This window comes from Diplocloster hominis (genome assembly GCF_032380655.1).
Taxonomy (GTDB): Bacteria; Bacillota; Clostridia; order Lachnospirales; family Lachnospiraceae; genus Diplocloster; species Diplocloster hominis.
This window is the reverse complement of record NZ_JAWDIY010000031.1, coordinates 1-57,671: the sequence shown is the minus strand read 5'-3', so window position 1 is coordinate 57,671 and position 57,671 is coordinate 1. Positions and strand designations below refer to the sequence as shown.

The following is a 57,671-nucleotide window of genomic DNA, read 5'->3' as shown; positions in this document are numbered from 1 at the left end:
GATGGCCATGGAAAAGGTATTGGCTCCCAGCGTGGTCAGCCCGCCATGGGCCAGTAGAAGCGCCTGGAACAGCAGGACAATGATACCTAAAATGCCCACCACACTGGGGCCGAATAGGATCGCACCCAATCCGGTACCGGTCATATGGGAACAGCTCCCCGTTACGGACGGGATCTTCAGCGAAGAAATGACGAAAATGAATGCCCCGGACATGGCCAGTATGGTCATAGCCCTCCGGTTTTCCTTCAAAATCTTCTTCAGTGAGAAGAACCCGGCAGACAGAAACGGCAGGCAGATCACTCCCCATGCGATACAGTAGCCGGCCGGGAGATAGCCCTCCATGATATGCATTGCATTGACAGCCGGCACCACGGCGAATATGGCCGCAAACACCGTTACTAACTTTACTACTCTTTTTTGTTTTTTTGACATTTCTCTTCTCCTTTCTTCCTTGATCCCACATGCATGTTTCCCGGACATGAAGCGGAATCATAGGCAGTCCGTCATTCTGATACGGACCAGCTCTGCATACGGCCATCTTCCGTGACCGATCTGCAGTTTTGCCGCGGGCCATATGGCCTGGACAGAATCGGAAGGGCAGGTCTTCTGACTTGAGTATCCACATTTGCGTCCTCTCTCTTCCCGGTTTCCCAGTGATACCCGTATCCGTGAGAAAATACGGGGCCGGACGAAACTCCTCTCTTACAGCGGCGGGACCGTAAGGGCTTTTCACCCTTTTCCCTATTATCCTGCGGAGAAATGCAGGCACCTCTTCCTTTGAAATGCACCCGAAGACCGGGCGGCGCGCAGTCTGTACTGTGCGTCTGTCTATATGCAAAAGCGGACTTATCACTTACCGCGTATTGCCTTTTTCAAATCCCTTTCGGTCATCTTTGTCTCACAATCATTCTTTGACTCAAAATCATTCTTTGTCTCAAAAGGCAAGACTTCTTCCAGTTGATTTGACCGGGGGAGAGTAATTTATATTTCCTCTAATAATACCCTGAACATTTCCGTATCCCTGGGATAGTTTCCCTGATCCGGCAGCAGACGCTTTTCTACCAGCATCTCATAGATATCCATCAGGACCGGCCTCTTCAGATGCGCCCTTTTCAGCATCTCTGTGTCGGAGAACACGTCCAGTGCCGTCCCATCCCCGATCACTTTCCCTTCACAGAACACCAGAATCCTCTGTGCCCAGCGGTAGGCAAAATCCACATCGTGTGTGGATATAATGATCGTTTTATTTTCGGATCCGAGCTTTTCCAGTACATCCTCCAGCATACCGGCGTTGACCGGGTCCAGAGAAGCGGTGGGTTCATCGAAGATAATCACTTCCGGCTTCATCGCAATGATGTCCGCGATACTGACCCGTTTCTTTTCCCCTCCGCTCAGATAATGGGGCGGTCTGTCCCGGAATTCCTCAAGCTCCATATAATCCAGTGCCTCATCCACCCGCGCGGCCACCTCCGGCTTAGCCAGTTTCAGATTCATGGGGCCAAAAGACACCTCGGCCAATACCGTAGATGCGATGATCTGGTTATCCGCATCCTGGAAAACGATCCCGACCTGTCTGCGCAGCTCTTTTACATTTTTCTTATTCACTTTTTCGCCGTGAAAATAGAGCTCCCCATGATCCGGTGACAGCACCCCGTTCATATTGAGAAATAACGTGGATTTACCTGCCCCATTGGCTCCAAGCACCGCAATACGTTCTCCCCTGCGTATCCTTAAACTGACACCGTCAAGGGCCTGTGTTCCGGTTTCATATTGATAGGTGAGATCCCTGATTTCCAGTATGACGGAATCCTCTTTCCCGCGTTGCCGTAATTCCATATTTTCCTCCAGCAGCGCATTTACTGCGCCATGAATTCAGGTATGGGGGAACCTCTTTTGGTTCAACCGTTCCTCCAGCGGCGCATTTACTGCGCCATAAATTTAAGTATGGGGGAACTTCTTTTTGTTCAACCGTTCCTCCATGCCTGCGTTTTTCCTCACACAGTTACAGCCAGGATGATCAGCGCCAGTATATACCCGGCAGCCGCCGTAACCTGCCAGGATTTTACTTTTTTCTCTTCTTCCAAAAACTTAAGTTCCCCATCATATCCCCGGGATTCCAGTGCGTCATAGTAAATCCCCGCTTTCCGAAAGGACAGGATCAACAGATTCCCGGCTATATTTCCAAAGGTATAGCAGCTCCTCCTGAAATCCACATACCCGAGCCTTGCTCTGGCCGCCGTACTCATTTTACTCTGCACATCCATCAGAATAAATATAAAGCGGTAAATCATATGCATCAGTTCAATCAGCAGTTTCGGCAGGCGGGCCCGTCCCAGGACCGATATAATCTCACTGGCAGGTGTGGAAAGAGTCAGCATATACATGGCGCTGACCGCTCCCAGAGCCTTTAAGCCCAGCCGCACCGCCCGCAGGATATCCGGCCTGTCGGTATATAAATAAAACAGATGCAGATCCAGACGAAACTCGCCAAACGGCCTGGCGGAGACACCCGCGGCGATGGCGATGCTTCCCATCACAATAAACGCGATGGGGATGCTCATCAGGGACAGATACCTGCGGATGCTTAAGCCTCCCACGCAGATGGTCAGCAGGGCCATGCTGACCATCACCGCCGCAGATACCCATATGTGGTCCAAAACGAGGCATAAAACCAAAAGTGTCACGGAAAACAGTACTTTAAAGGAGGCGTTAACGTTTCTCATCCCGGATGTGAAGGCATAGGAATCGATCGATTCCGCCCCCTGATGTTTGTGAGGGTGCCTGCTCATACACACAGATACAGCAGGGCGTTGCAGATCGCAGCCGCCACATTGCTGCCGCCTTTTCTTCCTCTGGCGACGATATAGGGAACATCCGCCTCCATCAGATACTCCTTGGCCTCCGCCACATTTACAAAGCCAACCGGGACTCCGATCACCAGGCGGGGATGAACACGGCCTTCGTCGATCAGCTCACGCAGGCGGATCAGTGCCGTAGGCGCATTGCCGATGGCAAAGATAAAATCTTCCCCCAAAGAGGCCGCTTTTTCCATGCTGACGGCTGCCCGGGTAACCCCTCTTCGCTTCGCTTCCACGGCCACATCCTCATCGGCCATGAAGCAGCGGACCTGGCCGCCGAATCCGGCCAGGGTCTGTTTGCTGATCCCCGCCTTTCCCATATTCGTGTCCGTCACGATCGACACGCCGCTTCGGATCGCTGCCAGCGCTTTTTCCACCGCCTGTTCGGAAAAACACAGGGTATCCGCGTAGGAAAAATCCGCCGTCGTATGGATGACCCGTTTGATCACCGGTTTTTGTACCGGGTCCAGCTCCCGTCCAAGCTCCTGCTCGATTATCTCGAAACTTCTCTGTTCTATTTTCTGAGGGTCCATCGTATCAAAACGCAAAAGAAACCGCCTCCTTCTTCCTGCCCTTATATTCCGATCACGCGGTAAATCTCTTTTATATCCAGATTTTCCCGCACCGCATCCGCCAGCAGATCATACTGCCTGCGCTTATATTCCGCCATATCCATACGCCTGCCGTCATCAAAGGATAATCCTTTCCGCTGATAGACCAGGCGCAGAAAACGGTTTGTAAATTCATTGTTTTCAAATATCCCGTGCACATAGGTGCCGGCAGCATTTCGGCAGACACATCCATCCGCCTTCCCGGTATTTTCTTTCACCGTATTTTCTTTTGCCGTATTTCCTTTCACTGTATTTTCTTTTACCATAATCTTGGAAAAACCGGATACCTGTTCTGGCTCCCTGCCGTATTGTCGGGCATCAGAGCCCCTGGTCCCGAATGCCGGGGCGTCCATGATCTGCGACGTCCCCATGTGGATCTCATATCCGGTAAAAGAGCTGCCCGACAGCCCCTGGTAAAAGCCCGTGAGGCCTGACACGGTGCCGTGGACTCTGGTTCTGACCTTCTGCTCTTCAAATACCGTCTGTACCGGCAAAAGCCCCATACCCTGCATCTGTCCGCCATGCTCCACATTACAGGGATCACAAAGCCTCTCCCCCATCATCTGGTAGCCGCCGCAGATTCCGAATACCGGAACCCCTTTCGCCGCACACTTGAGGACCGCTGCTTCCAGTCCGTTCTGCCGCAGCCATTTGAGGTCCCCCATGGTATTTTTCGTTCCCGGCAGCAGGATCAGATCCGGATCTCCCAGTTCGTTCACAGAGGATACATACGCAACCTCCAGCCCTTCCACGGTTTCCAGCGGGTTAAAATCCGTAAAGTTGGAAATATGCGGAAACCGGATTACCGCAGCTCTTACCTCCCCTGCCATGCCCTTCCTGTGGAACCGCTCCGTCAGGCTGTCCTCGTCCTCGATATCCACGCTGATCCACGGCATCACGCCCACGACCGGCAGCCGGCACTTATCCTCCAGCATGGCGATTCCCGGTTCCAATATCCCCCGGTCCCCCCGGAACTTGTTGATAATCAGTCCCTTTACCCGTTCCCGCTCATGCGGTTCCAGCAGCTCCACCGTACCGTACAGCTGGGCAAAGACACCGCCCCGGTCGATATCCCCGGCCAGCAAAACCGGCGCGTCCACCATCTCCGCCAGTCCCATGTTGACGATATCATGTGCCTTCAGATTAATCTCCGCCGGGCTGCCCGCGCCTTCGATCACGAGAATGTCCCGGTCTTTTTCCAGTTCCCGGTAGGCTTCCAGGATCACCGGTACCAGCTTCTGTTTATAGCGGAAATACTCAGCCGCGGGCATATTTCCCTGAACCTCACCGCATACGATCACCTGGCTGCCCACGTCACTGACCGGTTTTAACAGGATCGGGTTCATCTGTACCGAAGGTTCGATACCGGCTGCCTCCGCCTGTACGACCTGCGCCCGCCCCATCTCCAGGCCCTCCGCCGTTATGTAGGAGTTTAACGCCATGTTCTGGGATTTGAACGGCGCCACCCGGAAGCCATCCTGGGCAAATACCCGGAGCAATCCGGCTGTCAGGAGGCTTTTTCCCGCATTGGACATGGTCCCCTGTATCATTATGTTTTTAGCCACAACACTCACCTGCCTGTTCCCGGACTGTCTTTTCTTTCCCCGGGGCGCTTACGATACGCTGAATCTCCCGGATCAATATCCTGTTTTCTTCCGGCTTCTTCACTGCCGCCCGGTAGTAACCGGAGGTAAGCCCCCGGTAATTCGCGCAGGAACGGATCAGTATCCCGGCCTTCTCCAATTCTTCAAACAAGGGGATGCCGCTGTGAAAACAGATGAAATCCGCGGCCGGGGCAAACACTTCCATTCCCAGTTCACGAAGCCGCCGGGCCATCTCTTCCCGTTCCTTTCTGATCAGTTCCCTGGTTCTCTTCAAATAATCCCACCGGAGATCCCGCACCCTGTGTCCGGCTATGCTGGTACCGGCCGTCTGGGCAGCCTGGGACACACTCCATTCGGGGATCTGTTCCCGCAATCCATACAGCAGCGCTTCATCGCTGCACATGCCATAGCCCAGGCGGATTCCCGGCATTGCATAGATCTTCGTAAAGGCGTTCAGCACGAACAGCAGCGGATTTTCTTTTAATTCCCGTTTCCCGCTGGCAGTCTCATAATCCTCACAAAATGGAAGAAAACATTCATCCAGCATCACGACGGTTCCCATCTCCCGGCATTGCCTTAGGATCTTAGACAACAGCTCCCTTTCCAGCCGGCTGCCGATGGGATTCGCAGGATTGCACAGATACAATAGGTCCATATCCGGCGTCAGTTTGTCCAGGATTTCTTCCGTGATCCGGAAGCCATTCTCTTTTTTTAGCGCGAAGGATACGGTGTGCCCGCCGGCAGCGTCCACAGCCCGCTCATATTCGGAGAAGGAAGGCTGGGGAATCAGCGCCCGGACCGGTCTCCCCTTGCGCTTCGCCAATGCCCTTGGAAGGGCGTAGATTAATTCCGACGCGCCGTTTCCGCAGATTACCCACTCTTGGGGTACCTGCTCCATCCGGGCTATGGCCGCCTTTAGTTCCCGGTATTCCGGGTCCGGATACCGTTCACAACAGACCGCTTCCTCCTGAAGCTTCTTCAGGGCAAATGCCGGTATCCCAAGCGGATTGATATTGCTGGAAAAATCATATCGGATCTGTCTGTTGTATATATTGCCCCCATGCCTGTCCTGGTCCCTTAGTCTCATTCTGGTAAACTCCTTCAGATCATTCAGAAATTATTAATAATTACAAGCATTCTAGCTGTGCCGGAGCGCCTTTCCCGGCACTGAGCATTTCCTGGCACTAAGCATTTCCTGGAACTGAACATTCCCCGGCACTGAGTATTCCCAGTCCAGTATCATAAGGCTAGTATCATAAGGCTAGTATCATAAGGCCAACCTCAGGATACAGCCAACACCCGCTCTGACTGCGCACACCACCAGAAGGGTCAGAACCGCGGACCCATACAGCAGTCGGTTGGCCAGCCTGATATCCTCCGCGCATACCGGCCGGATCGGATCACCGATGGTCGGCTTCTCTTTCTTATGCCCGAAGTACCAGGCGTCTCCGGCCAGCTGGATCTGAAGCGCCCCGGCGCAGGCAGCCTCAGTCTGAGCCGAGTTGGGACTGTCATGCTTCCTGCCGTCCCGTCTTAAGATCCGCCACGCATTCTTTCCATCCATTCCCAAAAGAAATGAAACCGCCGTCATGCACAGGCCGCTGATCCTGGACGGAAGGTAATTCAATATATCATCCATTCTGGCCGCTGCTCTGCCAAAATACAGGTATTTTTCATTTTTATAACCAATCATAGAATCCATCGTATTCACCGCTTTGTAGAAAAAGCCCAGCAGAGGGCCTCCTAACGCCATGTAAAGAAGAGGCGCGATACTGCCGTCCGAAGCATTCTCCGCCACGGTTTCCACCGCCGCCTTCGTAATACCCGTCTCATCCAGCACAGCGGTATCTCTTCCCACGATCATAGACACCGCAGTTCTGGCTCCCTTAACATCACCGGCCTTCAATGCCTGATATACCTTCATGCTTTCCACCTTCAGGCATTTCGTCGCCAAAAGCTGATAACACATAAAAGCTCCCAAAGCTATCCCCAGATACCGGTGTATCCTGTAAGCCACGAGCAGCAGCGCTCCCGGAATCAGAACCGATAAGAGGCAGACCGATACCGCCAGGACCGCCCCTTTCCACAACTGACTCCCCGGTGAATCTTCCCCGCTTCGCAGCCGCTGTTCCAGCTTTTGAATCACCCAACCGATTCCCCGTACCGGATGCGGCATCCAGTATGGATCCCCAAACAGCAGATCCAGTATAAATCCCGTCACCAGACTAATCATAATCTCCTCACAATCTTAAGCCGCCATCCACAGCCGCGCTCTGTCTGCACAGCATCATCGAATCCACCGCGGCCCTCTGTCTTAACATCGCCGTTTGTAATCAAAACGCATTCAAACCCGCCGCCGTTGGCGCATTGATAATCGAAATAATCACCTTTTGGTTCCCCCAGAGCTTCCATGACCGCCATGATGGTACCTCCATGTACGATCATGACCAAATTCTTCTGCACCTGCTGCAGCTCATGATTCCATTTGGCTGCTGCCTGGTTCATTACATGAAGAAATCCTCCGACACATCTCTCCTTAAAGTGCGCCCTGTCCTCCCCTTCCGGAAACGGAAGCGTACCGCCGCTGTCTATCCATTCCTGGTACTCTCTGCACCCGCTTAATTCCAGATAATTCTTTCCTTCGAACAGGCCGAAGCTGCATTCCTTCCATGAGCTGACCCGGCAGAATTCCATTCCCGGATAGAGCAGGCCTGCCGTCTGTACACAGCGCTTCATGGGACTTAGATACAGCAGGTCCGCTTTTGGGTAGAGCCCCGCTTCTTTTGCCTCCAGCAGCGCGCGCACTCCTGATGGGCTCAGATCCTCATCCGTGGTTCCTATATACCGCTTTTCTTCATTGCCCTTTGTCATCCCATGCCGGATCATTGTGATCTTCATTTTATCTTCTGTCCGATTCCGCATACGATCCGAACCACCGTCTGCGCCGCCTGCGCCGCTTCACACATGGTCCGTCCCACCGCTTCCCGGAACTCTCTTTCTTCTTTTTCTACGGGTACCACTCCATATCCCACTTCATCACAGATGATCACCACATCCGGTTTTTCTGACAGCAGATCCTTAAGGCACCTGATGGGATCCTGCTGCTGTTGAAGCTGCCGCCGGATCACTTCCTGATAATCGGAAATGATATCCGCCCCGCTTCCTTCCGCCATTTCCACATAGGCCCGTTTTCCCTGTGCCTTTCCTCCAATATATAAATGCATTCGGCATCCTCCTGTTCTTCTATAGGAAACGCTGCAACACCACCAGAACCAGCAGCATACAAAGCTCCGCGCATGCCAGGAACCAGCCGGCCAGATCACCGGTCACCCCGCCGAACTCTTTGTAAGCCTTATAGCGGTAGTAGATAAAACACAAACCGCCGGCCGCGCACATCCCGATCCCCAGCACCCGCTGCACAGCCGCCATCACAGCCGCCGTAACCGCCAGCACAAGCAGCAGGACCAGCCGTACCGTCCTTTTATGAGCGGTTGAGGAAAATGCGTAGAGCAGCCCTTCTTTCCTGGCTCCCCGAAACCATACGACCGAAAGGCCGCTCAGTGTCCTGGACCAGACAAAGCTGCATCCGTACAAAACCCAGGCCGTCTGATCCTTAAGCTCCGTCAAAGCCCCATAGGTCAAAAGGACATATGGGATGAGCATTAACACCGCAAACGCGCCGATATGGGAATCTTTCAGAATCTCTAACTTCCTCTCCTTCGGCTGATAGGAATGCAGCGCGTCCATCGTATCCATATATCCGTCCAGATGAATGCCTCCGGTAACGAGGACTGACAAAGTCAGAACCCCGGCTCCCAGGAACGCCTGGCTGAAACCGGCCAGACGGCAGATGGAGTAAAAACCGAATATAAGCAGCCCCAGCACCACGCCGACCAATGGGAAAAAGCAGATACTGTAACGCATATTTTTTTCAGACCACTCAACACCCGGCATCGGAATTTTGCTGTACATCCCAAAGGCGATGATACATGATTTCAGGATTGTCATCGTTCTTCCCCTTTCCCTGCGGGCACTGCCGATGTGGTTTTCAGCAGAACCGGAATCGAATAGACGACCTCATATACCTGATCCATCCAGGCTCCCAGCATGGTATTCAGAAAGCCGAGACTCTCTATATACCCCTCCGTTTCCGGCGGATAGATATGGCCGTCGGAAAATATCTCATTGGTGACGATGACCAGGTGACGGCACCGCCGGCCCAGATCCTTTATCTGGCGGAAGATGCGTTCTGCCAGCGCCTTTGGCTCTTCCTTAAGCGATTGTTCCCCATACATCTCATTTGCCAGCAGATTCGAAAGGCATTCCAAAAGGACTGTCGGGGAAATGCAGCCGCCCGCGGCATCCGCAACGGCTCTGTCCATCCCTGCTGCGTCTGGATGCAGTGCAAACGCCTGATGAATATTCCGGTAACACTCGATCGTCTGAAATCCCTTTGCCTCCCGAAGCCTGCGATGACGTCGTATCCTCTTTCCTGCCTCCTCGCCATAGGGTTCCATGGTTGCCAGGTAATAGAGGGATACGCCTCTTGAGAGCTCTACGGCCAGGTTTTCCGCATATTCCGATTTCCCGCTGGCGCTTCCGCCGGTCACCAGGCATCTCATCTAATATCTCCTATGCATTCTTTTTTGGATATATCAATAGTTACCTTCGTGTTTTCATTTCCGTTTTTCCCGCTGTCCTCATACTCCTGGTATGCCTCTATCCCGATTTCGGAAAAACTGTCATTTTCCCGGTAGACTTCCAGCGCCATATCAAGCATCGGCACCAGCAGCACCGCTCCGGTCCCCTCTCCCAGGGCCAGATGACCGTCTATGACGGGAGAAAGCCCCAGTTCCCTCATCACCGGTTCTGCCGCCGGTTCACGGCTCAGATGGGAAGCCAGCAGGAACGGCCTCACCTGCGGGCAGATGCGGACAGCCGCCAGCGCGGCGGCAGCGGAGATTAATCCATCCACGATCACCGGAATCCGGTAAACGGCGCCACCGATAAAGATACCGGCCATACCGGCCAGATCCAGCCCTCCCAGGGTCTGAAGGATCTCCAATGGACTCATACGGTCCACCGGATAGGTTTCCAGAGCCCGTGCGATGACCCCGCGTTTTCTGGCAAGTCCTTCATCATCGAGGCCTGCGCCTCTTCCCACGGTATCTTTGGCGGAAAGTCCCAGATAAGCGGCAATCAGCGCGCTGCTGGTTGTCGTATTTCCGATGCCCATCTCTCCGGTTGCCAGCAGTTCATATCCCTGCTCCCGGCATTCCCGGACCAGACGTATCCCGGTGTCTACGGCACGGCAGACTTCCTCTTCAGACATGGCCGGACCTTTCAGAAAGTTTCTGGTACCATCCGCAACTTTCATTGCCCGCAGATTTGGATGCGTGATCCCCCGGGCGATCCCTATATCGACCGGAATCACATCGATCCCGGCCCTGTCCGACATCCGGTTGATGCTTGCGGTTCCTTTGGCTATATTTAATGACACGACAGCGGTCACTTCAGAATCCGTCTGTGTAACCCCCTCTTCCACAATCCCGTTATCCGCGCACATAACGATGACCGCACGCTTTCCGATCCGCACATTTTCATCCCCGGTAATACCCGCGATCTGTATCACCAGCTCTTCCAGCCTTCCCAACCCTTTCAGCGGTTTGGCTATACTGTCCCATCGGTCTGCCGCCCGTCCTGCTGCCGCCTCATCGATTCCGCAGGGCATCTGTCCTGCCAGATATGCGGTATACTGCTCCCGTGTAAACTCCGGTATATTCTCCATTCCAATCCTTCTTTCTAGCGTATGCTCCTTTTGCTCCCCCGCGGTTCCCCATGCCTCTGCGCTCTTTCTCTATGATACTCCCTGGCCTTCGCAATAAAACGATCCGCGGCCTTCTCATTTCCATAGAAATACAGATGCGGAAAACCTGCATACATTGTATCTGAAGAGATTCCTTCCTGCCACTGTCTGCCGCTGCCCGGCTTCACCGCCAGAAACGCGCTGCCCTTGTGTTCACTGTCCCAGTAATGGAAACTGTGGGCTCTGATGGTATCCCCCGTTTCCCCCAACAGGCAGTCTGCTTCCGGCTTAAGTTCCAGATACCCGAACCGCTGCAGATGTTCCGTCTTATAGCAGCGTCCTTTTAGCACTCCCGCCATGGGATGATATATGCCGTCCGCTCCCTCCAGCTCCTCATGCAGATATAGGAAACCGCCGCACTCCGCAATACAGGGCAGGCCATTTTCTATCTGCCTCCTGATCTGGCGGCGCATCGGTTCATTGGATGCCAGTTTTTCCGCATAGAGCTCCGGATAGCCGCCGCTCAATATCAGTCCATCGATATCCTCCCCGGGGCCGGAATCCTTAAGCGGGCTGAAGTATACGATCTCGCAGCCATGCTCCTGCAGATAGTCCATATTGTCCCTGTACAGGAAGCAGAAAGCTTCATCCTTTGCCACAGCGATCCTTAGTGGCTCTGCGATCCGTTCCCCGCATTCTATCCTGCCGTTTCGCACGGATACCGCCTTACTGCCGATCGGAGGAGCAGACTTCGCCAATGTCAGCAGACCGTCAAGATCAACAGTCTGTTCCAATTGATCCGAAAACCGGTCTACGATCTCCTTAAAGTTCTCTATCTCCCTGGCTGTAACCAGTCCCAGATGCCGGCTCTGGAAGAGAAGTTCCTGTTTCTGCCGGGGTACATAGCCAAATACGCTAAGTCCCATTTCCTCCGCCTGCTTCTTAGCTTCCGGATACAGACTTTCCGGCATCCTATTGAAAATAACTCCCCGGATCATAGACGGTTTCCGGAATTCCAGAAATCCCTTCAGCACTGCCAGCACGGAGCACCCCATCCCCTGGCAATTCACCAGAAGAACGACGGGGGTATCGGTCAGCTTTGCAATATCACGGCTGCTGCCCTGATCTGTGAACCCGATCCCGTCATAATATCCCATAACCCCTTCCACGATACTGATCTCTTTCTCTCTGCCATTTTTCCAGATTAAATACAGCAACTTATCCCGGTCCGTAAAAAAACTGTCCAGATTACCCGTACTCACGCCCAGCACCCGGCTGTGGAACATGGTATCAATATAATCCGGCCCGCACTTAAAAGCCGCAGCCGAATGCCCCCGCCGGATCAGGCTGTTCAGAATCCCGCAGGTGATAGAGGTTTTGCCGGCTCCGCTTCCGGTTCCGGCGATCAGTATTCTGGGCACCCGCTCTTCCCCTTCTAAAGTTCCGGGAATTTTCTCACTGTGATAATGAACACCGGATTCTGCCCTGTCATCATGTGATAGTTGCCCGCCACGCGGGTTTTGTTCACCTGCACCTGTACCATATCCATCCGTAGCTGCATCTGTGTGCATATCGTAAGAACCTCCGTTACCGTTTCTAAAGCGATGGCATCCATCACTACCTGCATCTGTGGGTTCTGCCGGAACAGACTTGCAAGTATCATGGAAAGTCTGCCTTTGCTGCCCCCGATGAAAGCAGCGTCCGGCACCGGCAGGCCTTCCAATGCCTCCGGAGCCATGCCGTCCACAATCTCCAGATTCCGCAGGCCAAAATGATCTGCGTTTTTTTTGATCAGTTCCACTGCTTCCGGCTTACACTCAATCGCATAGACTTTGCCCCGGTCCGCAGCCATGGCCATCTCTACCGACACAGAGCCGGTTCCGGCCCCGATATCGTATACGATATCGGTTTCCTTAAGCGCCAGTTTGCTCATGACCACCGCCCGGATCTCCGGCTTGGTCATCGGCACGTTTCCCCGGATGAACGCTTCTTCGGGAATGCCCACACAGGTTTTGCCTTCTCTGATTCTATTCCCCTTCTCATCTTCCGGCAGGATCATGAAAACGCACAGCGGCTCAAATTCCTTATCCAGAAAATCCTGTACCCGGCCGGAAGATATCCGCTCTTCCGGGTAGGACAGGTTCTCCCCGATCCATAAGCCGCAGCTGCCGAAACCAGCTTCTGCGAGGCCTTGCAAATGTTCTGCCGCATCTTCCCCGGTCAGTACAAAGACCTTGCTGTGCTTTCGTACGGCTGTAGCCAGACTTTGCTTTCTGCCATGCAGGCTTAGGATGTAGGCATCCTCCCACGGAATACCGATCTTCGCGGAAAAATAAGCGAGGGAGGAAATACCTGGTATCACTGCTGTGTGATAGCCTTCCAGCGCTTTTTCCAGATTCCGTGTATTGCTGTAGAATCCCGTGTCGCCGGACAGGAGGACGGCAAACCGCTGCCTGGGGGACTGATCAATGATCTCCCGGATCTGTTCCGCCTGGTACTGTACCCATATCTCTTTTTTGCTGTCCGCATAGGGTCTGACCAGCCGCTCAGGCCCGATCAGCACCTCGGCCTGTGTGATCCGGCATTTTCCCTCAACGGTCAGGGTATCGGGCGTGCCCATTCCGCATCCCACCAAAGCGATCTCTTTCCTCATCCAACCAATTCTCCTATCTGTATTTTCATCTCTTCCAGGGAATAACCGCTCTCCTGCACCGGCCTGTCGATCAGCAGGACACGGATATCCGCTTTTCTGGCTGCGTTTATCTTTTCCTGAAAACCTCCCTGCCTGCCTGATTCTTTCGTCAGCAGCCAGCGGATGTCGAATTCCCGGATCAGGGCTAAGTTGAGCTCTTCGGAAAAAGGACCCTGCATCGCGATCAGATGTCTCCCTTTGATGCCGCGGTCATGACAGGCTTCCAGTATATCCGGCACAGGAAGCACCCGCACAAAAAGCCGTTCTTCATAATGAGGAATGGTGCACAGCGGTTTTAACTCTTTGCTTCCGGTAGTCACCAGGATATTCCCTTCGGTATCGGCAAGTATCTTTGCGGCTGTATCTATGTCTGCCGCATGGATTATATGCTCTGCGTGCACTCTGTCTGCTTTACTTATCCTGTCTGATTCATTTATACGATCTGTTTTATTTATACTGCCCACTTCACTTATTCGATTTATTTTATTTATAATATCCGCTCCGCTTATTGTATCCGCTTTATTTATACGATCTGCTTCACGTTTTCCATCCGCTCTTTCTTTTATAGCTGCCTCATTCTTCCCATCCGCTGCATTTTTAGCAATGTCTCCCGCCTGTGTGGGACGAAGCAGCCTTCTGTATGATATATCCGCCATCCCACAGGCTTTGCGGATATTCTGCGTAACAGCGCTGGCATAGGGATGGGTGGCATCCACCACTACCTCCGGCTGTTCCTGCATAAAAAGCCTGCTCATCTCTTCCAGGCCCAGCCGTCCCGTACGGACATCCAGCATCCCCGGAACTTCCCGGATCAATTCTTCGCCGTAGGACGTGGCCACACAGACCAGGGACGGAATCCCCTGCGCGCTTAGATATTCGCTCAGCTCCCGGCCCTCCGACGTACCGCCGAACAGAATAACCTTATACCGATGCATAATGGTATCCACGTGGAGTCACCATCCAATTCCCGATTTTCTTCGTCTGGCTGCTGCCTATGTATACAGTGGTAAACATGTCCACCTGGGTTTCCCGCATTTCCCTGAGGGTACAGATCACAGCCTCTTCTCCTTCCCTGCCGATCTGCTTCACATAACCGCAGACCGTATCCGGCGCCTGATACTGAAGGATAATATCACAGGCTTCCTTCAGATAATCTTTCCGTTTGCGGCTGGACGGATTGTAAATACACAAAACCATATCCGCCTGGGCGCACAGCGCGATGCGCTGCCTGATCCGTTCCATGGGGGTCAGCAGATCACTTAAGCTGATCACCGCGAAGTCGTGGGATAATGGGGCTCCCAGTACCGCGCCGCCGCTGCAGGCCGCCGTCACTCCGGCTATAAACTTAAGTGTGGTCCCCGGTTCCTCTCCGGCCAGTTCACAGAGCAGGCTCGCCATCCCATACACACCGCTGTCGCCGCTGCATACCACCGCCACCTCCCTGCCCTCACGGGCTTTCGTAAGCGCATACCGGCACCGCTCGGTTTCCTGTTTCATAGGTGTGGTATAATATTCTTTCCCCGGAAAATATTCCCGGACCAAATCCGCATAGACCGTGTAGCCCACAATCAGATCGCTGGCTTCCATAGCCTCCTTTGCCTCAATCGTCATATATTCATAGCCTCCGGGGCCAAAACCGATCACTCTCAGCATGTTATCTGCTCCTTCTATCATTCACTTATTTAATGATCCTTCCTCTGGTCTTCACGTAATTATATGGTGAGGGGACTGGCACCTTTCGGCTGTAGAGCCAAATATTCCGGTAACTGCGTAGAGAAAGGGGCCTGTCCCCGGATATTGACGTGGATTAATCCTATATACGGGGAAACAGGCGTTTTTTCTTCGTATAGACCGGCATCCTGGGACAGGCCCCTTTCTCTACGCAGTTACCGGAATATTTGGCTCTACTGCCGAAAGGTGCCAGTCCCATCCCATCTGGCTGTGAATATCAGGGATGTCAGAACTCTTCCCTCGGTCATGACCAGCGGAGCCGATATGGCTTCTGCGCAACGGCCAGTGTCATACCGTTTTCCGCCTGTTTGGGAATCAATAATACACCGCCCTCACTTCCAAGCACCGCACTTCTCTCGCAGACATTATCCACTCCGACTGTGTGTTCCACGAAGGCGGAGCCCTGATATTCTCCTTCTGCCTTCCGAAGCTCGTCCTCTGAGAATGTCACAAACGGGACCCCGAGTCTGCGCGCCAGCTGTACCAGGCCCTCTTCCTCCCTTTTCCGGTCAATGGAGTAAATCGCCCGGATTCGTTCAGATGCCATCCCCCGCTCCCTGAAAGCACGGTCTAAGAAACCGGCCAGCCGGGGGAGCGGTGTGCCCTTTCTGCATCCCATCCCCACGAACAGATCCCGGGGGATCAGGTGCACAGTAGTCTGAAACGGCTGTGCCGTTTTGTCATAACCGATATAGAAACCTACCTCCTCCGGCACCCCTGTGCTGACTAAATGATCCCGCTTCTCTGACCTCACGGCCCCTTCCCGCGAAGATATGGGAGAATACTGTAAGCCGTCCGGGACCGGCCCTAAGATCTCCGCTTCCGCTGCCACTCCCACCTTTTTCCCTTCCAGGATACGGCCGGAGATTTCCTTAATTTTACCGATCTCGCTAACCTTAAGAAAATTCTTTGCCGCGAAGACATCTACCGCAAAACATTGTTCGCAGTCCGTAGCCGTGGTAATCACCGGTTGGGCTCCGGCGCATTCGGCAACTTCCAGGCACCATTCGTTGGCGCCTCCCAGATGTCCGGATAAAACGCTGACACAATATCTCCCCAGCTCATCCATCACCAGCACCGCCGGATCCCGGTCTTTGCCCGCGATCAGCGGCGCAATGCTCCGCACGGCAATACCCATAGCTCCGATGAACAGAATCCCGTCCATACTGGGGAAGAGCTCACGCATCAGCTTTGCAACACTTGTAAACGGCCTGCATTCTCCCGATGCGAACCGGCTGACCGCATAGTTCTCTATCGTCATATCAGGGTATTGCCCGCGGAGCTTTTCACCCAGCCACAGATTCCGTCCGGTGCCTATTTCCGTAAATGACAGGATGGCCCCCCGCTTCATGCCTCTGTCCCCTTTCGGAACTCTGTGGTAAAGGACGCATCATACAGCTTCGACAGTTCATAATCATCCCCCAGGCATTCTCCTACCACGATCAGCGCGGTTTTCCGGATTCCATGGGTGATGGCCATCTGCGGCAGATCTTTTAACATTCCCCGGACGATCTGTTCCTCTTTCCAGCTGGCTTTATACACGATCGCGCAGGGCGTATCCCCTGAATAAGCGCCCCGCAGCAATTCCTGCTGTACTTTTTCCGCCATGCCCACACTCAAAAATATCACCATGGTGCAGCCATGTCCCGCCAGAAGATGCAGCTGTTCCAACTCCGGCACCGGCGTCCTCCCTTCCATTCTGGTGATGATCACCGACTGGGAAACCGCTGGAAGTGTATATTCTGCCTGTAAAGCCGCTGCTGCCGCACAAAAGCTGCTGACTCCAGGGCATACCTGACAGGGAATTCCCGCTTCTTTCAGCCTGTCCATCTGTTCCCGGATGGCTCCATATAAGGACGGGTCTCCGGTGTGCAGGCGCACCACGCTGTACCCGGCCCGGTCCCCATCGACCATCACCTGCACCACCTCGTCCAGTGTCATATAAGCACTGTTATAGATCCGGCAGCCGGCATTCGCCTCCTCAAGAAGCTTCGGATTAACCAAAGACCCGGCGTAGATAATGATATCCGCCGTACGGAGCAGTTCCCGCCCCCGCACCGTGATCAGATCCTCTGCGCCGGGACCTGCTCCCACAATATTTACCATACTTTCACCTGCTCTCCTGTTCTGCGGCTCCATCGCGAAACCGCTTAAGCAAACGGTCCGCGTTTTGCGTTTGTCCCAATAATCCATACTTGTTAGAAAACAGGATCACGCCTGTTTCCAACTCCCGGCCCGTCCGGTGGTTCAGATGAGCCTCGATCTTATTTACCAATACGTTCATCACCGCTTCTGTCATTCCCGCTGTCTTAAGGATCTTAAGCGCCTCGTCTGTGGCCGCGCAGTCCAGAATCCGTCTTCCCAGCTGCGCGTCTCCCCCCGCCTGCAGCAGACAGGCGGACAAGGTCTCCATTCTGGCATCTGCGAAACGGGAATGTGTGTTCATAACCCCGGCTCCGATCTTCACCAGTTTTCCGATATGCCCGATGAGAAGCAGGCTGTGAAACTCCATCTGACACGCCAGATCCAGGGTGTCCCCTATAAAATTACTGCATTTCACACAGTTATCCAGATCAATCCCCAGCTGTTCCGAAGCAAAATCCCTTCCGTAATTTCCTGGAGCCACCATCACTTCCCGGATACCGGCCGCTGCCTTCACCTGGAGCTCTAAACGGATCGTCTCCACCAGCGCTGCCTCACTCATCGGCTCCACAATCCCGGTAGAACCCAGGATAGAGATACCGCCCTCGATTCCCAGTCTGGAATTAAAGGTTTTTTCCGCGATCTGCTTTCCTTCCGGCGCGGACAAAATGATATCAAAACCCCCTTCATAACCATACCGGTCCGCGATCTCTTCCACCGCCTGCCGGATCATATTTTGCGGGCCCTGGTTAATCGCCGGCTGTCCCGGCTTTTGCTGAAGTCCCTCCCGTGTCACCCGGCCGATGCCTTCTCCCGCGTCCAGACGGATTTCCTGCTCTGTTTTACGTACAGTGGCATAGATCATAATTCCGTCCGTGACATCGGCATCGTCTCCCGCGTCTTTTTTCACCCCGCAGGTTACCGCACCGTTCTGCAGCCGGACACCATACAGCGGCAGCCGCAGTAGCACGCCTCCCGGCGTCGCGAGCTCCACAGCTTCGATCCGGTTCCCGCCAAGCAGCATTTGGGCGGCCGCCTTGGCCGCTGCGGCCGCGCAGGACCCGGTGGTGTAACCGCATCTTAATTTCTTTTTATCCTTATATCTGTATTCTTCCAGCATTTTGATCACCCGAAAATTTTACTTTTCAATCTTTCCAACCCATGATACAATGCAGATAATTTGTGGCCGATATCCTTTTGGATTCCTCTGCCGCCATAGGAAAGGAGAATAATCCATGAATGGTACTTTATACGGCGTAGGCGTCGGTCCCGGAGATCCGGAACTGCTGACTCTAAAAGCCGTCCGGATTCTTACGGATACTGCGTGGCTCGCGATCCCCGGCGTGGACAAAGAAAGCTGCGCCGCCTATCAGATCGCCGTCCAGGCAGTTCCTGCGATTAAAAACAAGCCCTGTCTGTACATACGGATGCCCATGACCAAAGATGAATCCCGGCTTCAGGCCAGCCACGAAGCCGGCTGCACACAGATCGAGGAGATATTGTCCAAAGGAGAATCCGTGTGTTTTCTCACCCTGGGAGACCCGGTGATCTACTCCACCTATCTGTATCTGAAAAAGCTCGCTTCCTCCCACGGCTATCCGACAGAAATCATAAGCGGGATTCCCTCGTTCTGCGCCGCGGCCGCCGCTTTAAACATCGGTCTGGTGGAAAGGGCACAGCCCCTGGTCATCATCCCCGGAGCCTATCCCATGGAGCATGTGCTTGATTTTCCCGGCACTAAGGTTCTGATGAAATCCGGAAAACAGCTGGCACAGGTGCGGGACCAGTTAAAAAATCGAAGCCTTACCGCATCCATGGTGGAAAACTGCGGCCTGCCGACAGAAAGAATCTACCCTGCCCTTAAGGATATTCCGGATTCCGCGGGTTATCTGTCTCTTATTGTGGCAAAGCCCGGCGAAGATGGGAGATAAACAGCTCCTGTATCGCCGGATTTTCCCCCAGGCCTTTTAACCTGCATTGAACCTGGTATCCCCGCGCCCGAAAGAGCTGGCACCAGGAGTCTTCCTCACCGGCCATATCATTTTTCGCATGGTCGCCGGCTACGATCATAAAAGGGACCAGCGAGACGGATTCGTAGCCGCCGCTGCGCACCTGCCCCAGGGTCTCATGGATATCCGGCTTTCCTTCCACGGTCGATATGTAGTAGTCCTCACGGCCTCTGCCGTGCAGTACTTTTTGCAGACGCCGGTAAGAGCAATTTGCCAGATGCTCGCTGCCATGTCCCATAAATACAACTGCCTGTCCCTTCTCCGGTCTTTCCTGCTCCAATATGTCCGCTACGATCTCATAATCCCCTTCACTTTTCAGCAGAGGTTCTCCTATCCCGAGATACCGGAAGCATTCCCTGTACTTCTTAGCTTCCTCTTTCATCAGTTCGTTCTCGATTCCGTCGATTATGTGGGTGGGCTGTACCACCGCCGCCTCTATGCCATCCGCCAGCATCTGCTTAAGCGCGCTCTCCACATCCAAAACCCGGATACCTTCCGCTTCTTCGATCCTGCTGCGGACGATCTTGCTTGTAAAAGCGCGGTAGATCCGATACTCCGGAAATGAGACCCGTATTTTTTCTTCGATGGCTCCGATCGTCTTTTCCCGGGTATCCCGGTAAGTTGTCCCAAAGCTCACTACCAGTATTCCTTTTTTCATTCGTTCCTCCAACAATCACTTTCTGCCGAAAAGAGTTCGCAGCTTCCTTCTCCGCCACCCCCGGATGGGGGTTATTCAATAGGACAAACGATCCTAATGAACGAAAAAACGCTCTTTTATGCGGCTTACACATAAAAAAGCGTATGAAAAAACATCCCTGAGAGGATCCATTTCCCACACCCTGTCATACTCCGTGACAGCTTGCGTAAGTCCTATCAAAAGGCAGGTTTTCTGGCTCGGCTTTTTTTGCGCAGATCGTATTCCTTCCCATACAGAATCCCGAATTGGTTCCATACAGTGGTATCTGTCAGCTGATCCGCATAAGCCTTACAGCGGCGGGACCGCACAGGTTTTTCACCTGTTTCCCTATTATCCCCTGCACCGGCTGTGCGGGGGCACCTTTTCATATTGGATTGTAAATACACGATAAAGTATAGCATTAACCGGTTACCCAGTCAACAACACCTGCTATACAATCTGTTATCCAATCATGCGCGGTATCATTTTTTTAAACTTAACAGCGGACTTTCTTATCCCATATATCTGATTTACTATATATCTCATTTTACTTCTCATCTGTTTCCGGAACCTCAGTTAACCGTATCGGCCGGATATCAATCCCCGAATCCGGATGAAGCGTGATCAGCGTCGCACCTCTTTGCTCGGTCCGTTTGGAAATCCCGGGCATCGCCAGATAGTCAATGGACATTCCGAAGGTCAGCCTGACCTTTTTATACTCCAGAGATATATTGTTATAGTGATCGTGTCCCACAAAGATCCCCTTCGTACTGCCAAGAGCCGTCACTGCATCAAACAGCCTGCTCTGGTGATCCGGGCAGCTGATCGCCCCGTTCTTTTCCCCCACTTCACCGTAGTAACAGACCACCTCAGGGTCGCCCGCTTTATATTTCTCATAAGCTTCCCGGAATTCCGGCAGCGGTATATGAAAAAACAGCAGGGAGCTGATCTGTCGTCCCTCTTCTGCGGACAATTCCCGGATCATCTCCTCGTACCAGATCACCTGATCCTCATGGATATAATCATACCGGCTCCATCCTCTCCCGGTATAAGAATTCGAGTCCAGCAAGAACAAGGCCTGGTTCAGGGAACCATCCGGATTCAGAATCTTTATCATCTGATTGCTTCTCCCGCTGATTCCCGGCTGGACGCTGCTGTATAACAGGTTCTTCGTATTCTTATACGAAAACACCTCAAACATCCTTCTCATTTCCTCCGCGGTATGGGAAGCCACAAACTCCGTATCGTGATTCCCATACGTAAACGCCCAGGGAATCCCGATATTCCTCATAAAAGAAGCGAACTGCATCATCGGTGCATGGTTATTAAACGATAAGGATTGAATCCCCAGCGGGAACACGAAATCTCCGGTAACGATCACCAGATCCGGCAAAGCGCTGCGGATCAGTTCAAACACCGCTTCCAGCGCCTTCTCATCCTTCCTGGCCGAAAAGAAGCTTCCTCCCAGATGAATATCTGTAATCTGCAGAATTTTGAAATCCGCGTCCCCGGACATCGTAATGGAGTAAACCCCGGTCTCCTCCTCATAGTCCACCGTCAGAGGCCGGTGATTTACCATAGGGATCATATTGATAAATGGCTGTATCCACCAGGAATCCACATTCATCAGCCACTTCAGGGCAAATCCCATGCTGAATATCAGAATCGCCAGCATCCAGGTATTCCACCTGGCCACCCGGCTTTCCATAAAGGAAAATACAACGACAACCACAGTCCAGTAAAAAACCATAAACAACAACAGCCTGGTCAGGTAACGCTTCAGGGACCTGCTGTATTCCTTATCCACCAGCCAGTTGCAGAAATAAACACAGACCGCATCTTTCACCGCCATATAAACGCCGACCGCCGCGATCCACATGTTTGAAAATGCCAGGACTTCCCCCGCGTCCATCCTGGTCACCCGGAGCATATAGATAAACGACCAGATCGAACTCATAATCAGCACCGAGCAGATCACAATGCTGTTTACCAGCTTCTTCCGATACGCTCCCTGCAGCATCACCATATAATCCACTGCTTCCTCCCCAAGCGAACAGTATTTCTTCAAATAGCGCCTGCTGCGGATCAGCCGGGCGAGTCCATACAGGAACAAAAGCGCACCGGCCATACAGCCGCAGAATACCACGGTGCCGGAATAGATTCCCGATACCAGGAGCACACCGATGACCAGCGCGATTCCTATGGCTGCCATCGACGCGTATTTTTTTACTTCATAGAAAAAATCGATCATTTTTCGCTTTGTGATATGTTCCGTTTTGGGCACCTACTTTTTTTGGGGGAGTGAATGGTTTGGCGGAGGATGGCCCGCACCGGGGAGGCTGCCTGGCAGGAATGCATAGGTCAGTATTCTATACCATGGCGGGCTTTTATTCCACGCTCATAGGGATGTTTATGGCAGAGGATCTCTGAGTCATAGTCTGCCAACTCCAGAATACGGGGGGCGGGATTTCTGCCTGTTATGATTATTTCTATCTTGTCCTTATTATACTCTAAAAATTGGTATAGTGGTTCTTTTTCGATCAGATTGTAGTTGATCGGATAGGTGAGTTCGTCCATCACCAGGAAATCGCATTTTCCCTGCTCTGCCAGCCGTCTCATTTTTACCAGGATCTGATTGTGGATATCTGTCAGCCGTTTCTTTTGCTCTTCTGTCATCTGGAAGTAGAAGCCAAAGTTTTCATCACTTCTTACTATATGGATATTAGGGATTTTCTTCAATTCTGTCAGTTCCGCTGTTTCATTTCCCTTCATAAATTGGCCGAACACTACCTGCATTCCCGCTCCGGCTGCGCGTACCGCGCCTCCCACGGCTGCTGTAGTCTTTCCCTTTCCTTCTCCGCGGTATAACTGAATCATACTATAAGCTCCCTTCTGTCAATTGCAAACACTTACATTCAATCATTCACCTGTGTACCACTTACCAGACGCCTTTCACTCAGCAATCAGTAGTCAGGGCGGTGATGGGCGGCTGAGCAGGCCGGACCGGTTGAGACTGGCTGTGGGCTGTGGGGCTGGCGCCGGCAGCATCGCGTCCGGCTGCGGCTCCCGGACTGCCCTACCGCGAAGTAGATCCAAACCCTCCGTTGCGGACTGCATCCGCCTCGTCGTCTACCGTGATCCCAAACTGTACAAAGATCCCCTGCATGAATCCGTCACCGGCCTTTAGCTGCAGGACTTTGTTTTCTTTGGAATCGTTTGTGATTTTAGCCATGATATGTCCTTCATTATCGGAATAAAAATAATCGCTGTCAATAATTCCAACCGTGTTGTTCAGCTGGAGCCGGAATTTGAAGCCCAGGCCGCTGCGTGGATAGAGTTTTAACACCCAGCCGTCTTCCATCTTCACCCGGATACCCGTAGGGATTTTGATCGTTTTCCCCGGCTCCAGGGTGAATTCCAGCGGACTGTAAAAATCATATCCCGCAGAACCTTTCGTGGCGCGGGACGGCATACGGATCTCTTCGTAGACTTTGCGTACCACTTCATCCGGTGTCCCAAGGAATGTGTCCTTCCAATCCTTTTCAAACTGATCAATGCTTACTTTCTGAAATTGTGCGATCTTTAGCATATTTCTGTTTCCTCCTTGTTGTATAATAAAAATATGTGAAAAAGAGTTTCGCTTGCGAAACTCCCCGCCTGCGGCGGGCCGCGTAAGCGGCATCTTCCTTTCCGCCGCAGTGCGATCCCCGCGGAGCGTTTTTTTATTTCATAGGAGCACATTCCTATGAAATAAAATGAGCGGTTCAAACTCCAACAGAGTCCAAACCGCCCGGTCTTTTCTTAAGCTATGGCGAGGAATTTCTCGATCTGTTTGTTGAGCAGATAGATAATTGCCTCCACCACCTGATGACAAAGTGCTACGATATATCTGCAATCCTCTTCTACCGATCTTTTGAATTCCAGGTACTCATTATGCGCTTTCTGGATGAAGCTGCAAAGCGCGTCCGGTGTCTCGAACTTTTCCATCCTGCCCGCGTTCCTGGCTGCTTCTCCGCTTCTGATATATTCTCTTAATCCATGTTTCAGATGTTTTTCATAAATACAGTGTTCTTTTAAGTTTCCTTCATAGGTAGCATTGTGCGGAAAGGTGAAGTAGTCCGCCATGTAGTGAATCACCTGACCGAGATCTCTCCAGTAGACCCGGGCATTGCGCTTCATGATGTCACAGTTTATGGTAAGTCTTTTTATTTCGGTCCGGACTTCCTCAAAAGTCCCGTTAAATTCGTGCTTTTTTGTCAGAAAAGAAGGTTTGCAGTCCGGCAGGATACTGCCGAGGTAAAAGGCTTTCTTGTGTTTGGAAAGCTCTTTGGTTCCATTTGCTTCTACAATATATTTCGCCAGTGATATGTGCGATTTTTTTCTCAAGTTCATATCCTCCAGGATTGAATTTTTCACGAACCTTTTTTATTGTACTTTAGGTGAAGTAAAAATACAAGTTATTTCATGTGAAATTTTTATGAAGGGTAAAATTGGCACAATTGGAAGGACAGGGGCTGCCGGTTTCAACTGCACATAAGCGGAACTGCCGGAAAAATCCGGGAACCGGAGACTGCTCAAAGCCTGTCGAAATTAACTGGTTATACAATGACTATTGTGATAGAATATTTGTAAAGGATTTTCCAAGCAGCGCTCGTATGTTCTCTAAAATTCAAAAAAGAAGGGAGCTTTATAAATTATGGCAGCCAGGTATAAAACGTACCGTATTTTTACAGACATGCTATGGCAGAAAGATTGTCCCGTACTGCTGGAGAAAGGCGCGTTTCTGTATGATACCGTCAAACAGCTTCATCTTTTACAATTCAAGTTCTGCAACTTACAATCTAAGGTTATAGAGTCCGTACATATTGAAATCGAATTTCCGAAAACGGATCATGATGTTTCGACCGTTCCGATCAATTACCGCTACCACGAAATTCATGCCGCCTTCCATGACCGGTTCGGAATCCAGTCTCCCATTTATGTTATAAAGAAAGAAGTCAATGAATTTCAACTGACGGTCAAGTCGGTTCACTTTCAGGATGGAAGCATATGGACCGGCGCCTCTCCTCTTAGTCCTCTGGCTGCTCCGGACTATCTCACAAGTCTTGGGGAGTACCAAGAAACGTTTATTCAGGAAGTGCATAAAATTAAAGACCTTAACTGTATGAATCTGCCGACGGATCGGAAGGAATTCTGGTATTGCGTCTGCGGGACTGTCAATGGAAAGGACGAGACCCATTGTATCAACTGTTCCCTCCCAAAAGAGGCCATTTTTCAGCTGAGAGATCCGGACTTTCTAAAAGCCCGCAAGCAGGAGACAGATGCCAGGCAAAAACTCCTGGAGGCAGAACAGGAGGCACAAAGGCTCAAAAACCTCCAGGCAGAACTTGAAAACAAAAAGAAACGGAAAAAGGTGCTATTACGCATCACTGCCGTCTGCTGTTCCCTGGTGCTGCTTTTTGGTATCGGCCTGCTTTCCGTAAAGGTGTTCTATCCGGAATACCACTATGACAAAGCAGTCAGTTACATGGAAAACAGGAATTATGACAACGCTTTGCAGGTATTTGAAAGCCTGGGCGACTACAAGGATTCCCCAAAAAAGCTGCTGGAAACGAAATATGCCTATGCCGGAGTCTTGGCGGAGAACAAAGATTACGATGGTGCGCTGGCATATTATAACGAACTAAACGATTCTATGGATGTAGGGGAGGAGATCGATCTTGTTCGTTATCAGTTGGCAAATGAATATGTTGAAAATGGCAGATACAGCGATGCTTTGAAGATCTACCAGGATCTGACGGATTATAAGGATTGCGCTAAACGGATACCCGAGACAAAATATCTTATGGCTAGTGCGTATATGGAAAGCAAAGATTATAAGACAGCATACCAATTATATACGGAATTAGGCGATTATAAGGATGTTCCGGAAAGAATAACGGAAGCCAAATATCATTACGCCGGAGTGCTGGTGGATCAGGGAGATTATCAGGAGGCGGTCGATCTATATAAAGAAATTTATAATTATAAAGACAGCGCCGATCTCCAAAAAATCGCAATTTTTAAGAAGGCTCAAAAATTCTTTGATCAGGAAAACTATAGTGAATGTTTGTTCACACTTAAAAAGATATTTAATTCGTTAAAAGATATTGACGGGGCAACGGAACTTTATAATGAATGTAAAAATAAATTATAGAGGCAACAATTATGCCGCATAGCCGAAATTTAACGCGTTGCGGCCGCTGTAAACAACTATACTTTTGTATTCTATTCAACAATATGAGCTAAGGAGGGATTGTTTTTACTATGCCATCCAAATATCAAACACTTCGAATCTTTACCGAAACGCTGTGGCAAAAAGATTGTCCGGTAATTTTGGAGAAGAGCGCTCTTTTATGTGATCTGGATAGAAGGCTTCATCTTTTGCAATTTAAATTTCGGAACATACAGTCTCGTGTGATAAATTCATTATATATCCGGATCAGTTTTTTGGAACCGGACAATCTTGCAGCGCCGGTTACGATCGGTTATCGTTATGACAACCTACAGGCGGCAGGACAGGAGCATTTTGGAAGCCAGTCGCCTGTTTATATTCCGAACACCGTTGCTGACGGGTTTCAATTGGCCATCGAATCAATCACTTTTGAAGATGGCAGTACATGGACCGGCAGCACTCCCCTGACTCCCCTGCCCGCTCCCGAGTTTATTTCAAGTCTTGGGGAGTACCAAGAAACGTTTATTCAGGAAGTGCATAAAATTAAAGACCTTAACTGTATGAATCTGCCGACGGACCGGGAGGAATTCTGGTATTGCGCCTGCGGGACTGTCAACACCAGCGATGCCGCGCATTGTATCAACTGCGGCTTTCCCAAAGATGTAATCTTTAAACTGAGGGATCCTGCCTATCTAAAGGAATGTAAGCAGATTGCTGACGCTGAGCAAAAGCGCATGGAAGAAGAAAAAGAGGCGGAACGGCAAAAAAAGCAACAGGCTGAATTAGAAAGCAGGCAAAGGCGGAAGAAGCGTCTGATCCGCCTTGCCGCTATCTGCTGCATATTGATCTTTGCGTTTAGTATAGGCCTTTTATCACATAAAGTGATCTATCCGAATTACCGTTATCACAAGGCGCTCAGTTATATGGAACAGGGAAATTATGCGGATGCGCAGAGTATCTTTGAAGGTCTGGGAGACTACAAGGATTCCGGGAAGCTGAACATGGAAGCCAAATACGGATATGCCGGATTCCTGGCCGAAAATGGTGAATACGACGCGGCGTTGGCCTGTTATAAGGAATTGGAAGGTTATAAGGATGTCTCAGAAAGAATAACATCTGTATACTATACCATGGCGAATTCCTATGTGAAACATGGTAATTACAGCGAAGCGCTGAAAATTTATCAGGATTTGGGAAACTATAAGGATTCCGCAGAGCGCATACCAGCCACGAAATATCTCATGGCCAATGCCGCGATGGAGAGCCATGACTATGAGACAGCGTATGGGCTTTACTCCGAATTAAGTGATTATAAGGATGTACCGGACAGAATGAACGAGTGCAGTTACCAATACGCTGGGCTGCTGCTGGAGCAGGGAAAATATCAGGAAGCGATTGATCAATACAAGAAAGTGTATCATTATAAGGACAGTGCCCAGCTTCAGGATGTGGCTAAATTCAATATTGCAAAGAAGCTATTTGAGGAAAAAAACTATGAGGAATGTTATGCATCGCTGGATGGCTTAAAGAAAAGTCTGAAGGATCTTGACGGCGGGATGGATATGTATATGGAATGCTGTTATCAGGTGGGTTTATATTACCTGAAAATTGGTGATACCGAGGAGGGCCTGGGCTATTTCCGGTTTATTTTCAACAATGAAGATTACAAAGAACACTATACCGATCTGTTAGAAAAAGAAATGTACGATAAAATTGCGGAAGACAAATGGGATAAGGCAGCATTAATGAGAATGGCCCTTCCGGATGATTATCAGGACCCCGCTCTGGATGAAGAGTTCTACATTACCGGAAAGCGTATCTATCATGCGTTCCACCAATGGACTGCTTCCAATATCTTTGAATATCTGGCCTCCATTGATTATAAGGACAGCCGCACATGGTTAAGAAGGATACGCCAAGAGCAAGATGAGATGGAACAAAGGGTATCATAACGATATCCGATTGGCTGTCTTGAGCTCGTCGAACCTATCACACTCTGATCTGCACTCTCATAAGCATAGGAAGCCCGATAGGTTATCTGATCCCCTCCTTGGTCCTCAACCGGATAGGCTATATTCCGGCCGATCTGCCTGTGGATGCCGCTGAACTCTCCACCGTTTTTGTCAATGCGTTAGAAAACGCGATTCACGCATGCAGCCGGCAGGCCGGGCATGGAATGGGCACACTCGCATTTCGGCGTTTGCGAAAAAGTATGGCGGGCTGCTCGATTATAAAGCGGAAGCGGGGATGTTCCGGCTGCGGCTGCTTATAAACAACAGGGATGAAGAGGCAGCTGGACGCTAAAAAGAGGTGTATTGTCCGAAAGGTACCTTAATTTAATCTTGAGTATTTTGTTCAAATGTTCTATAATTATGAATAAATCATATTGGTTTTTATCAATATCAGACAAACGGAGGGAATGTTTTATGAAAAACAATAAAGCTTTAGCATTGACTGCTATTGGCTATACCGCGCTTGGGTTAGGCTGTTTATCCGGGTTTATTATGTTAACGCAATCGGAATTAGCTGCTACATTGTCTTGTATCATTGCCGGTGTTATTTCCTGTTTCTTGTTTTTAGGTTTTGCGGAAATCATAGAGCTGCTGCAACAAAATCTGAATATTATGCGCAGTATGGCTTCTGCTCAAAATCCTCCACGTTATGTTGCCCAAAACGGAGGAAACCATCCTCAACAGCCGGTTCCGCCAAAGAAACCTGATGTAGTACCTGAGGAACCCCTCCCGCCTCTTTAATATGGATGTCTCATTGGGGGGCCCATCTCATTATCATAATCGGTCAGCGATCCCAAAGGAAAGGACACTCTATTATGGAATCCAGATACCAGACAATTCGAGTCAATCCACATATATTGAGGACACAACATTGTCCGGTAGCCCTTGAAAAATGGGCTCTGCTTTTTGATTCTGCCGCGCAGCGCAATATCCTGCAATGTAAATTCCGAAATATTCAATCCCGCCCGATCCATTCGCTGTTAATAAAAATCGATTGTTACATATCGGAATCGGTAGGTCCTATTCATTCTTTGACGTATCTGTATTCAGATCTGTGCGTGCCGGAAGATCAAATATTTGGCATCCAAACCCCAATCTTCCTGCCGGATCAGCGTTTGACTCATTTTACTTTTACGGTAACAAAGGTACAGTTTTCCGACGGTACTCTGTTTGAAGGCGAGGAACGGCTTCTCCCTGATCCAAAGACATTTCCGGCCCGCAATAATACACCTTCTCTTTCCGGGGATATTCAAAATTCCAAGCCTCAAAAAAATAAGAGGCGTCTGCTAGCCAGTTTTCTGATTGCCTGTGCTGTCCTGGCCGCATGTACTGTCTTAACAAAGTATCTGCTGATACCGGAGTTTCAATATCACCAGGCTGCCAAATATGTAGAAAACAAGGAATGAAGAAGCCTCTTTGCGTTTTACTGCCCTTGCAGATTATAAAAACAGTGAGTCCATGGCTACCTATAGCCACGCGATGCAGCTGATGAAGGATAAAAAATTCGAAGAGGCATACGAAGTCTTCTTTTCTCTACGAGGCGGACTGGGAAAACTTAAGAATGGCCTGGAAAATTATTATGAATCTGTATACCAATTAGGAAATTATTACAATGAGCAAGGCGAATTTATGGACGCATACGATCTGTTTGAAGGTATCCAGGACTATAAGGATGGTCATCAGCAGATGGGACGCAGTGCAAAACTCGCAATGCAATATGCATTGACGAACAAGGAATGGATGGATGCTATCGGGTACTTTGAACTCATTCCCAAAGATTATGAAAATCTATTTGTAGACGAAAATTATCTGCTCATGAGCCTGGATGATGCCGTCAGTTACAATAGCGATTATGCATGGACCAATGAAGGTTTAATCATTCAAGCGTTTCTCGCTACTCATAATTATAAAACAACATTTTAATAATTCCTTAGAAAGGTGCTCTCGCACTACTTAGCATTCTTGGGGGTGTAGGTTAATACCGATTTTAAACCTCTGCCAGCCAGTGAGGAGACAATCCCATAGAATCCGGGCTTTTTTAAAGCAGGAATTCTCTATGGGATTGTCTCCTCCTTTTTGCAGCTTCTATTTTAGTGCGCAACCCCCCCTTGTCTGGATTTAATTTTCTGTGGCCCCATTTCAAAAAAGTTGTTATAATAATCTTGTTTTTGCATAGTTCCATTATAACATGGAACGGAGAGAAAGATGGTTGTTGTTAGCCATCTTTTTTCTTTTTGAGGAAATATTTCAGGGGCCGGTGTGACTCAGGCGAGTCACACCGGCCCCATTCTGGGACTATCTATTTCCAGACAGCCCCATATTGCGGGTTAATTATGTGAAGTGTTTAAGATAATGGTAATATAACAGGTACAAACTCTATTTTGGACGAGTATCCATATCTTGGATGTTCTCTATTTTTTATAGTTATGAGTACTTAGCGGCTGTCTTTTAGCCGCTTACGTGCGATGCATGAAAAATAGTCAGCGAGGTTTTATTGAGCGCTACTATTTTTCATGTGGCTATCTTACAAGCGAACTTTCTAAATATTCTAAATCTATCAATGATACCTCTTCCGCTTACGGATCTGAGAGGCGATAAATGCTGCCATCCCCAGCAAAGCCCCGCATTCGCACAGAAGCCAGAATCCAATCGGGGAATCATCCTTTGTATCCGCCGCATCGTTACGGGAATCTCCCGACGCAGTATTCTGCGGCTGGCTGTCGTGACCCGGAGGTTCAGGCGTTACGTGCTCGTCCGTCAGATAAGCGACCGCATACATGGAAAATCTCCTGGCGTAGACGGTAAGCTCTGTTTTCTGCTCATTCACCTCGATATATTCCCCGTATGAATTCGGCTTTGCTGTAAGCAGATCGATGCTGCCCTGGTGACTGCGATAGATCACGTATTCGCTTTTTCCCTGCAGGTTCTCAGGCAGAGGTATCAGTATGGTCAGCAGGTTCCCTGACTCGTCCAGGAACTCAAGTGACTGCTTGTCCTTCTGTCTGATCAGAGAAATATCAAGCGCCATGCCCGGCTCATATTTCATCTTCCCGTTGGAGCCCAGTTGTTCCAGCAGCTCCTGTTTTTTGATTTCATTTTCGCTGACCGACAGCCATATTTTCATATGGGAACCAGGAACTGCATGCCGCAGCGCTTCTTTATCCAGTCCGCCCACTATAATCTCGGGTAAGTTCTCATCGACCTGAAGCAGGCTGCTGACCTCCTCCCTGGGCATCCTGATATTCTGGTGTTCCACATTGCTGTCCGTGATCACGCTTAATAGCGTCATGGTCTTATGTCCCGGCCGTTCTGCCACGATATTATAAGTTCCCGGGTTGATGTTATGGAATTCATATCTGCCGTTTTGATCGGTCTGCGTTACCGCCACTGTGCGGCTGCCTGACATTATGGTAACCGTAACCGGATATTCATCATTCTCCACCTTCCCGGTGATCCGGTATCCGCTCCGGCTCCACTGTGCATACAGGGTTACGCCGGGGCCGTTATAGACCTGGCCGGCCAGATAGGCTTTTCCTTTCCCATCCGCCCTGGTATTCCAGCCCTGGAACAGGCTGCCTTCATAGACTGGAAGTTCCCCCGTGAGGTTCCCGCCTTCCAAGATCACCTGACCGGCCGGGGCTTTTTGACCTCCGTTCGCATCGTATATCACAGTGGATGCCCAGACCGCACGGTATTCGGTGTCGGAGGCGGGCATGGTATCCGCAGGCGCAGGAACCCAACTGTCCAGGCTATACCCTTCCCTTGTCACCTGGGGTGCGTGAAGCTTAGAACCATATTTTACTCCCATGCTTGTCCCGCCTTCTCCGCCGGCTGCGTCAAATGTCAGCCGGTAACTGTTCCTGGTGTAGTGATAGTCCACCGTCGTGCTCCCGTCGGCCTTTATGACCGCGCTCTGCGCTTTCGGCGATGTAAATCCGGTATAATTCCTAACTGCCGGCGTAACGGAAGCGTTGGTCGTTCCTTCTAAATCCTCCCGGTCTTTCAGGACGTAATTTCCCTCTAAGTCCTGAAGATAGTGGTTTACCGTGTATGCAGTATCCTGACTGGATGACCAGTGTGCAAAAAACGTAATCTCCCCGGTGCTTCCCTGGGGAATCTCCATGATCTTCTCAGGTACGCCGTCAATCGTCCGGCTCCAGCCCAGGAATGTGTAACCCGTCTTCACCGGATTCACCAGCGCAAAAGTCCCGGTCTCCACTGTATAGGTCTGCGGATTCCCCTCTGCGCTTCCGCCGTCAAGCTCATAGCGCATGCTATATTCGACCGGCATCCAGTTGGCCATATAATTCTTATCCCCTGTACTGCCTTTTTCGACTGTTACGTTCTTCTTTGGCTCTTCCCCATTACTTCCGGTCCATCCCACAAAATGGTATCCCTTCCGCACCGGTTCTTCCAATGAAAATGTCTCTGTCTCCACCGTATAATTCAGCGGATTTCCCTCTGCGGTCCCATTTTCCAGCTCATAGGTAATCTGATAGATGTCAGCTTCTGCCTGGGCAGTCAGGGTTAATTCTCCAGCGGGCATGTGAAATTCATAGGCTGCCATTTCGCTTCCCGGCAGCAGCAAAGGAACGCTGCTGACCCATTCCTTGAAATGATAGCCGGTATCCGCAACCGCTTCTATTGTCACGACAGCATCATAATAAACAGATGAATCGCTTCCCGTAATTTCTCTGATCCCAATATCGGCCGTCCGGGTCAGGCGGTATTGGTTCCTGTCGTATTCATAGTTCAGTTCGGCTGAGCCATCCGCCGCTATCACGATCTGTCTGGGTTGAGGCGCGGTAAAGCCGGTATATTCCCTGACTGCCGGTGTGACTGTAGTATTCGTGGTTCCTCTGAGATCCTCACGTTCTTTTAAGACATATTTTCCATCTATATCCTCAAGATAATGGTTTACCGTATATGGAGTGTCCGGATTCGCAGACCAGTGTGCAAAAAACGTAATCTCCCCGGTGCTTCCCTGCGGAATCTCCATGATCTTCTCAGGTACGCCGTCAATCGTCCGGCTCCAGCCCAGGAATGTGTAACCCGTCTTCACCGGATTCAACAGTGCAAATGTCTCTGTCTCCACTGTGTAAGTGTACGGATTCCCCTCTGCGCTTCCGCCGTCGAGTTCATAGCGGATATCATATTCTGCCGTTTCCCAGTTGGCCCTGTAATTTTTGTCCCCTGTACTGCCTATTTCAATCGCCACGTTCTTCTGCGCCTCTTCCCCATTGCTTCCGGTCCATCCGATAAAATGATATCCCTTCCGCACCGGTTCTTCCAATGTAAATGTCTCTGTCTCCACCGTGTAACTCAGCGGATTTCCTCCTGCGGTTCCACTCCCCAGTTCATAGATGATTTGATAAATATCAGCCTCCGCCTGGGCGGTCAAAATCACTTCCCCCGCAGGCATGTGGAATTCATAGGCTGCCGTCCCGCTTCCTGGCAGCAGGGATGGTGCGCTGCTGACCCATTCTTTGAAATGATAACCGGTATCCGCCACCGCTTCTACCTTCATGGCAGTCTCATAATAAGCGGAAGGGGCGCTTCCGGCAGTTTCCCTGATTCCCTCGCCGGCTGCTGCTGTCAGACGGTACTGGTTCCTGGTATATTCATAGTCCAGCACGGCCGAACCATCCGCGGCGATCGTGATCTGGCTGGGGGGAGGAGACGTGAAACCGGTATAATCTTTCACTGCCGGTGTGACCTGCTCTGCCGTGGTACCTTCCAGATTTTCCACTTCAGGCTGGCCGTATCCCACTCCATCCACATTTTGTTTATAATGATTCACGGTATACTTTGTATCCGTCTTTGGTATCCAGCACGCGTAGAGAATGACTCCTTTGTTCTCCTGATAGGATGCCCCCGCCGCGTAGGAAGTCCCTTTTCCGTCCTCCTCGGTATTCCATCCGCCGAACCGATAGCCGGTACGCCCGGGCTGAGCCTGCGTAAGCTTCAGGTTCACATCGTGGAGTTTTTTCTGTGATTCGTCCGGCATCCCGGTTACGGAAGGATCGGACGTATTGGCCTCATAGGCCACTTCATATTCGATCGTCTTCCAATGCGCATATAACGTTTGGTTTTCGGTTAATTCGACGGTGTCGGTCCCCGTGATCTTCGTCCCTGCGTCCTGCTCCGTAAACCAGCCTGTGAATTCGTAACCGGTACGGGTGGGCTTCGGAAGTTCGCCGTACGGTTCCTGGCAGATCACATACCTGGAACTTTCCCCGGGGGGAACCGTTCCGCCGTTGGCCTGAAAGCTTACCTTCGGCTTGATATGGACCGTCAGCGTAACCGGCTGCGCCCCGTTCGCATGACCGCGATTATCAAATATCTTTAACGCGATATTCCCCGCACCTGTGGAGGCAATGCGGAACTGGCTGTATTTTTCATAATCATACTGACTCGTAATCTGCCCTGTCAGGCAGGTATTGCCGGTGATTTCCATCCGAATCCCTTTTTGCGCGTGGGAAGCGTCATTGCAGTAGCCGCTGTCGTGGAATAAGCCGTATAGATACATATTCTTCGTTCCGGCTGAATAGTTATAATCCAACTCAACGATCCCGTTCTCAAAAGCTGCCGAACTGCTTGTGGCAAAATACAGGGATGTCGTCAGATGGCAGCCGTCAAGCTGGCAGGTTACCTTGATCTCTTTGGACACAGATGGCTCCGATCCCATGTTCACCAATCCGGTAAGCTGCGGAACACTTACGGTAACCGTGGTTACCCCTTCCGTTTTAAAATGAATGACTCCATCCTCACCCACGTCCGCCACATCCGGATTGGAGGATTCATAGTGAATCGTCTCGCCGGGTTCCAGCCGCGGAGTGACGTCCGGGACGATCTGCCTTGTCTTTCCTTCCAGGATCCTGACTTCTGAAAAATTGGTTTTCAGGGTTCTGCCGGATATAATTCCAAGATTGATGTCCGTGACAGCAGGCTTTGTTCCTTCCAGCGCCGTAAAGGTATATACCCCTTCGCGGTCAAAATGACTGTTGGCCGGATAATACTCGTCGTCCGCTTTCTGAACCTTGAGCGTGTACGTGCCTGGAGTCAGAAAACCAATCTGATATCTGCCGGTGGCTTCATCCGTGGCTGTCGTCCTAAGGGCACTCCCATCCGTCCCGTTTCCCCGATACAGTTCGACCGGGTAACTTTTCCCGGGATTCGCTTCTGAGTTGTCCAGCACCCCGTTACCATTATAGTCTTTAAATACCGTACCTGTTATATTCGTCATAGACGCAACCATCGCCGTCGGTTTTACGGTCAGGGATTCCCGGCCGGAGCCGTCTGTTTTGCGGTAGGTGATGTCCGGGCTAAAATATGCCTTATCCTTCTCTGAGACTGTTTCCGGAAACTGGGCGCGTATCGGAATATGAACGGAAAAGTCCGTATTTTCCGCGAATTTTTTACCTTCCGCCGAACGGATCCTGATATCCGTCACATCCTCATAATTCTGAACTGCGGCTGCATACCCGTTTCCTCCGTCGGTACTGTATTCCACCGCCGCATCGGTCAGGAAATCCCCTTTCAGTTCCGCCGGTCCGGTCAGAATCCCGCCGAACCGGGAAGTATAGGAGATACCTCCGCTCTGATTCGAAGTATCCTTTCGTGGAAGGGGAATCAGAATTTCCAGGTCGTCCGGTTCGAGTCCACTCCGGTTGCCGTTATAGAAATACAGATTATAGTGCCCGTCAGATCCATATTGAAACTGCTGCTCCTCACTTTCACCGGCCGCGGCGGTGCTGTCGAGCAACCCCTGTACACTGATCGCATTCACCGAATTGATCTGCACAGAATTAAGGCTCCCGGGCCTGGCCAGATAGTCATCCGTACGGCCGTTCTCATTATAGTCATTGACATCCGCAGAAGAATACTTCGGCGTAGTGAAGATCTCCTGCTCATGCTCCACGTAGCAGCCAAGCGGCAGCTCGGTGGAATAAGTCCTGGACGTGTCCACGGACGGACCCACGTAAAATACCATTTTATGCATCTGATAATACGTCTCCGTCCGCTCCTGATTATCCGCATACTTTAGTGTGAACAGCTGCGTTCCGTCGGGCAGCGTCTTCTGGCGCAGCGTATACGGCGCGCCCTCATAGGCCTTCACCGGTTTGAAATCCCTTAGAATAAACCCTTTGGGCATGACCAGGTAATAGGACGGATTTTTAATCAGCGCATCACTGGAGTTGTTGGCGTTAAAGCTTACCGTCACCGTATCTCCTTTGTTCAGGCTTGTTGGAGATACTTGGCAGCCAGGACTATAGCTGTCAGTCGTCCTCAGCCGCATTTGACCGCTGGTTATTTCCGAATCAGAGTTATACGGCGCATCATCCGTTCCCAGTCCGATGCCTTGCTCCGTCAGCTCCTGACAACGGGCCGAGATGATCTGCGCGGTATTACTTGTGTATACATTGTTAAGCCGGTCTCTGTTCGTATTATAGATATATAGTAAACTTTTGACGTATATGCCGGTTCCGCCCAGATGATCGAAGACGACTGTCATCCGGGTGATGGGATCATCCGGCTCTGCCGTCAGTATCGTCTGATCCACATTCAGCTGTTCCGTCCTGATCGCTCCGCTTTTCGTCTGATATTCAACGCTGGCAGCGGACGGCATGATTCCGGAGTCATCCAGGAAAAACCTGACTTTATCGCAGTAAGCGCGCGGATCCAGGACATAGTTTATTTTTACATCATATAAAGTGTATTCTGTACTATTTTGAATCGTACAATTATTATAAGCTTTTTGATCCAGGGGAAGTACGGACTGATAGCTGCCGTACTCCGAGTATAGGATCATGCTGTCCAGGTTAAAATCATCCTTTATATTATATTCCTTAAACAGGAACAGCAGATTGTAGCGCAGACCATAGCTGGAATCCCAGGTTCCGGTATGGGTCTCGTAGTCCTGTAAGAGTACGGTTTCCGTTCCGACATCCGCGCTCACCCTGCCGGAGACAGGATTATAATACAGTTGAGCCGATGGGTTAACAAACCTAAGGTAAATATTTCCGGTAAGGTTTAATATGGCTGAGTTCGATACAAAGCTATGCTCCTTCGGGAAATCATAGATTAATGTCTTGGTTGAACCATTAAGACTCCCGTCTGCGTTCTCATAAGAATAAGAGGACTGATAGGTCACCTGGTATCCGCCGTAGTCATCCTCAACCGGATAGGCGACGCCTTCTTCCATAGGCGTATATTGATCCTTTTCCCCGAATCCCGGCAGTGCCTCTTCCGGAATAGGGATCTCCAGTTTCAAGGAATCGTAGGAATAATGATTGGCAACACCGATCAATCCGATCTTACACGGCATATCATAAGCAGCTGACCCGTCCATAACTTTAGACTGCTTGTTCGAGCTGTTGGAGAGATAGACTCCCTCCAGATGAAGCGTACTATTATAGAACTTCGTTATCACGGTTCTGTCGGCTATGGGCGTGGTTCCGTTAAAATATTCCGCGGTGATTCCGTAGACTTTCTCCATAAGCTTGTACGTGGGCAAGAGCGTTATATTGAATCCCAGCGAAGTTATATTGGGTTTGAAACGATACGTGAGCGTCGTGTTCCCTTCGGAATCCGTCTGTGATACTACTTTTGTTCCATCCGCCAGATTTGGTCCCAGCGTCTGGTCATTTTCGTTAGGAAAATAGTTGACGGTGATTCCCTTTGGAACCGTCAGCACTACGACCGGCTCTTCCACTCCGGTGCCGGTGATACTCAGGGTGACATTGAACTTCTTTTCAGCTCCGATCCGGAATTCGTCTTCCGTAAAATCACTGGTCAGTTCCAGTGTCGCAGAGTTGTTTTTGGAGTTTATGCCCTGGATAGGTAAAACATCCGCAGGCAGCGGGGAAGGACTGGCTGACGCAGCTGCGGTCGGGACCGGGCTGGACGATGGTCCGGGGGTTCCCGCAGCTGACGGTTCCGGAGTTTCTGTGGCTGAAGGACTGGCTGTTTGCTCCGGAGGATACGTGGCTGATGGAACGGCCGTTGGCTCCGGGGTTCCTGTGGCTGATGGAACGGCCGTTGGTTTCGGGGATCCCGTTAATTCCGGGGGTTCTGTGGCTGACGGATCGACTACTGGTTCCGTGACTTTCGGACTGGCTGACGGTTCCGGAAGATTCCCCGAATTACCAGTTTCTACTGTTGAACCTATCGCCCATGCTCTTGGAAGCATCCGATCCGACAGCATCCCAAAAATCAATAAACCTGCCAATATCGCGCATGCAATCTTCTTACATCCATTTCTCATTTTCATGGAAATCCCCCTTGTATTTGTTATGAAATTATTCACATTACAGATCCACTGTTTCAAATGCAAACTTGCCTCTGTCTATGAATTTGCTGTAAATTGCATGAGCAAAATCCAACCATTCTTGACAATTTCATTGACTTTTTATATGATAAGTTTCGACAATATAATACTTTGTAAACCGATCCTTGTTTCATGTATTAAACAAAATTATACAATTTTATGCTATAATATGGAGAAATCGCACCTATTTAGCATAAATTTTCACTTATTTTCAACCGGGGGAGAAGTTAGAATGCTGCAAATCGCTCTATGTGACAATGATATAAGAGAATTAGAATCGGTCTATGCGCTGGCAAAAGAATATGCTTCGGACCATCCGGACCTGGACATCAGCCTGCGGCGTTTCCAGTCCAGCTACGACCTGTTGGAATCCATAGAGGCGCGCGGCCACTATGATATTTACCTGCTGGATATCCTTATGCCCCATACGAACGGAATCGAGGCGGGGCAGATCATTCGCCGTTCAAACACTTCCTCCGTCATCCTCTATCTGACCAGCTCACCAGATTTTGCGTTGGATTCCTACAGCGTTAAGGCGCAGGCGTATCTGCTGAAACCGGTTTGCAAGGAAAAACTGTTTGAAGCTCTGGATGATGCTGCCGAACGGCTGATGGTGGAAAGGGCTCGCCATTTTCTTGTCCGTGTTAAAAACAGCACCGAAGCGATTCCTTACAGCCGGCTGATCTATGTGGAATATTATAAACATCGGCTGATCTGTCACCTGACCAACGGCCGTAATGTGGAAACCAATATGTTCCGGGAACCCTTTGAGCAGATTGTAAAGCCTCTGCAATCCGACAGCCGCTTTGTGAAGATCTCTTCTTCCTTTCTCGTGAACATGCAGTATATCCGGGCCGTCACTCCCAAAAGCTTTGTGATGAACACTCCTGATAAGCATACGGAGCTTACGATCACCAGAGGATATGCACATGCCCGGCAAACTTATTTTGATTATATGTTGGAGACGGAGGATCAATCTTGAATAATTATATGGTTTTGCAGCAAATATTTCGGATGCTGGTCTCTTATGCATTCCCGATCGCGCTGATTTTTTCCATGTCCCGCTTCAAATGCAGGTGGAAAACGGTCTGGTTTTCATACATCGCGATTACCCTTGCCGGCACCGCGGTGTCGACGATTCTGTTTTTGAATCCGGGAATGGAGCGGATGAAGCAGATGTATGCTCTTACCGTGCTCATCCCCTGTCTGATTTTCCTTCTGCTTTTTACACAGGATAAGCCTTCCCAGCTCCTGTTCAGCATATCAACTGCAATCAATGCGATTTATCTGGTCTCCATACTGTCCCATTTTATAGTAGGAGGCGCTCTGGAAGACGGCACTTCGCTGATCTGGCAGGATGCCCTGATCCGGTCCGCCTTCTACTGTATCATCCTGTTTGTATTTTCCCGTTACCTCAGGGAGCCATATCAGTTTCTGGCTGCAAATATGAAAAAAAGCAGCTGGCGTGTTCTCTCGGCGATACCGCTTCTCTTTATGGCGCTGGTCATGTTCCTGGGCCTTTATCCCCATGTCAGGACGGATAATCTGCCGGGGGTTACCTTTCTGTACGTGATACTCGCCTTTGTTTACTATATTATTTACCAGGTGTTTAACAGTACCTATGATCTGTTACATCAGCAGCGGGATCTGGACATCCTGAAGAATCAGGTAAGCGCTCTGCGTAACCAAATGGATGCCGTGCAGCGAAGCGAAGATCAGCTCCGCATCTACCGCCATGACATGCGCCACTATATCGCCGGTATATCCGCCCTGCTCAAAGAAGGAAATGCTTCGGAAGCCCTCATGGTCATCGACCGGTTCGATGAACTGAACCAGGATGCCAGTCTGCCCCATTATTGCCAGAATGTGATGGTCAACGCGATCCTCGCCCTGTATGTGCAGCGTGCGTCGGATGCAGGGATCAGTATCCGGACTTCCTGTGATATTCCTGCTGAACTGCCTGTGGACGCCGCGGAGCTCTCCACGGTTTTTGCCAATGCCATTGAAAATGCGATTCATGCATGCGGCAGGCAGGCTCCCGGATCGGATAAACGGCTGGAGATCCGATGCGTCAGTACTCCCCAGTTCCTGGTCGAGATCGCGAATACCTATGGCGGAACGGTTGTATTTGATGAAGAACATATGCCGGTGTCACAGGAATCCGGGCATGGGATCGGTACGCTTAGTATCGCGGCTTTCGCAAAAAAGAATAGGGCACTGCTTGATTATCAAACAGACGGGGAGATGTTCCGGCTGCGGCTGCTTATAAATAAGAATTAAGAATCTTTTGTTTCAATATGGAGGAGTTTCGTTCCCTACCTCGGCCAGCGTTCCTCTCTCCCCATCAGCTTCCCAAACACCTGATGCGGTTCCCGCTGGTACCAGTAAGCTACCGTAGCCACATCATCCTGCCGCTCATAGATCCCCCGGTGGCACGATCCGATCTGCTGCACAGTAACTTTAATATCTTCCCGGAAATAAACCGGGTCCGGAATATGGAACCGGTACAGCCCTCTCATCGGCGGACAATCATCCATATGATAATCATTATGCACACTGTCATCCTGCGCCGAATAAAACGGATATCCCAAAAACGGAGTGCAATACGTATGCTCTGCCGTCTTTCCCTCTTCCTGCGTCGCAAAGCTCCATGCTCCGCCAAAATAGTCCTCTGTTCCGGTACCGCAGATCGTGGGGTAATCCTTATCCCCGTCCAGATAGAATTTCACTTCCCCTTCTCCCCACCAGTATCTCTCCAGAGTCGTCAATGCCAGAAAGGTCCCCACATACTGGCCGGAACCTTTGACTCCATCCAGAATCACATAATCCTTCTGTTTTTCCGTTATCCGCTGCCGCCGCCACTGTGCGTGAAAATATCCGGTATTCTCCGGCAGCTCATCGCACAGGCAGTAATCTACCTGATAGAAAAAGGAAGGAACCGCCTCTTTATTCTGGTTTTCGATGGTAATTTTCGCTTTTTTTCTGAAAGGCATGGGGAAATAACAGTTAAATCCCCGGGTCGGATTTACCACCACCGGCATGGAATTCACTGGATATGCTTTCGCGAAACCGCAGCAAAAAAAGTCTCCCAGCGGGCTCTCCACAGACGGTGTTTCCTCCTCATCCCAATACATCCGCAAAACCAGATCCCGCAGAACAAAACAGTTCTGATCGCTGGTCCTGTCCGTCACTGTGATCCAGATATGCCGGATCACTCCAGGACCTTCCATCTCGGCCAACACCTTTGTCTCCCCTGGCTCTATCGTGGGTATGCAGGGGGAACCCTTCCTGGATGGTCCAAGTATACTGTCCGCCATTCCCCCCTTTCCTTTTTCTCCGGTGGGATTCTCCGCATTAATCGCCCTGCTTCTCGCATTTTGAATAAAAGGTAAACTCTCCATCCCCATGACCGATGCAAACATTTCATAACCTCCGTTTCTTTATTATAACAGCCGCATAATTTCTTTTACGCACGGAATTCCTCACACTGCCCCAGCAGCCGCGGCTCCGCACAAGATACCGTTCCATACTCCGCAAACACCCCGATCAAACCGGACTGTACACTGTAACATCTGGTCGTCAGCGCCACATCATCCACATACACCTGCATGATCGTACCGCTGACCAGCAGCTGTACTCTGGCTTCACCGTCCCGGAACCGCACAGGTCGTTCATCAATATAGCTTTGATCCCCATCGATCCGATTATAATAGTCCATCACGATCTTTTGATGTGTCAATTCTAACCGAAGCTGGCACCACCGTTCCAGCTTTTCCCCGCTGGCATGGATCATCAGTCCTACGGCTTTGGTTCCCGGTTTCCACCGAAGAGTCGCTTCGAACAGGCACGGATCTGTCAGTTCTCCCAAGGACGCCCAGCCAAAGCCATCCTCGGATCTGCCCGTGATCAGCTCTGCATTCCCATCCATGTCCTCAGCCGCATTCTCATTTACAATCGATCCCTTCGGTGTTCGTTCCTCAGCTTTCCACACCCCATCATAGCCCTGTAACTGCCTCGGAAGCTCCAGGCTGAATGACCGGCGCACAGCTTCCACCATCCGCACCCCCAGTGTATGATCCTCCCGCTGGACCAGCTCATGAACACAGGTGTTTCCTCCCCACACGAATCTGCCGTCATCCCGGCAGTCCTTGCGGATCGACAGCCATCCGACCAGATATCGCTTTTTCCCGTCCGTAACCGTCTTTGCCGCATAGAATTCCCGGCCGTCGAACATATCATCCTGCTCCGGCATCTCCCAAGGGCCGTTAAACTGTTCCGCCAGACGGTATCTGGTTTCCCACCAACGGGAATAATTAGAAAAAGTCAGATACCATCTGCCGCCCATCAAAAAAGCATCATGGCATTCATGTGTGGGAAATGTCCTGGGTGAATAGATCGTCTTATAATGCTCCCAATGTTTCATATCCCCGGAAACATATACCGCCGTGCAACCGTCCCTCAATACTGCCCCTTCTTTTTCCGTCGCGGTCACCAGCATACAGAAACTTTCCAGTTCCTGATTCCAGAATACGTGAGGATCTCTCCAGTGCCGGTCCCCATAAAACCTGGTGTCCGGCGGAAAAAAATAGCCGGTATCCTTCGTCCAATGGATCAGATCTGCGCTGGTAGCCCTTAAGACAGCCTGCTCATATTTTCCGGGAACGCCCCGGTTTCCTTCACAGAAACCTGTATAGTAAAAATAGAAAGTGCCTTCGTGATGAAACACACTGCCTGTCGCCGCGTGCCAGTCCTGCTCATCGGGGCTGCCGTTCTGAAGCACCAGCCTGCATTTCCCGTAATGTACGAAGTCCTCTGTCTCGACCGCGTAGATACAGTACTTGTACAGGAAAAATAAAATATATCTGCCCTCCCAGTAAAACGGCATGATATCTCCGCACATTTCACCATGCGGCATCCCGGGATACTGGTTCTCGGGCGTGTAGAAAATAAGATCGCATCCTTTCATCCTGCAGCCTCCTTTTTATTTTTAAGCTTCTCCCGGATATAGGGTTCCGGGATATCCGGTTTCCCGTTTCCTCTGCCCTCATCCGGGATCCGGTATAACTTAAACGATACCTCCCGATCTTCCGCCTGCAGCTTCGTGAAAGGGGATTCTGCATAATAAAGCATGCTGCAAACCGCTTCCCCTTCCCCCCAGAACAATTCAACGCTGTTGGTATCTAAAAGCATGTGCAGATATTCCGGGTGTTTCATTTCCTTCTGACTGATTTTCCGGCATAACCACTCTTTTCCAAAGTCGTCCGGAAAAGCCGACGCACGATTTATCTCCAGTTCTTTTGTTTTCGTATTTACTAAGATCTTAAGGCAATTACGCCCATTGGTCAAATGAAATTCTCTTGTCTCATCCTGCAGCGGCAGCTCCAGAGTTATGTAACAGGGCTGTCCCGGTAGAAGGATGGCCGTTTTGTCTGTCCTGGCCGGATAAGGCTTAGCAGCTTCGAATAATTCCTGCACCGGATATTGGGCTATCCGGTAATCCTCCCCGCTTTTTTTCAGTTTCAGCTCTCTTGGAAATGACATGGTGCCCCGGAACTTCACAGCCGGCAGCATCTCCGCGTAAGCCCAGCGGTTCTGCCATCCCATGAGAATCCGGCGTCCCCGTACATTTTCATAAGTGACGGGCGCGTAAAAATCATATCCGTAATCCAGTATCCTTTTTTCTCCCGCCGGAGTTTGCGCAGTAAATTTCCCTCCGTCAAACGTTCCGGTGAAATACCTCACGCAGGAATATTTTCTCTCCGGGATTATGACGCTGACCGTCAAAACCCATACCTGCCCGTGCTGGGAAGGTTTTGCTGTTTCGTCATCCTCAGGTGTCATTGGGAACAGATCCGGGCACTCCCAGATTTCCCCCGGTTCCTGGTCACCGCTTTTAAAGGTACTCTCATATTCCCACTCCTTCAGATTCAGCGAACGATAGATCTGTACCTCCTGTCCTGCCGACAGTACCATGACCCATCGCCCCGTTGGTTCATAGTAAAACACCTTGGGGTCCCGAAAATCTCTCAGTCCTTTATTCAGCACCGGATTGCCCGCGTATTTCTGAAAGGTATTTCCCCCATCCATGCTGTAGGCCAGACTCTGGGACTGAACGACAGACTCTCCCCGCTTCCGGTGATGGGTAAACACAGCCACCAATGGACCCTGGGCCTGTGTTCCGAATCCACTGGTGTTATTCCTGTCGTATACCATACTGCCGGAAAATATTTCTCCGTGCTCATCCGGATAAAGAGCCACGGGCAGATGCTCCCAACAGATCAGGTCCGCGGATCTGGCGTGTCCCCAGTGCATCGGACCGTGGGTCAGTCCGTCCGGATAGTATTGGTAATACAGGTGATAATATCCCTCATAATAGATCAGTCCGTTCGGATCATTCACCCACCCCTCAGGCGGGCTGAAATGAACTCCCGGACGGTTATCTCCTTTTATGATCCTATTGTCCTTGTGGTCCATCACTTGTCCTCCGTCATCTTCACTCACCCCTTCACCGCCCCGGCGACCACGCCCTCGATGATATACTTCTGCAGGAACAGATATAAAACGAGAATGGGAATGATCGTCAGAACCAGAGCCGCCATCATCAGTCCCAGATCTGAGGAGAAGGTCCCGTAGAACGCCCGCGCAGCGATCGGCAGGGTATACAGTTCCTTCTTACCCAGTACCAGGCTGGGCAGCAGATAATCATTCCACAGGTTCAGCGCGTCGATGATCACCAGGGTAGCGATCATAGGCTTTAGCAGCGGCAGCACAATCATAAAAAATGTTTTATACCGGCCACATCCATCGATACTGGCCGATTCCTCCAGTTCCATCGGCACCGTGCTTTTGATCGCTCCATGAAACAGGAAGATTCCCATACTTACACTGAAACCGATATGCATAAAAATTAGCGTCGTCCTGTGATTCAGCATATTCAGGGTCCCGCCGTAGATCGAAACCAGCGGTATCATCAGTACCTGGAAGGGGATCGCCATGGATGCGATCATAAGGGCAAACAGAATTTTTCCCGCCATCCAGTCGGTCCTGGCGAAAATATAGGCTGCCATGGCGGATACGAAAATAATCAGAAACACACTGCACCCTGAAATAAACAGGGAATTCCCCAGTGCTTTGAAGAAATCCATCTTCTCTACCGCCTGCACAAAGTTGCTTAATAGGAAACCGTGCTCTCCGACCAGAGACAGCGGCTTCTTAATGACATCGATCTTAGTCTTAAATGCGTTGATCAAAACCAGGAAGAACGGGAAAATGTACAGGAGCAGGACCACAGACAGGATCACAGTTTTCAGCATTCCGGAATTTCTTTTTCTCTCTGTCATCTTACATGCTCACCTCTTTCTTCTTTCCGATCATCACCTGGCTTATGGAAATCACCACGCATATGACAAATAAGATCACCGCTTCCGTCTGCCCCACACCGTAATTTTTGGTTGTAAATGCTTTCATGTAGACATGCATGGCAGCCATCACGGTGGAATTAAAAGGGCCTCCATCCGTCAGCGACAGATTCAGATCATAGGCCATAAAACATCTGGTGATGGACAGGAACAGGCACACCACAAAGGAGGACACCATCAAAGGCAGGGTCACGAACCGGGTACACTGCCACTGCCGGCAGCCGTCGATCCTGGCCGCTTCCAGCAGATCCTTGGGTACGCTCATCAGTCCCGCGATATAGATTAACATCATGAAGCCCGAGTACTGCCATACCGTGACGATAATCAGGGCAAACAGCGCCTTGTCCGGATCTGACAGCCAGGACGTGGAAAAGATGCCGATCTGCAGCTTCGTTCCCACGGATACCAGCGCCCTGGAAAAAATAAACTGCCAGATATATCCCAATATCAGTCCGCCGATCAGATTCGGTGTGAAAAATCCGGCTCTGAAAAAATTCTGTCCCTTAACTCCGCTGGTGACCAGATACGCCAGCACAAAGGCCAGCACATTGATCAGGATCACGGATATGGCGGAGTAGATCAGAGTCAGCAGTACAGAACGCCAGAAGTCCGCATCCTGAAATGTGGTGACATAATTGCCAAAGCCTACGAAGGCCTTATCCGCCGATATACCGTTCCATCCGGTAAAAGTCAGATAAAGACCATAGACGAACGGTACCATCAGCACCATGATAAAACAAAAGACCGCCGGTCCGGCAAAGCCCAGGAAGGTTCCTGTCTTATACCAGAGTGAATGTTTCCTTTTCATGCGGTTTTGCACCTGCTTTCTATTCAAGATAAATGGGGCCGCACTGCTGTGCCGGCCCCTCTTGGAATTTCCTTATTTTTGTGCCTGCCAATAGGTTTCGATTTCGGAAGCCAGTTCATCCCTCTTGCTGTTGCCGCCCAGGTATTTCTGAAGGGAAGCGCCGGCCTGTGTTCCATGATCGCCCGGGATCTCCTGGTACCAGTACATGGATTGCCCGGCATTGATATATTCCTGTGCGGATGCGCTTAAAGGTGCGGATACTTTTTTCTGGATATTGGAAAACGCGGGGATGATGCTGCATTCATCTACCATAAACGTCTGCCCTGCTTCCTCGTATACCAGCCAGTTCAGGAAATCCTTCGCCGCCTGCTGCTGTTCTGGTGTCGCATATTTCGCATCGATGACAAATTCTTTGCTGGCACCGCTGACCAGTTTGGTGTTCGCATCATCGGTGGTATCTTTCTGAGGCAGTGGCATAATGCCGATATTCTCTGTGTGTTCATAGATTTCCGTTGCCCAGCTGCCGTTGAACCAGAACGCCACCTGGCCTTCCGCCAGATAAGAATTGTTCAGATCATAATCCGCGGAGAGAGGATCGGAGCCATTGATATTATATTTTTTCAGCAGATCGAAGCTGTCCATCAGGGATTGGAAACGCGCATTCTCCGAAAGTTTCGTTTCGCCGGATTTCAGGGAATCCACGAAAGCGATGGAACCGTCTGCCGAGTTCCCCTGCTGGTCATAGAGCTGCCCGAAGAAATGGTTGGCCAGGGACCAGTCATCTTTGTTGACAGCCACGGGAGTTGCCATACCACCGTCCGCCAGCTTCTTTAATAATCCTTCGAACTTATCCAAGGCAGCGTAATCCGCGGGTTTGAATGTCTCACCGGTAATTTTCTCGATCGCGTCGGCATTGTAGATCAGGCCTACCGCCTCCACGGTAAAAGGAAAACTGTATACTTTGCCATCGATGGTGATCCCATAGGTATCGCCGCCGTCTTTGATCCAGTCCTCACCGCTTAAATCCGCCAGATACTCCTGGAAATCATAGACGTCGGGATGGTCTACCAGCATAATGGTGTAGGGATCGCCCGCCGCATATTTTCCGGCCAGGTGGGTTCCCACTACATCACTGGTGAAATTTACTTCCACAGTCACCCCGGTCTGTTCCTGGTACTTCTTCGCCATCTCCTCGAATTGGGTCTGGAGTTCTGATTTCGTATTTAATAAGGTAATCTTCGTGCCCTGACCGGAAGCGTCTGCGGCGTCCGCTTTGGAATCAGCGTCATCTCCTGCCGGTTCTTCGGTATTTCCGGCGGCAGTTGCTTCCGGAGCCGGATCGCTCGTCTGGGGTGCTTCTTTTGATCCGCAGCCAATACACAGGCCTGCGGTCATGATGAATGCCAAACCGATTGCTGCTAACTTTTTCATTTTCATAATCCTCCATTTTTTCTCGTAGTTGGTCTGAATTCTGATCTGATTTTGTTTTGGTTTTTGCTGCATTACTTGGTTATCAGTTCTCTGGTTGTCGAAATTATTTTTGGTTTGTGATCTGTTTCCTAGTATCTTGACTTAAGGTTAACGGAATTTGGAATCTCCCGGGATCTTATCATTTCCATTATTTCCTTTATTACCTAATTAAGTCGCCATACGGTTGAAACTTGCGGGATATCTTGTATGTCTATTTCATTTTCCCTCCTTTTATATGACTGTGAATGCTTAGATAATTTCCTCTTCTAATGTGAGAACTTTGTAATTAAGTGTGAGAACTTAGTAATTAAACCTTATGTAAAGCAATAAACTCCGTAAATGTAAAGAAGTAACCCTTTTAAGAGTTCATAAGTTGATGAACCGATCAAAAACCGAACAGATTTCATATTGAAACTGACAATATAAATTTGTTATTGGCCGGGTCACAGCTTAAAGGATTTCTTTATTTCTGCAGCCGCATCAACCGTGTAAACAGATTGAGCTCTTTTAATTGCAAAGGCATAATTTCAAGTTTACATTTGTTCACTTTTATCTCACAAGGCAACTCCAGATTATGATTTAGCCCGGCTGTGGGTATTCTGCTTATACAATATTAAGTATAATTCGACAGGAAATTATCTTTTTCTTCTGTTCTTATTGTGAATATTATCATGTATTTTAACTAATGTCAATATTTATTTTGACATTTTTTCAATTTTAATTTCACATTTTTGTTTATTATTAAGATTAAATTTTAACATTTGTTTCACTTCATGATACGTGGCATGGGGGATTCCATCCACGTTCTCATTAACATACGTTCAATTTATCCAATACTATTTGAACATTTATTTAATGCATTTTAACATTTTTATATATTTCGCTTGCAATTTTAGAATATTTTCGATAATATAGTAAGAAAGAACGGAGCAAGTATAGGAAACGGGTCCCAGATTTCCTTTGTGGCAGTCCTTACGGTTATATGACAAAATAGGTGACAGATAATTTATGTAATCTTATTCATCGATAAATCGGAAGTTTGGCGGGAGAATGACAATGGAATTTAAGCTGATTTCCATAGTAATCTTAATTGCTTTCTATGGCTGCTATTTTGTAAAAATGTTTCATCAGAAAAAACAAGGAATCCAGACAGACCAAATCGGAAAAGACAAAGCTGGCTTTGAGAAATTTGTGGAAGTCACCATGAAGATCGCGGCTGTTCTTGTTTTTGCAGCAGGTCTTTTTAGTATCTTCATTGGAACAAGTCATAGCTTTACCGTGATTCGGGTTGTGGGTGCGGTTACGGGTGTTGCGGGAACACTTGTATTTATTGCCGCAGTACAGACCATGCGTGATAGTTGGCGTGCAGGGGTGTCCAAAACCGATCAAACTGAACTTGTAACAAACGGTATTTATCAAATTAGCCGTAATCCCGCTTTTTTGGGTTTTGACCTTTTGTATATTGGTATCTTATTGATGTTTTTCAACTGGATTTTGTGTATTCTAACCGCCTTCGCTGTCATTATGTACCATTTGCAAATTGTCTGTGTCGAGGAAGATTTTTTGATTGCCGCATTTGGAGATGACTATCTGCAATATAAGAAAGAAGTCTGCCGTTATATTGGCAGAAAACGATAAATTCGAATTTACGAGGTGATAGGTGATGGAAGAAAACATTGTAGCAAAGCTGACTGTAAAAGATGATACGTATGCTTGTGCTTTTGCCAATAAAATTATATCAGAAAGTCAGGAAACAGATGAATGGTACGAATATTTCGACGACTTTGCTTCGTTGCTTGACCATCCAAAATCATTGGTAAGAAATCGAGTGTTGTATATACTTGCAGCGAATGCCCAGTGGGATGAGGAAAACCGTTTTGACTCAATCCTATCTGCTTTTCTCACACACATAACGGATGAAAAACCGATTACAGCCAGGCAGTGTGTAAAAGCTCTTGCACAAGTAGGCTTGGCAAAGCCACAGTATGTTCCAAGAATATTGGTATCCTTGCGGGAAGCTGATTTATCAAAATACAAGGACAGTATGCGTTCACTGATCGAAGAGGACATAGCAGAAACGGAAAAGATTTTGATATTGGGTACCGGAGCCGCCAGCTCTTATTAGCGATAAAGAATATTCCATAGATTCGAGGGGTTTGTCATGTCAAAAGAAAAAGTTACCATTCAAGATATTGCCAACGCGCTTAGCCTTTCCCGTACCACGGTTTCCAAAGCGCTGAACGGTTCCAGCGGAATGCCGGAAAAGACTGTCCGCGCGGTGCTGCAAAAGGCAAAGGAAATGAATTACAAGCAATTCGCCTACCTGGCGGATGCTCAGGATACGCAAGCCGGTCAATCGGAAAAAGGAGGAAATCTGGCACTGCTGGCCCATATTATGCCCAACCGGTTCCATATTGCTTCCACTCTGATGGCCACTCTGGAACAGGAGATCAGTAAACACGGCTACTCCCTGACCATACATATACTGAGCAACGAAGATATCCATTCTCTGTCGCTGCCTCAGAACCTGAAACTGGGGCAGGTGGATGCCCTGATTTGTCTGGAGCTTTTTGACGAGGCTTATACCCGTATGCTGTGCGGTCTGCAAAAACCGGTTTTATTTTCCGATGCCTACTGCGGTTTTCCCCACCACTCCCTGCACGCCGATCTCCTTCTGATGGAAAATAAATACAGCGTCTACCATATGCTGCACTCCATTATTAAAACTACAGGAATCCACTCCGTTGGATTTATCGGTGATCCGAACCACTGCCTGAGTTTTCACGAGCGGTTCGAGAGCTTTAAGGCTGCCCTTATGGATAGCGGAATCCCGTATCATCCGCAGAACTGTATCATGGATGACGACAGCTTTTACGGGGATGATGCCTGGCTGTCCAAACGCCTGACAGCCCTTACAACACTGCCGGATATGTTTTTCTGCGCCAATGACCTGCTGGCGATGCAGACGAGCTCCTGCCTGTCCAAAATGGGGGTATCCATACCGGAGGATGTATTGCTGTGCGGGTTTGACGACACTTTTTCGTTAAGTTCCATGAACTCCACCCTGACCACCGTGCGGACCCCCAGTGCGGATATGGGAATCATCGCCTCCAGGCTCTTATTGAACCGGATCGCCGACCCGGACCTGCCTGCGACGTTTACCTATCTTCGCACGGAGGTCCAGTTCCGCCAGTCCACGAAGCTTATTCCTGCAGAATCTTAACCGCATTCTTAACACTAATCCCCAGCCTGCATGCCCCGGCATTCAAAAACTCCAGAGCCGTCTGCCGGGAACGGATTCCGCCGGCTGCCTTAATCTGTACACTGTTCCCGACGACACTTTTGATCAGTTTCACCTGTTCCAGAGTGGTAGGGGCGACCCATCCCGTCGCCGTTTTCACGTAGTCGCCACCGCCTTCGATTACCAGTTCGCATGCCCGTTTTGCATCATCCCCGGATAGCAGTGATATTTCAATGATGCACTTTAACGGAAGGTCCCCCACGACATCTTTTACTGCTTTTATTTCCTCCCTGACCCAATCATATTTTCCGGATAATAACCAGCCGATATTGATCACCATATCAACCTCTTCCGCTCCCAGCTCGATATTTTTTTTCGCCTCGCAGATCTTGGTATCGGTCAGCTCACCGCCTGAGGGAAAGCCCACCACTCCTCCGGTATGCACCCGGGTATTCTCAAGCCCTTTTTTGACCCCGCTCATGTAACAGGGCAGAACGAATGCTGCCGCAAAACCATATTTCGCCGACTCTCTGACCAGATAAGCAATATCCTTTTCTGTCACATTGCTTTGCACTTGTGTGGCATCGATATGTGATGCCAGTTCTTTCATTTCCATTCTGTAACCCTCTCCTCTTCCAATATATCATTTGTTATTTAATTATTATCATATGTTCCTCAATCTGTCAACCATTTGATATCGATCATCGGTTCAATCAGGCTAATATAACACGTTATATCCATTTAATCCTTGTATCCAGCTTTCACATATGATAAATTAGAATTATCTTTAGTTCTTCGTTTCAAAGAGAGGCAATGAGGAGGCACGAAACCCAACATGAATGAATATGAGAAAATACAATTGCTGGTGAATATCTCAAAGATGTATTATGAATTGAATTTCAGCCAGCAGGAGATTTCGGATAAGGCTGGTTTGTCCAGAACTTACATCAGCAAGTTACTGAATGAAGCCAGGGAACGCGGTATCGTGGAGATTCGGATCAATGATCCGATAAAAGCGGAAAATCCTCTGGAAGAAAGCTTACGCAGACAATACGGTTTAAAAAAAGCTATCGTTATACCGGTCCATGATTCGGACCCGGCTTTATTGGACAAACTGGGAAAAGCCGCCGCCGAATACCTGAATATGATCCTCTGCGGCGATGATATCATAGGTGTCGGCTGGGGAGAAACGCTCCATGCTTTTTCAAAAGCGGTCATACGGCGGGAAGATTTGAAGAATATACAGGTGGTACAGCTCTGCGGCGGTGTTACAAAGATGAATCAGGATAGTTACGTCAGTGATATTCCCAGAAACATAGCCAGGCATCTGGGCGGCAGCTGTCATCTGATCCCGCTGCCGGCCGTCCTGGAAAGTGTCACCGCCAGGAATGCAGTCATGAAGGACCGGAATATAACCGAAGTGCTCCATCTGGCACGCCAGGCGACTATCGCTGTCATCACCGTAGGCGTATTCGCAAATGATAATGTGTTTGTGTCCTCCGGTTATTTCCGGGAAGATGAGATCGGGCAGTTGATAAAAATGGGAGCGGTGGGAGATATCTGTTCTCATATCATCAATGAGCGCTGTGAAATCTGTGATCCCCAATTGGAAAAGAGAACCGTTTCCGTCACTTTGGAAGATCTCACAGGCATACCAGCCAAACTATGTATAGCTGCCGGAATACGCAAGCTCCCAAGCCTGGCTGCTGCTTTGTCGGCAGGCTGTATCAACATATTAGTGACCAATGAAAAGACGGCGGAAGATCTGCTCTCAGGTATCTGATCCCCTCCCGCGGGATTCCGCTATTTTAAATAAAGGAGCAAAGCATGAAATCCGTAATTTATGGCGCCGGAAGTATCGGCCGGGGATTCATCGGACAGCTTTTCAGCGAATCTGGTTTTGAGGTTGTATTTGTCGATCAAAACAAAGAGCTGATCGATCAGTTAAATACCCGTAAGAGCTATCCGATTCGATTTGTGAAAGACGCGCAGCACTGGGAGATCCCGGTTGCACATGTGAGGGGGGTATGGTCATCGGACGAGGCGGCAGTCATTGACGAGATCAGTACCGCGGATCTTATGGCCACCTCGGTAGGGAAGAACGTTCTTCCCGTCATCGCTCCGGTTATCGCTTCCGGTCTTCGGAAACGATGGGAACTTTCCATAAATGCGCCTTTGAATATGATTGTGTGTGAAAATATGGTGCAGGCGAATGTCTACCTGGGAGAATTGATCGCCGGCCATCTGACTGCGTCCGAGACCGCTTTCTTTCGGGAAAGAATAGGAATGGTAGAGACCTGTATCGGCAGAAATGTGCCGGTCATGAGTCCCCGGCTTCAGGACGGCGACCCGCTCAGGGTAATCGCGGAGGATTACAGCGAGCTTCCGATCGACCGCGGCAGCTGGCTGGGAGAACTACCGGAGATCAAACACATGGTACCCTATGAGCCTTTTGACTTTTATATCCGAAAAAAACTGTATATGTATAATATGGCCCATGCCGTGACGGCTTATCTGGGCGATCTCCTGGAGCTTTCTTCCCTGGCGGAGGCCATCCGCATTCCGGCCATCCGCTATATCACGTCGAAGGCCCTGCAGGAAATCAGCATTGGAATGGCCCATGAGTATGACAGGGATCTGGAATCCCTGATTCTGTACTCTGATGAGCTGTTATACCGCTTCGGTAACAGACCCCTGGGCATCTCCGTAAAAAGAGTTGCCCAGGACCCGATCCGTAAGCTGGAAACAAACGACCGTCTCATGGGCGCAGCCCGGCTATGCCTGAAACACGGCGTCTTCCCCGCTCATATAGCGGTCGGAATCGCGGCTGCCTACTATTACCGTTATGCTCCTGATGAGGAGTCCCGGGTCCTCCACTCGTATATAGCCTCCGAGGGAATCGGGAAGGCCCTCGCAAAATACAGCGGAATCACTCAGCAGCATCCTCTTTTGGATACCGTCCTGAAACTGTACCGGATGCTGGAGGATCAGTGTTCTCTGGAGGACATTCTGCTCACCGCAGGGGAAGCGAAGATGCATCCTTAACCTTTATCCATTAAATACTTATTCTCATACTCTTCAATCGGCACCGGCCTGCTGAACAGATAGCCCTGTGCCAGCTCGACGCCGCAGGCACGCAGCGCCGACAGCTGCGCATCTGTTTCAATCCCTTCGGCCACCACCTGGATATTCATCTTTTTGCAGATATCCACGATGGACTCCACGACAGTACTGGCTCTTGGATTCGAGGCAACGTCATCCACCAGGCTCTTGTCCAGCTTCAGCACATCGAATTCCACCGTGGACAGCAGGGCGAGATTCGCATATTCTGTACCGAAATCATCGATGGAAACCATAAAACCTTCGCTTCGCAGATCACGGATCAGATTCTGGAGATCCACACTGTCAGCCTCATGGGCTGTCTCGGTAAGCTCGATCTCCATATATTTCTTATCCACCCCATACTTCCTGCATAGTCCGGAAATACGGTTAATAAAATCCGGCCGGGACAAAGAACAGCGGGAGAAGTTGACCGAAACAGGAAGAGCCTGCTTCCCCTGTTCTGCCCACTCTTTAAACCGGGAACAGACAAATTCAAAGACATAAAAATCTATCTGGCTGATCGTCTCACTTTCCTCCAGCAGAGGGAGAAAGTTTCCGGGCAGTACCAGGGAATCAGAACGGGGCTGATATCGGATGAGTGCTTCCGCCCCCACGGCCGATCCATTGCTGGATGCCACCTTAGGCTGAAGATACACCACAAAGTGCTGCTGCTCGATCTCCTCGTTCAGCACCTCAGGATCGGCCAGATGGAGGATCTCGTCACTGTGATGGCGGTACCGGTTAGAAACCGGATTCTTCCGATAGAAATCCTTCTTATCTTCATACATCCTCGCATCCGCACTGGCGATAATCTGCTGCAGATCCTCGAAACGGGTATCCCATTGGGCACCTATGGCCGCACTGCATTGGGCATTGCTGCGGAAACGGCGGCGCAGGCCCGCCACCCTCTGCTCAAATACCTCCCGGTCAATCCCCGGGCAGATGATGACGAATTCATCCCCGCCGATCCGGTAATAATCCGCGTCCTGGAAAGCCTCACGCATCTGCCGGGCGCATTCTACCAACACTTTATCCCCAAAGGCATGACCCTTTTGATCATTGATATCTTTCAGGCCGTTTACATCCAGATATACGATTCCCACCGGGCCAGCATGTTCGGAGATAGCGGCCGAATCCTCCATATAGCGGTTGCGGTTATAAAAAGAGGTAAGGGTATCATAATAACTCAGGTGAGACAGCTGCTTCTCACTCTCTGTCCGCCGGTAGGTCAGCATCAGAAAGTAGCCCAGGGTCTGCAGCAGGGGGGCTATACTGCGAATACGGTCCGGCGGGGGATTGTCCACCCCCAGCAGCCCGCGCAGCTGTCCGTCCTCCTCCATCGGGGCCCCCGCCAGGCTGTGGATATTCTGACCGGACAGCAGCTCATATTCCTCAGGAGAACTTTCCCGCAGTGTCTCCAGATCTTCCAGTATAAAACATTCCTGGCGTTCAAAAGCCGGCAGCCAGCTGGCGATCGCCGACATGGGCATATCCTGCAGGACATCCTTCTGCGGAGTACTGCCATCAGCGCACCACTCGTAGTCGTTATACAGCAGTTCGTTCCGGATCATCCCCACATAGACACGGTCGGCGCTTAGGAAGCTTCCCAAACGCTCCAGGATGATTGGAACAGACCGGTCCAGGTCATACTCCCGGTACAAGGTACGCACGCACTCCATTACCATCATTTCCGCATCCAGAGTATTTTTCAGAGCCTGTTTTTCCGCGTCGGCTTCTGTAATATCGAAGGCCAGTTCCATCCGGGCAGGTCGGCCGTCCCACGGCAGCAGACGGTCTTTTAAGAGATAATGCCTCTTCGTAATGGGATTGGTATATTCCCAGGTATAATTTTCTCCGGAGGTCAGCTTCGATGAGGTACAGAATTCACAAGGTTTCTCCTTCCCCTGAAGGACTCTATAGCACTTCTGTCCCGACAGTTCTTTTATCCCGAAGGTTTCCCTGCCCGCCTCATTGAGAAAAAGCAGGTCATAATTCTCCAGATCAGACACATACATGAGCTCCGGGATCTCATCCATCGGGGCGCGCAGATCTCTGGACATCCTCTCCAGTTCCTCGCTCTTTGCCCGGTTTTCCGCCTCCGCTTTTTGCAGAATCTGCTGCTTTTTCGCCTGCCGCGCCCCATACCAGACCAACAAAGCCACCGGTATCAGGAACACCGCAATCAGAAGGATCAGATCCCTTTCCGCGTTATGTACCTGTTTCTCTGCATAAACCTCAGCTGCGTTGACAGCCTGATTACACAGTGTGAAATATTCTTCGCTCAACCGGAAAAGTTCCTCTCCTACGGCCCCCTGACGTACCTGCTGAATCTCGTCTTTCAGCGCGTCCCATACCACCTTCATCTGAGATATCAGTTCCTGGTAATTTTCATCGTCTAACTGGTCCAGGCCATTTTGGCCCTCGCCTGTGTCAAGTTCCGAAAGAATACCGTCCAGCTGCCGGAGCAGCTCATCATTGGGCTGGCCATCTAACTCCTGCTTTACCAGCCTCTGGGTGCCTCCGCGCACCACACCGGCATAGTTGATTACCCGGGCATTTCCCTGCAGCCCATGGATCGACAGGATCGAGAGCAGACCGGTAATAAAAAGCGCCGCTGCCAGAATCACCGGAATAATTCTCTTTTGCATCTTTATAATTCCTCCATGTTAGCGATCATAAACGTCTGTATGATAAATAAAGCATATATATACCGCATATTATTATCATTATATCTCATTTTCAAGAAAGTGCCAGAGGGTAAATGAAGAATCTTGCTGTGCGATCCCCGCGGAGCGTTTTCTTATTTCATAGGGGCACTTTCTTATGGAATGAAAAAGTGTCTTCGACACTTCAACCCCCTAGCCCCCATTCATGGGGGAATTAGGGGTTTCTTTTTGTGTCGGTTTCCTGCATAATAGTCTTATGAGTATATTACAAGATATTTTTA

Annotated in this window: 46 protein-coding genes and 2 riboswitches (1 of these 48 running past the window's edge); of the genes, 13 read left to right on the top strand and 33 right to left on the bottom strand. The window is 50.1% G+C overall.

Annotation, left to right across the window (positions count from 1 at the left end):
- From ABC831_RS21240 to cbiD, 19 genes are all read right to left on the bottom strand, one after another.
- Positions 1-432: the 5' portion of an energy-coupling factor ABC transporter permease gene (locus ABC831_RS21240; protein WP_343250074.1), read on the bottom strand. Its footprint begins 318 nt before the window's first position; the window shows 432 of its 750 coding nt (coding positions 1-432); the start codon lies at positions 430-432; its stop codon lies beyond the left edge, outside the window.
- A 147-nt stretch (positions 433-579) separates the two neighbouring features.
- Positions 580-788: riboswitch (cobalamin riboswitch) on the bottom strand.
- 193 nt (positions 789-981) lie between these two features.
- A complete protein-coding gene (locus tag ABC831_RS21235; protein WP_343250073.1) occupies positions 982-1,836 on the bottom strand; it encodes an energy-coupling factor ABC transporter ATP-binding protein in 855 nt (284 codons plus the stop codon).
- 158 nt (positions 1,837-1,994) lie between these two features.
- On the bottom strand, positions 1,995-2,723 hold the full coding sequence (gene cbiQ / locus ABC831_RS21230; RefSeq protein WP_343250072.1) for a cobalt ECF transporter T component CbiQ: 729 nt from the start codon (positions 2,721-2,723) through the stop codon (positions 1,995-1,997).
- Between the two features lie 62 nt (positions 2,724-2,785).
- Positions 2,786-3,391 carry a precorrin-8X methylmutase gene (locus tag ABC831_RS21225; RefSeq protein WP_343250076.1) on the bottom strand — a complete coding sequence of 202 codons (606 nt, stop codon included), beginning with the start codon at positions 3,389-3,391 and terminating at the stop codon, positions 2,786-2,788.
- 41 nt (positions 3,392-3,432) lie between these two features.
- Entirely contained in the window at positions 3,433-5,034 is a 1,602-nt protein-coding gene (locus ABC831_RS21220; protein ID WP_343250071.1) for a cobyric acid synthase, read from the bottom strand.
- On the bottom strand, positions 5,027-6,160 hold the full coding sequence (locus tag ABC831_RS21215; RefSeq protein WP_343250070.1) for a pyridoxal phosphate-dependent aminotransferase: 1,134 nt from the start codon (positions 6,158-6,160) through the stop codon (positions 5,027-5,029). The genes ABC831_RS21220 and ABC831_RS21215 overlap by 8 nt, the downstream gene beginning before the upstream one ends.
- 180 nt (positions 6,161-6,340) lie before the next feature.
- Complete coding sequence (cbiB, locus tag ABC831_RS21210) at positions 6,341-7,306, bottom strand: adenosylcobinamide-phosphate synthase CbiB (protein WP_343250069.1); 966 nt, start codon at positions 7,304-7,306, stop codon at positions 6,341-6,343.
- A complete protein-coding gene (locus tag ABC831_RS21205; protein WP_343250068.1) occupies positions 7,303-7,971 on the bottom strand; it encodes a histidine phosphatase family protein in 669 nt (222 codons plus the stop codon). The genes cbiB and ABC831_RS21205 overlap by 4 nt, the downstream gene beginning before the upstream one ends.
- Positions 7,968-8,297 carry a bifunctional adenosylcobinamide kinase/adenosylcobinamide-phosphate guanylyltransferase gene (locus ABC831_RS21200; protein ID WP_343250067.1) on the bottom strand — a complete coding sequence of 110 codons (330 nt, stop codon included), beginning with the start codon at positions 8,295-8,297 and terminating at the stop codon, positions 7,968-7,970. The genes ABC831_RS21205 and ABC831_RS21200 overlap by 4 nt, the downstream gene beginning before the upstream one ends.
- A 19-nt stretch (positions 8,298-8,316) precedes the next feature.
- On the bottom strand, positions 8,317-9,081 hold the full coding sequence (locus tag ABC831_RS21195; RefSeq protein WP_343250066.1) for an adenosylcobinamide-GDP ribazoletransferase: 765 nt from the start codon (positions 9,079-9,081) through the stop codon (positions 8,317-8,319).
- Entirely contained in the window at positions 9,078-9,695 is a 618-nt protein-coding gene (locus ABC831_RS21190) for a bifunctional adenosylcobinamide kinase/adenosylcobinamide-phosphate guanylyltransferase (protein ID WP_343250065.1), read from the bottom strand. The genes ABC831_RS21195 and ABC831_RS21190 overlap by 4 nt, the downstream gene beginning before the upstream one ends.
- On the bottom strand, positions 9,692-10,861 hold the full coding sequence (cobT, locus tag ABC831_RS21185; RefSeq protein ID WP_343250064.1) for a nicotinate-nucleotide--dimethylbenzimidazole phosphoribosyltransferase: 1,170 nt from the start codon (positions 10,859-10,861) through the stop codon (positions 9,692-9,694). The genes ABC831_RS21190 and cobT overlap by 4 nt, the downstream gene beginning before the upstream one ends.
- Positions 10,862-10,875: 14 nt before the next feature.
- Positions 10,876-12,300, bottom strand: a complete 1,425-nt coding sequence (locus ABC831_RS21180) for a cobyrinic acid a,c-diamide synthase CobB (RefSeq protein WP_343250063.1) — start codon at positions 12,298-12,300, stop codon at positions 10,876-10,878.
- Positions 12,301-12,314: 14 nt separating this feature from the next.
- Complete coding sequence (gene cbiE / locus ABC831_RS21175) at positions 12,315-13,532, bottom strand: precorrin-6y C5,15-methyltransferase (decarboxylating) subunit CbiE (RefSeq protein ID WP_343250062.1); 1,218 nt, start codon at positions 13,530-13,532, stop codon at positions 12,315-12,317.
- Positions 13,529-14,506, bottom strand: a complete 978-nt coding sequence (locus tag ABC831_RS21170; protein WP_343250061.1) for a precorrin-6A/cobalt-precorrin-6A reductase — start codon at positions 14,504-14,506, stop codon at positions 13,529-13,531. The genes cbiE and ABC831_RS21170 overlap by 4 nt, the downstream gene beginning before the upstream one ends.
- The gene (gene cobJ, locus ABC831_RS21165) at positions 14,493-15,224 is read right to left on the bottom strand and encodes a precorrin-3B C(17)-methyltransferase (protein ID WP_343250060.1); all 732 of its coding nucleotides are present in this window, start codon (positions 15,222-15,224) and stop codon (positions 14,493-14,495) included. The genes ABC831_RS21170 and cobJ overlap by 14 nt, the downstream gene beginning before the upstream one ends.
- A 322-nt stretch (positions 15,225-15,546) precedes the next feature.
- Positions 15,547-16,653, bottom strand: a complete 1,107-nt coding sequence (locus ABC831_RS21160; RefSeq protein WP_343250059.1) for a cobalt-precorrin 5A hydrolase — start codon at positions 16,651-16,653, stop codon at positions 15,547-15,549.
- Positions 16,650-17,408, bottom strand: coding sequence for a precorrin-4 C(11)-methyltransferase (cobM, locus tag ABC831_RS21155; RefSeq protein ID WP_343250058.1), 759 nt, complete (start codon positions 17,406-17,408; stop codon positions 16,650-16,652). Before cobM ends, ABC831_RS21160 begins: the two co-directional genes overlap by 4 nt.
- Positions 17,409-17,412: 4 nt before the next feature.
- Positions 17,413-18,564 carry a cobalt-precorrin-5B (C(1))-methyltransferase CbiD gene (gene cbiD / locus ABC831_RS21150; RefSeq protein WP_343250057.1) on the bottom strand — a complete coding sequence of 384 codons (1,152 nt, stop codon included), beginning with the start codon at positions 18,562-18,564 and terminating at the stop codon, positions 17,413-17,415.
- Positions 18,565-18,679: 115 nt separating this feature from the next.
- Here cbiD and cobI point away from each other — a divergent pair, with 115 nt between their 5' ends.
- Positions 18,680-19,375 carry a precorrin-2 C(20)-methyltransferase gene (gene cobI / locus ABC831_RS21145; RefSeq protein WP_343250056.1) on the top strand — a complete coding sequence of 232 codons (696 nt, stop codon included), beginning with the start codon at positions 18,680-18,682 and terminating at the stop codon, positions 19,373-19,375.
- On the opposite strand, the gene ABC831_RS21140 is transcribed toward cobI, so the two are convergent.
- The 5 genes from ABC831_RS21140 to ABC831_RS21120 form a co-directional block, all read right to left on the bottom strand.
- Positions 19,341-20,111, bottom strand: a complete 771-nt coding sequence (locus ABC831_RS21140) for a sirohydrochlorin cobaltochelatase (RefSeq protein WP_343250055.1) — start codon at positions 20,109-20,111, stop codon at positions 19,341-19,343. The two genes, cobI and ABC831_RS21140, sit on opposite strands and share 35 nt — an antisense overlap.
- A 204-nt stretch (positions 20,112-20,315) precedes the next feature.
- Positions 20,316-20,529: riboswitch (cobalamin riboswitch) on the bottom strand.
- A gap of 147 nt (positions 20,530-20,676) precedes the next feature.
- A complete protein-coding gene (locus ABC831_RS21135; RefSeq protein WP_343250054.1) occupies positions 20,677-22,380 on the bottom strand; it encodes a metallophosphoesterase in 1,704 nt (567 codons plus the stop codon).
- A gap of 110 nt (positions 22,381-22,490) precedes the next feature.
- On the bottom strand, positions 22,491-23,006 hold the full coding sequence (locus ABC831_RS21130) for a cob(I)yrinic acid a,c-diamide adenosyltransferase (RefSeq protein ID WP_343250053.1): 516 nt from the start codon (positions 23,004-23,006) through the stop codon (positions 22,491-22,493).
- 199 nt (positions 23,007-23,205) lie between these two features.
- Entirely contained in the window at positions 23,206-23,718 is a 513-nt protein-coding gene (locus tag ABC831_RS21125) for a dCTP deaminase/dUTPase family protein (RefSeq protein ID WP_343250052.1), read from the bottom strand.
- A 212-nt stretch (positions 23,719-23,930) separates the two neighbouring features.
- Positions 23,931-24,515 (bottom strand): zinc dependent phospholipase C family protein, encoded by a 585-nt coding sequence (locus tag ABC831_RS21120; protein WP_343250051.1) that lies wholly within the window; start codon positions 24,513-24,515, stop codon positions 23,931-23,933.
- A gap of 310 nt (positions 24,516-24,825) precedes the next feature.
- Between ABC831_RS21120 and ABC831_RS21115 the strand changes: the two genes are divergently transcribed.
- The 5 genes from ABC831_RS21115 to ABC831_RS21095 all read left to right on the top strand — a co-directional run bounded on the left by ABC831_RS21115 (position 24,826) and on the right by ABC831_RS21095 (position 30,278).
- A complete protein-coding gene (locus ABC831_RS21115; RefSeq protein WP_343250050.1) occupies positions 24,826-26,325 on the top strand; it encodes a tetratricopeptide repeat protein in 1,500 nt (499 codons plus the stop codon).
- Between the two features lie 260 nt (positions 26,326-26,585).
- The gene (locus ABC831_RS21110; RefSeq protein ID WP_343250049.1) at positions 26,586-28,295 is read left to right on the top strand and encodes a tetratricopeptide repeat protein; all 1,710 of its coding nucleotides are present in this window, start codon (positions 26,586-26,588) and stop codon (positions 28,293-28,295) included.
- Positions 28,296-28,769: 474 nt separating this feature from the next.
- Positions 28,770-29,096, top strand: coding sequence for a hypothetical protein (locus ABC831_RS21105; protein ID WP_343250048.1), 327 nt, complete (start codon positions 28,770-28,772; stop codon positions 29,094-29,096).
- A 290-nt stretch (positions 29,097-29,386) separates the two neighbouring features.
- Positions 29,387-29,761 carry a hypothetical protein gene (locus ABC831_RS21100; protein ID WP_343250047.1) on the top strand — a complete coding sequence of 125 codons (375 nt, stop codon included), beginning with the start codon at positions 29,387-29,389 and terminating at the stop codon, positions 29,759-29,761.
- Between the two features lie 73 nt (positions 29,762-29,834).
- Complete coding sequence (locus tag ABC831_RS21095) at positions 29,835-30,278, top strand: hypothetical protein (protein WP_343250046.1); 444 nt, start codon at positions 29,835-29,837, stop codon at positions 30,276-30,278.
- Positions 30,279-30,912: 634 nt separating this feature from the next.
- On the opposite strand, the gene ABC831_RS21090 is transcribed toward ABC831_RS21095, so the two are convergent.
- Positions 30,913-38,628 carry an InlB B-repeat-containing protein gene (locus ABC831_RS21090; RefSeq protein ID WP_343250045.1) on the bottom strand — a complete coding sequence of 2,572 codons (7,716 nt, stop codon included), beginning with the start codon at positions 38,626-38,628 and terminating at the stop codon, positions 30,913-30,915.
- Between the two features lie 289 nt (positions 38,629-38,917).
- On the opposite strand from ABC831_RS21090, the gene ABC831_RS21085 reads away from it, so the two are divergent.
- Both ABC831_RS21085 and ABC831_RS21080 read left to right on the top strand, forming a co-directional pair.
- The gene (locus tag ABC831_RS21085; RefSeq protein WP_343250044.1) at positions 38,918-39,667 is read left to right on the top strand and encodes a LytR/AlgR family response regulator transcription factor; all 750 of its coding nucleotides are present in this window, start codon (positions 38,918-38,920) and stop codon (positions 39,665-39,667) included.
- Complete coding sequence (locus tag ABC831_RS21080) at positions 39,664-40,965, top strand: sensor histidine kinase (protein WP_343250043.1); 1,302 nt, start codon at positions 39,664-39,666, stop codon at positions 40,963-40,965. The genes ABC831_RS21085 and ABC831_RS21080 overlap by 4 nt, the downstream gene beginning before the upstream one ends.
- A gap of 35 nt (positions 40,966-41,000) precedes the next feature.
- On the opposite strand, the gene ABC831_RS21075 is transcribed toward ABC831_RS21080, so the two are convergent.
- The 6 genes from ABC831_RS21075 to ABC831_RS21050 form a co-directional block, all read right to left on the bottom strand.
- On the bottom strand, positions 41,001-42,107 hold the full coding sequence (locus ABC831_RS21075; RefSeq protein WP_343250042.1) for a glycoside hydrolase family 172 protein: 1,107 nt from the start codon (positions 42,105-42,107) through the stop codon (positions 41,001-41,003).
- 44 nt (positions 42,108-42,151) lie between these two features.
- Positions 42,152-43,651: a glycoside hydrolase family protein gene (locus ABC831_RS21070; RefSeq protein ID WP_343250041.1), complete on the bottom strand. Its 1,500-nt coding sequence runs from the start codon at positions 43,649-43,651 to the stop codon at positions 42,152-42,154.
- Positions 43,648-45,186, bottom strand: coding sequence for a glycoside hydrolase family 32 protein (locus tag ABC831_RS21065; RefSeq protein ID WP_343250040.1), 1,539 nt, complete (start codon positions 45,184-45,186; stop codon positions 43,648-43,650). Before ABC831_RS21065 ends, ABC831_RS21070 begins: the two co-directional genes overlap by 4 nt.
- A complete protein-coding gene (locus ABC831_RS21060) occupies positions 45,183-46,025 on the bottom strand; it encodes a carbohydrate ABC transporter permease (RefSeq protein ID WP_343250039.1) in 843 nt (280 codons plus the stop codon). Before ABC831_RS21060 ends, ABC831_RS21065 begins: the two co-directional genes overlap by 4 nt.
- Before the next feature lies 1 nt (position 46,026).
- Positions 46,027-46,911, bottom strand: a complete 885-nt coding sequence (locus ABC831_RS21055) for a carbohydrate ABC transporter permease (RefSeq protein WP_343250038.1) — start codon at positions 46,909-46,911, stop codon at positions 46,027-46,029.
- Between the two features lie 72 nt (positions 46,912-46,983).
- A complete protein-coding gene (locus tag ABC831_RS21050) occupies positions 46,984-48,342 on the bottom strand; it encodes an ABC transporter substrate-binding protein (protein WP_343250037.1) in 1,359 nt (452 codons plus the stop codon).
- 1,095 nt (positions 48,343-49,437) lie between these two features.
- Between ABC831_RS21050 and ABC831_RS21045 the strand changes: the two genes are divergently transcribed.
- Genes ABC831_RS21045 through ABC831_RS21035 form a run of 3 tightly spaced genes read left to right on the top strand, consistent with a single transcriptional unit; the run spans position 49,438 to position 51,604 of the window.
- On the top strand, positions 49,438-50,019 hold the full coding sequence (locus tag ABC831_RS21045; RefSeq protein WP_343250036.1) for a methyltransferase family protein: 582 nt from the start codon (positions 49,438-49,440) through the stop codon (positions 50,017-50,019).
- Positions 50,020-50,044: 25 nt separating this feature from the next.
- Positions 50,045-50,506, top strand: a complete 462-nt coding sequence (locus tag ABC831_RS21040; protein ID WP_343250035.1) for a SufBD protein — start codon at positions 50,045-50,047, stop codon at positions 50,504-50,506.
- A 36-nt stretch (positions 50,507-50,542) separates the two neighbouring features.
- The gene (locus ABC831_RS21035) at positions 50,543-51,604 is read left to right on the top strand and encodes a LacI family DNA-binding transcriptional regulator (protein WP_343250034.1); all 1,062 of its coding nucleotides are present in this window, start codon (positions 50,543-50,545) and stop codon (positions 51,602-51,604) included.
- On the opposite strand, the gene deoC is transcribed toward ABC831_RS21035, so the two are convergent.
- Positions 51,585-52,232 carry a deoxyribose-phosphate aldolase gene (deoC, locus tag ABC831_RS21030; protein WP_343250033.1) on the bottom strand — a complete coding sequence of 216 codons (648 nt, stop codon included), beginning with the start codon at positions 52,230-52,232 and terminating at the stop codon, positions 51,585-51,587. The genes ABC831_RS21035 and deoC overlap by 20 nt on opposite strands.
- A 225-nt stretch (positions 52,233-52,457) precedes the next feature.
- Here deoC and ABC831_RS21025 point away from each other — a divergent pair, with 225 nt between their 5' ends.
- Both ABC831_RS21025 and ABC831_RS21020 read left to right on the top strand, forming a co-directional pair.
- Entirely contained in the window at positions 52,458-53,405 is a 948-nt protein-coding gene (locus ABC831_RS21025) for a sugar-binding transcriptional regulator (protein ID WP_343250032.1), read from the top strand.
- Between the two features lie 44 nt (positions 53,406-53,449).
- Positions 53,450-54,667 (top strand): mannitol dehydrogenase family protein, encoded by a 1,218-nt coding sequence (locus tag ABC831_RS21020; protein WP_343250031.1) that lies wholly within the window; start codon positions 53,450-53,452, stop codon positions 54,665-54,667.
- Here ABC831_RS21020 and ABC831_RS21015 read toward each other — a convergent pair.
- Entirely contained in the window at positions 54,664-57,372 is a 2,709-nt protein-coding gene (locus tag ABC831_RS21015; protein ID WP_343250030.1) for a putative bifunctional diguanylate cyclase/phosphodiesterase, read from the bottom strand. The genes ABC831_RS21020 and ABC831_RS21015 overlap by 4 nt on opposite strands.
- Positions 57,373-57,671 lie beyond the last annotated feature (299 nt).

Coding starts and splice junctions, on each gene's coding strand:
- ABC831_RS21235 (WP_343250073.1), bottom strand. CDS start 1,836: ATGGAATTACGGCAACGCGGGAAAGAGGATTCCGTCATACTGGAAATC.
- cbiQ (WP_343250072.1), bottom strand. CDS start 2,723: ATGAGAAACGTTAACGCCTCCTTTAAAGTACTGTTTTCCGTGACACTT.
- ABC831_RS21225 (WP_343250076.1), bottom strand. CDS start 3,391: ATGGACCCTCAGAAAATAGAACAGAGAAGTTTCGAGATAATCGAGCAG.
- ABC831_RS21215 (WP_343250070.1), bottom strand. CDS start 6,160: ATGAGACTAAGGGACCAGGACAGGCATGGGGGCAATATATACAACAGA.
- cbiB (WP_343250069.1), bottom strand. CDS start 7,306: ATGATTAGTCTGGTGACGGGATTTATACTGGATCTGCTGTTTGGGGAT.
- ABC831_RS21205 (WP_343250068.1), bottom strand. CDS start 7,971: ATGAAGATCACAATGATCCGGCATGGGATGACAAAGGGCAATGAAGAA.
- ABC831_RS21200 (WP_343250067.1), bottom strand. CDS start 8,297: ATGCATTTATATATTGGAGGAAAGGCACAGGGAAAACGGGCCTATGTG.
- ABC831_RS21195 (WP_343250066.1), bottom strand. CDS start 9,081: ATGACAATCCTGAAATCATGTATCATCGCCTTTGGGATGTACAGCAAA.
- ABC831_RS21190 (WP_343250065.1), bottom strand. CDS start 9,695: ATGAGATGCCTGGTGACCGGCGGAAGCGCCAGCGGGAAATCGGAATAT.
- cobT (WP_343250064.1), bottom strand. CDS start 10,861: ATGGAGAATATACCGGAGTTTACACGGGAGCAGTATACCGCATATCTG.
- cbiE (WP_343250062.1), bottom strand. CDS start 13,532: ATGAGGAAAGAGATCGCTTTGGTGGGATGCGGAATGGGCACGCCCGAT.
- ABC831_RS21170 (WP_343250061.1), bottom strand. CDS start 14,506: ATGCATCGGTATAAGGTTATTCTGTTCGGCGGTACGTCGGAGGGCCGG.
- cobJ (WP_343250060.1), bottom strand. CDS start 15,224: ATGCTGAGAGTGATCGGTTTTGGCCCCGGAGGCTATGAATATATGACG.
- ABC831_RS21160 (WP_343250059.1), bottom strand. CDS start 16,653: ATGAAGCGGGGGGCCATCCTGTCATTTACGGAAATAGGCACCGGACGG.
- cobM (WP_343250058.1), bottom strand. CDS start 17,408: ATGGTAAATATTGTGGGAGCAGGTCCCGGCGCAGAGGATCTGATCACG.
- cbiD (WP_343250057.1), bottom strand. CDS start 18,564: ATGCTGGAAGAATACAGATATAAGGATAAAAAGAAATTAAGATGCGGT.
- cobI (WP_343250056.1), top strand. CDS start 18,680: ATGAATGGTACTTTATACGGCGTAGGCGTCGGTCCCGGAGATCCGGAA.
- ABC831_RS21140 (WP_343250055.1), bottom strand. CDS start 20,111: ATGAAAAAAGGAATACTGGTAGTGAGCTTTGGGACAACTTACCGGGAT.
- ABC831_RS21135 (WP_343250054.1), bottom strand. CDS start 22,380: ATGATCGATTTTTTCTATGAAGTAAAAAAATACGCGTCGATGGCAGCC.
- ABC831_RS21130 (WP_343250053.1), bottom strand. CDS start 23,006: ATGATTCAGTTATACCGCGGAGAAGGAAAGGGAAAGACTACAGCAGCC.
- ABC831_RS21125 (WP_343250052.1), bottom strand. CDS start 23,718: ATGCTAAAGATCGCACAATTTCAGAAAGTAAGCATTGATCAGTTTGAA.
- ABC831_RS21115 (WP_343250050.1), top strand. CDS start 24,826: ATGGCAGCCAGGTATAAAACGTACCGTATTTTTACAGACATGCTATGG.
- ABC831_RS21105 (WP_343250048.1), top strand. CDS start 28,770: ATGAAAAACAATAAAGCTTTAGCATTGACTGCTATTGGCTATACCGCG.
- ABC831_RS21095 (WP_343250046.1), top strand. CDS start 29,835: ATGCAGCTGATGAAGGATAAAAAATTCGAAGAGGCATACGAAGTCTTC.
- ABC831_RS21090 (WP_343250045.1), bottom strand. CDS start 38,628: ATGAAAATGAGAAATGGATGTAAGAAGATTGCATGCGCGATATTGGCA.
- ABC831_RS21085 (WP_343250044.1), top strand. CDS start 38,918: ATGCTGCAAATCGCTCTATGTGACAATGATATAAGAGAATTAGAATCG.
- ABC831_RS21075 (WP_343250042.1), bottom strand. CDS start 42,107: ATGTTTGCATCGGTCATGGGGATGGAGAGTTTACCTTTTATTCAAAAT.
- ABC831_RS21070 (WP_343250041.1), bottom strand. CDS start 43,651: ATGAAAGGATGCGATCTTATTTTCTACACGCCCGAGAACCAGTATCCC.
- ABC831_RS21060 (WP_343250039.1), bottom strand. CDS start 46,025: ATGACAGAGAGAAAAAGAAATTCCGGAATGCTGAAAACTGTGATCCTG.
- ABC831_RS21055 (WP_343250038.1), bottom strand. CDS start 46,911: ATGAAAAGGAAACATTCACTCTGGTATAAGACAGGAACCTTCCTGGGC.
- ABC831_RS21050 (WP_343250037.1), bottom strand. CDS start 48,342: ATGAAAAAGTTAGCAGCAATCGGTTTGGCATTCATCATGACCGCAGGC.
- ABC831_RS21045 (WP_343250036.1), top strand. CDS start 49,438: ATGGAATTTAAGCTGATTTCCATAGTAATCTTAATTGCTTTCTATGGC.
- ABC831_RS21040 (WP_343250035.1), top strand. CDS start 50,045: ATGGAAGAAAACATTGTAGCAAAGCTGACTGTAAAAGATGATACGTAT.
- ABC831_RS21035 (WP_343250034.1), top strand. CDS start 50,543: ATGTCAAAAGAAAAAGTTACCATTCAAGATATTGCCAACGCGCTTAGC.
- deoC (WP_343250033.1), bottom strand. CDS start 52,232: ATGAAAGAACTGGCATCACATATCGATGCCACACAAGTGCAAAGCAAT.
- ABC831_RS21025 (WP_343250032.1), top strand. CDS start 52,458: ATGAATGAATATGAGAAAATACAATTGCTGGTGAATATCTCAAAGATG.
- ABC831_RS21020 (WP_343250031.1), top strand. CDS start 53,450: ATGAAATCCGTAATTTATGGCGCCGGAAGTATCGGCCGGGGATTCATC.
- ABC831_RS21015 (WP_343250030.1), bottom strand. CDS start 57,372: ATGCAAAAGAGAATTATTCCGGTGATTCTGGCAGCGGCGCTTTTTATT.